General features: G+C 63.8%; 58 protein-coding genes and 3 pseudogenes (1 of these 61 cut by a window edge). 38 read left to right on the forward strand and 23 right to left on the reverse strand.

Annotated elements, in window-relative coordinates; genetic code table 11:
- The coding region (locus H977_RS32510) for a toprim domain-containing protein (RefSeq protein WP_036475133.1) at window positions 1–483 on the forward strand (483 nt) is incomplete at its 5' end.
- A gap of 26 nt (window positions 484–509) precedes the next feature.
- Here H977_RS32510 and H977_RS0104355 read toward each other — a convergent pair.
- Complete coding sequence (locus tag H977_RS0104355; protein ID WP_029106708.1) at window positions 510–857, reverse strand: DUF202 domain-containing protein; 348 nt, start codon at window positions 855–857, stop codon at window positions 510–512.
- Entirely contained in the window at window positions 854–1,198 is a 345-nt protein-coding gene (locus H977_RS0104360; protein ID WP_231395875.1) for a YidH family protein, read from the reverse strand. Before H977_RS0104360 ends, H977_RS0104355 begins: the two co-directional genes overlap by 4 nt.
- A 167-nt stretch (window positions 1,199–1,365) precedes the next feature.
- On the opposite strand from H977_RS0104360, the gene H977_RS0104365 reads away from it, so the two are divergent.
- The 4 genes from H977_RS0104365 to H977_RS0104380 are packed head-to-tail and all read left to right on the forward strand — an operon-like array spanning window position 1,366 to window position 6,006.
- Window positions 1,366–2,823 carry an ABC transporter substrate-binding protein gene (locus tag H977_RS0104365; RefSeq protein WP_029106710.1) on the forward strand — a complete coding sequence of 486 codons (1,458 nt, stop codon included), beginning with the start codon at window positions 1,366–1,368 and terminating at the stop codon, window positions 2,821–2,823.
- 24 nt (window positions 2,824–2,847) lie between these two features.
- Complete coding sequence (locus H977_RS0104370) at window positions 2,848–3,735, forward strand: ABC transporter permease (protein ID WP_029106711.1); 888 nt, start codon at window positions 2,848–2,850, stop codon at window positions 3,733–3,735.
- On the forward strand, window positions 3,732–4,481 hold the full coding sequence (locus tag H977_RS0104375; protein ID WP_029106712.1) for an ABC transporter ATP-binding protein: 750 nt from the start codon (window positions 3,732–3,734) through the stop codon (window positions 4,479–4,481). Before H977_RS0104370 ends, H977_RS0104375 begins: the two co-directional genes overlap by 4 nt.
- Before the next feature lie 28 nt (window positions 4,482–4,509).
- Window positions 4,510–6,006 carry a SulP family inorganic anion transporter gene (locus H977_RS0104380; protein ID WP_029106713.1) on the forward strand — a complete coding sequence of 499 codons (1,497 nt, stop codon included), beginning with the start codon at window positions 4,510–4,512 and terminating at the stop codon, window positions 6,004–6,006.
- A 24-nt stretch (window positions 6,007–6,030) separates the two neighbouring features.
- Here the strand turns inward: H977_RS0104380 and H977_RS0104385 are convergent, their stop codons facing one another.
- Window positions 6,031–6,867 carry an NYN domain-containing protein gene (locus tag H977_RS0104385; protein ID WP_029106714.1) on the reverse strand — a complete coding sequence of 279 codons (837 nt, stop codon included), beginning with the start codon at window positions 6,865–6,867 and terminating at the stop codon, window positions 6,031–6,033.
- A gap of 107 nt (window positions 6,868–6,974) precedes the next feature.
- On the opposite strand from H977_RS0104385, the gene H977_RS0104390 reads away from it, so the two are divergent.
- Entirely contained in the window at window positions 6,975–8,222 is a 1,248-nt protein-coding gene (locus tag H977_RS0104390) for a KasA/KasB family beta-ketoacyl-ACP synthase (protein ID WP_029106715.1), read from the forward strand.
- Here the strand turns inward: H977_RS0104390 and H977_RS0104395 are convergent.
- From H977_RS0104395 to H977_RS36025, 5 genes are all read right to left on the reverse strand, one after another.
- Window positions 8,219–9,106, reverse strand: a complete 888-nt coding sequence (locus H977_RS0104395) for a cyclopropane mycolic acid synthase family methyltransferase (protein ID WP_029106716.1) — start codon at window positions 9,104–9,106, stop codon at window positions 8,219–8,221. The genes H977_RS0104390 and H977_RS0104395 overlap by 4 nt on opposite strands.
- Before the next feature lie 21 nt (window positions 9,107–9,127).
- The gene (locus H977_RS0104400; protein ID WP_051288712.1) at window positions 9,128–10,006 is read right to left on the reverse strand and encodes a cyclopropane mycolic acid synthase family methyltransferase; all 879 of its coding nucleotides are present in this window, start codon (window positions 10,004–10,006) and stop codon (window positions 9,128–9,130) included.
- Window positions 10,007–10,214: 208 nt separating this feature from the next.
- Entirely contained in the window at window positions 10,215–11,204 is a 990-nt protein-coding gene (locus tag H977_RS0104405) for an ABC transporter ATP-binding protein (protein ID WP_029106718.1), read from the reverse strand.
- A gap of 1 nt (window position 11,205) precedes the next feature.
- A complete protein-coding gene (locus tag H977_RS0104410) occupies window positions 11,206–12,255 on the reverse strand; it encodes an ABC transporter permease (RefSeq protein WP_029106719.1) in 1,050 nt (349 codons plus the stop codon).
- Window positions 12,256–12,789: 534 nt separating this feature from the next.
- Window positions 12,790–12,924, reverse strand: a complete 135-nt coding sequence (locus H977_RS36025; protein WP_286162624.1) for a hypothetical protein — start codon at window positions 12,922–12,924, stop codon at window positions 12,790–12,792.
- A gap of 194 nt (window positions 12,925–13,118) precedes the next feature.
- On the opposite strand from H977_RS36025, the gene H977_RS0104415 reads away from it, so the two are divergent.
- Entirely contained in the window at window positions 13,119–13,910 is a 792-nt protein-coding gene (locus H977_RS0104415; protein ID WP_029106720.1) for a transglutaminase-like domain-containing protein, read from the forward strand.
- Window positions 13,911–13,956: 46 nt separating this feature from the next.
- Here the strand turns inward: H977_RS0104415 and H977_RS0104420 are convergent, their stop codons facing one another.
- On the reverse strand, window positions 13,957–15,525 hold the full coding sequence (locus tag H977_RS0104420; RefSeq protein ID WP_029106721.1) for a serine/threonine-protein kinase: 1,569 nt from the start codon (window positions 15,523–15,525) through the stop codon (window positions 13,957–13,959).
- A gap of 321 nt (window positions 15,526–15,846) precedes the next feature.
- Here H977_RS0104420 and H977_RS0104425 point away from each other — a divergent pair, with 321 nt between their 5' ends.
- Together H977_RS0104425 and H977_RS0104430 are read left to right on the forward strand one after the other, a co-directional pair.
- Window positions 15,847–16,470, forward strand: coding sequence for a hypothetical protein (locus tag H977_RS0104425; protein ID WP_196808168.1), 624 nt, complete (start codon window positions 15,847–15,849; stop codon window positions 16,468–16,470).
- A 134-nt stretch (window positions 16,471–16,604) separates the two neighbouring features.
- The gene (locus H977_RS0104430) at window positions 16,605–17,558 is read left to right on the forward strand and encodes a hypothetical protein (protein WP_155946514.1); all 954 of its coding nucleotides are present in this window, start codon (window positions 16,605–16,607) and stop codon (window positions 17,556–17,558) included.
- A 19-nt stretch (window positions 17,559–17,577) separates the two neighbouring features.
- On the opposite strand, the gene H977_RS0104435 is transcribed toward H977_RS0104430, so the two are convergent.
- Window positions 17,578–18,069, reverse strand: a complete 492-nt coding sequence (locus tag H977_RS0104435; protein ID WP_029106724.1) for a hypothetical protein — start codon at window positions 18,067–18,069, stop codon at window positions 17,578–17,580.
- Window positions 18,070–18,185: 116 nt separating this feature from the next.
- Here H977_RS0104435 and H977_RS0104440 point away from each other — a divergent pair, with 116 nt between their 5' ends.
- From H977_RS0104440 to H977_RS0104455, 4 genes are all read left to right on the forward strand, one after another.
- Window positions 18,186–19,835 carry an acyl-CoA synthetase gene (locus tag H977_RS0104440; protein WP_029106725.1) on the forward strand — a complete coding sequence of 550 codons (1,650 nt, stop codon included), beginning with the start codon at window positions 18,186–18,188 and terminating at the stop codon, window positions 19,833–19,835.
- Between the two features lie 39 nt (window positions 19,836–19,874).
- Complete coding sequence (locus H977_RS0104445; protein ID WP_029106726.1) at window positions 19,875–20,621, forward strand: Mut7-C RNAse domain-containing protein; 747 nt, start codon at window positions 19,875–19,877, stop codon at window positions 20,619–20,621.
- A gap of 108 nt (window positions 20,622–20,729) precedes the next feature.
- The gene (arr, locus tag H977_RS0104450) at window positions 20,730–21,158 is read left to right on the forward strand and encodes an NAD(+)--rifampin ADP-ribosyltransferase (protein WP_029106727.1); all 429 of its coding nucleotides are present in this window, start codon (window positions 20,730–20,732) and stop codon (window positions 21,156–21,158) included.
- Window positions 21,159–21,299: 141 nt separating this feature from the next.
- Complete coding sequence (locus tag H977_RS0104455; RefSeq protein ID WP_029106728.1) at window positions 21,300–22,718, forward strand: SDR family NAD(P)-dependent oxidoreductase; 1,419 nt, start codon at window positions 21,300–21,302, stop codon at window positions 22,716–22,718.
- Between the two features lie 25 nt (window positions 22,719–22,743).
- Here H977_RS0104455 and H977_RS34365 read toward each other — a convergent pair whose 3' ends face one another.
- Window positions 22,744–23,268 carry a protein-tyrosine phosphatase family protein gene (locus tag H977_RS34365; RefSeq protein WP_029106729.1) on the reverse strand — a complete coding sequence of 175 codons (525 nt, stop codon included), beginning with the start codon at window positions 23,266–23,268 and terminating at the stop codon, window positions 22,744–22,746.
- A gap of 19 nt (window positions 23,269–23,287) precedes the next feature.
- A complete protein-coding gene (locus tag H977_RS0104465) occupies window positions 23,288–23,866 on the reverse strand; it encodes a TetR/AcrR family transcriptional regulator (protein ID WP_029106730.1) in 579 nt (192 codons plus the stop codon).
- A 100-nt stretch (window positions 23,867–23,966) separates the two neighbouring features.
- Here H977_RS0104465 and H977_RS0104470 point away from each other — a divergent pair.
- The 13 genes and pseudogenes from H977_RS0104470 to H977_RS32530 all read left to right on the forward strand — a co-directional run.
- A pseudogene (locus H977_RS0104470) lies at window positions 23,967–24,269 on the forward strand (2,4-dienoyl-CoA reductase); the annotation flags it as partial.
- A gap of 122 nt (window positions 24,270–24,391) precedes the next feature.
- Window positions 24,392–25,002 (forward strand): annotated as a pseudogene (locus H977_RS35770) (phospholipase D-like domain-containing protein); the annotation flags it as partial.
- A gap of 4 nt (window positions 25,003–25,006) precedes the next feature.
- Window positions 25,007–25,282 (forward strand): DUF3427 domain-containing protein, encoded by a 276-nt coding sequence (locus H977_RS36120; protein WP_353587217.1) that lies wholly within the window; start codon window positions 25,007–25,009, stop codon window positions 25,280–25,282.
- A gap of 140 nt (window positions 25,283–25,422) precedes the next feature.
- Window positions 25,423–26,367 (forward strand): PGN_0703 family putative restriction endonuclease, encoded by a 945-nt coding sequence (locus H977_RS0104485; protein WP_353587404.1) that lies wholly within the window; start codon window positions 25,423–25,425, stop codon window positions 26,365–26,367.
- Between the two features lie 434 nt (window positions 26,368–26,801).
- Complete coding sequence (locus H977_RS34695) at window positions 26,802–27,803, forward strand: DNA-methyltransferase (protein ID WP_081681615.1); 1,002 nt, start codon at window positions 26,802–26,804, stop codon at window positions 27,801–27,803.
- Complete coding sequence (locus H977_RS0104495; RefSeq protein ID WP_155946516.1) at window positions 27,803–28,465, forward strand: hypothetical protein; 663 nt, start codon at window positions 27,803–27,805, stop codon at window positions 28,463–28,465. The genes H977_RS34695 and H977_RS0104495 overlap by 1 nt, the downstream gene beginning before the upstream one ends.
- On the forward strand, window positions 28,462–29,655 hold the full coding sequence (locus H977_RS32525; protein ID WP_051288670.1) for an McrB family protein: 1,194 nt from the start codon (window positions 28,462–28,464) through the stop codon (window positions 29,653–29,655). Before H977_RS0104495 ends, H977_RS32525 begins: the two co-directional genes overlap by 4 nt.
- 3 nt (window positions 29,656–29,658) lie before the next feature.
- Window positions 29,659–31,467 carry a DUF2357 domain-containing protein gene (locus H977_RS0104505; protein ID WP_081681616.1) on the forward strand — a complete coding sequence of 603 codons (1,809 nt, stop codon included), beginning with the start codon at window positions 29,659–29,661 and terminating at the stop codon, window positions 31,465–31,467.
- 264 nt (window positions 31,468–31,731) lie between these two features.
- Window positions 31,732–32,217, forward strand: coding sequence for a hypothetical protein (locus H977_RS0104510; protein WP_029106737.1), 486 nt, complete (start codon window positions 31,732–31,734; stop codon window positions 32,215–32,217).
- Entirely contained in the window at window positions 32,217–32,702 is a 486-nt protein-coding gene (locus tag H977_RS0104515; protein WP_155946517.1) for a hypothetical protein, read from the forward strand. The genes H977_RS0104510 and H977_RS0104515 overlap by 1 nt, the downstream gene beginning before the upstream one ends.
- 32 nt (window positions 32,703–32,734) lie before the next feature.
- Complete coding sequence (locus H977_RS0104520; protein ID WP_155946518.1) at window positions 32,735–33,070, forward strand: hypothetical protein; 336 nt, start codon at window positions 32,735–32,737, stop codon at window positions 33,068–33,070.
- Window positions 33,071–33,173: 103 nt separating this feature from the next.
- Window positions 33,174–33,257: a zinc-ribbon domain-containing protein gene (locus tag H977_RS36125; protein ID WP_353587406.1), complete on the forward strand. Its 84-nt coding sequence runs from the start codon at window positions 33,174–33,176 to the stop codon at window positions 33,255–33,257.
- 77 nt (window positions 33,258–33,334) lie between these two features.
- A pseudogene (locus H977_RS32530) lies at window positions 33,335–34,448 on the forward strand (IS3 family transposase).
- Between the two features lie 111 nt (window positions 34,449–34,559).
- Here H977_RS32530 and H977_RS0104535 read toward each other — a convergent pair.
- From H977_RS0104535 to H977_RS0104560, 6 genes are all read right to left on the reverse strand, one after another.
- On the reverse strand, window positions 34,560–35,417 hold the full coding sequence (locus H977_RS0104535) for a GIY-YIG nuclease family protein (protein ID WP_155946519.1): 858 nt from the start codon (window positions 35,415–35,417) through the stop codon (window positions 34,560–34,562).
- 342 nt (window positions 35,418–35,759) lie between these two features.
- Window positions 35,760–36,071, reverse strand: coding sequence for a hypothetical protein (locus tag H977_RS35775; RefSeq protein ID WP_231395876.1), 312 nt, complete (start codon window positions 36,069–36,071; stop codon window positions 35,760–35,762).
- An 83-nt stretch (window positions 36,072–36,154) separates the two neighbouring features.
- Entirely contained in the window at window positions 36,155–36,520 is a 366-nt protein-coding gene (locus H977_RS35780; RefSeq protein ID WP_029106743.1) for a hypothetical protein, read from the reverse strand.
- Between the two features lie 115 nt (window positions 36,521–36,635).
- Window positions 36,636–36,842, reverse strand: a complete 207-nt coding sequence (locus H977_RS35785) for a DUF8808 domain-containing protein (RefSeq protein WP_029106744.1) — start codon at window positions 36,840–36,842, stop codon at window positions 36,636–36,638.
- A gap of 57 nt (window positions 36,843–36,899) precedes the next feature.
- Window positions 36,900–37,148, reverse strand: coding sequence for a hypothetical protein (locus H977_RS0104555; RefSeq protein ID WP_155946520.1), 249 nt, complete (start codon window positions 37,146–37,148; stop codon window positions 36,900–36,902).
- Between the two features lie 104 nt (window positions 37,149–37,252).
- Entirely contained in the window at window positions 37,253–37,951 is a 699-nt protein-coding gene (locus H977_RS0104560; protein WP_029106746.1) for an endonuclease/exonuclease/phosphatase family protein, read from the reverse strand.
- Window positions 37,952–38,108: 157 nt separating this feature from the next.
- On the opposite strand from H977_RS0104560, the gene H977_RS32540 reads away from it, so the two are divergent.
- A complete protein-coding gene (locus H977_RS32540) occupies window positions 38,109–38,480 on the forward strand; it encodes a hypothetical protein (RefSeq protein WP_051288671.1) in 372 nt (123 codons plus the stop codon).
- A gap of 97 nt (window positions 38,481–38,577) precedes the next feature.
- Here H977_RS32540 and H977_RS32545 read toward each other — a convergent pair whose 3' ends face one another.
- Entirely contained in the window at window positions 38,578–39,264 is a 687-nt protein-coding gene (locus H977_RS32545; RefSeq protein ID WP_231395877.1) for a GntR family transcriptional regulator, read from the reverse strand.
- 174 nt (window positions 39,265–39,438) lie between these two features.
- On the opposite strand from H977_RS32545, the gene H977_RS34370 reads away from it, so the two are divergent.
- The 3 genes from H977_RS34370 to H977_RS0104585 are packed head-to-tail and all read left to right on the forward strand — an operon-like array spanning window position 39,439 to window position 42,587.
- Window positions 39,439–40,206 (forward strand): aspartate/glutamate racemase family protein, encoded by a 768-nt coding sequence (locus H977_RS34370; RefSeq protein WP_155946521.1) that lies wholly within the window; start codon window positions 39,439–39,441, stop codon window positions 40,204–40,206.
- The gene (locus H977_RS32555; RefSeq protein ID WP_051288674.1) at window positions 40,193–41,545 is read left to right on the forward strand and encodes an MFS transporter; all 1,353 of its coding nucleotides are present in this window, start codon (window positions 40,193–40,195) and stop codon (window positions 41,543–41,545) included. The genes H977_RS34370 and H977_RS32555 overlap by 14 nt, the downstream gene beginning before the upstream one ends.
- A gap of 19 nt (window positions 41,546–41,564) precedes the next feature.
- Window positions 41,565–42,587, forward strand: a complete 1,023-nt coding sequence (locus H977_RS0104585; RefSeq protein WP_155946522.1) for a DUF6282 family protein — start codon at window positions 41,565–41,567, stop codon at window positions 42,585–42,587.
- Between the two features lie 55 nt (window positions 42,588–42,642).
- Here H977_RS0104585 and H977_RS0104590 read toward each other — a convergent pair whose 3' ends face one another.
- Complete coding sequence (locus H977_RS0104590; RefSeq protein ID WP_029106748.1) at window positions 42,643–44,625, reverse strand: OPT family oligopeptide transporter; 1,983 nt, start codon at window positions 44,623–44,625, stop codon at window positions 42,643–42,645.
- A gap of 126 nt (window positions 44,626–44,751) precedes the next feature.
- Here H977_RS0104590 and H977_RS0104595 point away from each other — a divergent pair, with 126 nt between their 5' ends.
- Window positions 44,752–44,991: an AbrB/MazE/SpoVT family DNA-binding domain-containing protein gene (locus tag H977_RS0104595; RefSeq protein ID WP_029106749.1), complete on the forward strand. Its 240-nt coding sequence runs from the start codon at window positions 44,752–44,754 to the stop codon at window positions 44,989–44,991.
- On the forward strand, window positions 44,988–45,419 hold the full coding sequence (locus H977_RS0104600; protein ID WP_029106750.1) for a type II toxin-antitoxin system VapC family toxin: 432 nt from the start codon (window positions 44,988–44,990) through the stop codon (window positions 45,417–45,419). The genes H977_RS0104595 and H977_RS0104600 overlap by 4 nt, the downstream gene beginning before the upstream one ends.
- An 18-nt stretch (window positions 45,420–45,437) precedes the next feature.
- Here the strand turns inward: H977_RS0104600 and H977_RS0104605 are convergent, their stop codons facing one another.
- Window positions 45,438–46,862 (reverse strand): ADP-ribosylglycohydrolase family protein, encoded by a 1,425-nt coding sequence (locus H977_RS0104605; protein WP_029106751.1) that lies wholly within the window; start codon window positions 46,860–46,862, stop codon window positions 45,438–45,440.
- Between the two features lie 67 nt (window positions 46,863–46,929).
- Between H977_RS0104605 and H977_RS0104610 the strand changes: the two genes are divergently transcribed.
- Together H977_RS0104610 and H977_RS0104615 are read left to right on the forward strand one after the other, a co-directional pair.
- On the forward strand, window positions 46,930–47,580 hold the full coding sequence (locus H977_RS0104610; RefSeq protein WP_029106752.1) for an NUDIX hydrolase: 651 nt from the start codon (window positions 46,930–46,932) through the stop codon (window positions 47,578–47,580).
- 120 nt (window positions 47,581–47,700) lie between these two features.
- Window positions 47,701–48,666, forward strand: coding sequence for a mechanosensitive ion channel family protein (locus H977_RS0104615; protein WP_029106753.1), 966 nt, complete (start codon window positions 47,701–47,703; stop codon window positions 48,664–48,666).
- On the opposite strand, the gene H977_RS0104620 is transcribed toward H977_RS0104615, so the two are convergent.
- Entirely contained in the window at window positions 48,645–49,652 is a 1,008-nt protein-coding gene (locus tag H977_RS0104620; RefSeq protein ID WP_029106754.1) for a metallophosphoesterase, read from the reverse strand. The two genes, H977_RS0104615 and H977_RS0104620, sit on opposite strands and share 22 nt — an antisense overlap.
- A gap of 286 nt (window positions 49,653–49,938) precedes the next feature.
- Between H977_RS0104620 and H977_RS0104625 the strand changes: the two genes are divergently transcribed.
- From H977_RS0104625 to H977_RS0104640, 4 genes are all read left to right on the forward strand, one after another.
- Window positions 49,939–52,350 (forward strand): AAA family ATPase, encoded by a 2,412-nt coding sequence (locus H977_RS0104625; RefSeq protein WP_029106755.1) that lies wholly within the window; start codon window positions 49,939–49,941, stop codon window positions 52,348–52,350.
- Between the two features lie 5 nt (window positions 52,351–52,355).
- Complete coding sequence (locus H977_RS0104630; RefSeq protein WP_231395879.1) at window positions 52,356–52,694, forward strand: hypothetical protein; 339 nt, start codon at window positions 52,356–52,358, stop codon at window positions 52,692–52,694.
- 61 nt (window positions 52,695–52,755) lie between these two features.
- Entirely contained in the window at window positions 52,756–53,154 is a 399-nt protein-coding gene (locus tag H977_RS0104635) for a hypothetical protein (protein WP_029106757.1), read from the forward strand.
- Window positions 53,155–53,269: 115 nt separating this feature from the next.
- Window positions 53,270–55,582 (forward strand): esterase-like activity of phytase family protein, encoded by a 2,313-nt coding sequence (locus H977_RS0104640; RefSeq protein WP_029106758.1) that lies wholly within the window; start codon window positions 53,270–53,272, stop codon window positions 55,580–55,582.
- A 7-nt stretch (window positions 55,583–55,589) separates the two neighbouring features.
- Here the strand turns inward: H977_RS0104640 and H977_RS0104645 are convergent, their stop codons facing one another.
- On the reverse strand, window positions 55,590–56,266 hold the 3' portion of the coding sequence (locus H977_RS0104645) for an iron-containing alcohol dehydrogenase (protein WP_029106759.1). 481 nt of this gene lie beyond the right edge of the window; 677 of the gene's 1,158 nt are visible here — the last part of the coding sequence; its start codon lies beyond the right edge, outside the window; its stop codon occupies window positions 55,590–55,592.

A 56,266-nucleotide genomic window follows, 5' to 3' on the forward strand; every position in this document is an offset into this window, starting at 1 on the left:
GAGTTCGACCTCAGCAAGCTGCGGTATCACAAGATCGTGTTGATGGCCGACGCCGATGTCGACGGCCAGCACATCTCGACCCTGCTGCTGACCCTGCTGTTCCGCTTCATGAAACCGCTGGTCGAGCACGGCCACATCTTCCTGGCCCAACCGCCGCTGTACAAGCTCAAGTGGCAGCGTCAGGAACCGGAGTTCGCCTACTCCGACCGCGAGCGCGACGCGTTGCTGAACGAAGGCCTCAAGGCGGGCAAGAAGATCAACAAAGACGACGGTATCCAGCGTTACAAGGGCCTGGGCGAGATGGACGCCAAGGAGCTGTGGGAAACCACGATGGATCCCACGGTGCGGGTGCTGCGCCAGGTCACGCTGGACGACGCGGCCGCCGCGGACCTGCTGTTCTCGATCCTGATGGGGGACGACGTGGAGGCCCGCCGCAGCTTCATCACCCGCAACGCGAAAGACATCCGCTTTCTCGACGTGTAACCGCCCTGCGGAACTATCCGGCTGATTCAGACCGCAGCGGGCAGCGCGAGGTACGTCAGCACCAGCGCGCCCTCGACGATGACGGCCATGCCCACCACCGGCAGAACGCTCCGGCCGGCCGCCGCACAGTCCCGCGGGCAGGCCAGCAGTTGACGGCGTCGCCGCAGCCCGACGGCGTACACGCCCGCGGCGAGCACGGCCGCTGCGATGACCACCGCGATGCGTACCGGGTCATGGGCAAGATCGACCATGTGGCCGTCGCGCAGCAACACCAGCACCCCGGAAGCCGCGACAGCCAGTGCGGTGCGTGTCCACGACAACGATGTCCGCTCGGCCTGCAATCCGCGGTCCTGAGCCAGGGCCTGGCGCGTCATCGGACGGTCGCCGCAATCGCGAATCCCACTGTGACGAAGCCCAACATGGCCAGGCCGGTGGTCAGATACACGGGCAGCACCGCACGCGGCAGCGGCTTGTCCTGACGCATGGCACGGTCCACCTGGGACCACCGAAGCAGGCCCGCCACCGCAGTCAGAATTGCCATGGCACCGACTGCCACCCCCAGTATGTGCCGAAGGCCGGGAACTGTCATTTCGGGCATGAATTGGACCACTGCGACGGCGGCGGCGAGCAACCCGAGTGAGGTGCGCTGCCAGGCCAGGAATGTCCGCTCGTTGGCCAGCGTGAACCGGTAATCGGGTTCAATCGGAGCGTTCACGTTGGTTGAGTCCGGAATATCCACGCTTGCAAGACTTTCCGACAGGAAGGCGTGGTTCCAGCGCGGTGCTGGTGGCGTAACTCAGATGTCGTCTCTGTGCAGATGGCGTAACTGCTGCGCAACCTCGCATGACCGTGAGGTAACAGAAACCGTCGACCCTTGTCGGTATGAACGATGTGCAGCCTCTCCCTCGTGGCCGGTGGCGTGTCCGCTCGGCCGCCCTGCTGGCCACATTCACCGTCGCCGGAGCGCAGCTGCTCACCGGCTGCGGTCTGCTGACAGAGTCGACCGTCGTCGTCAACGTCGGTTACCAATCCAAGACCATCAACACCGTCAACGCCGGCACGCTGCTGCGTGACCGGGGTGACTTCGAGGCCGCACTCAAGGAAGCAGGTGCCGCCACCGGCACCAAATACCGGGTGGTGTGGCAGGACTTCGCCTCGGGCGCCCCGCTGACCGCTCAGATGATCGCCACCCATGTCGACATCGGCTCGATGGGTGACTATCCGTTGCTCACCAATGGATCCAAGACCCGCAAGTACGACGACGCGGTCACCGAACTGGTTGCCACCACCGGCTACAACCTGCGCGGGTCGTTGAATCAGGTGGTGGTGCCGTCGGATTCGACTGCCGACACCCTGGCCGACTTGACCGGCAAGAAGGTGTCGACGAGTCTCGGATCGGCTGGTGACGGCATGTTCTCCTCGGCGGTCAAGAACAGCGGGATCGACAAGGGCGCCGTGCACATCGTCAACCAGGATCCGTCGGTCGGCGCCTCGGCCATCGACGGGCGCCAGGTCGACGCCTTGGCGCAGTTCGTGCCCTGGCCGCAGCTGGTGATCTTCCGCAATCAGGGGCGGTTGCTCTATGACGGCGGAGACAACAACGTGCCGACCTTCCACGGTGTGGTGGCGCGCAAGCAGTTCGCCGAGCGCCGTCCCGAGGTGATGGCCGCTTTCCTGCGGGCGATGAGGGCCACCACCGATGACATCGTGGCGCACCCGCTCAAGGCCGCACTGCGGGTATCGGCGCTGACGGGCATCGAGCCCGAGGTCATCTACCTCTACAACGGGCCGAACGGGCTGGTCAGCTTCGACCTGACGCTCAAACAGCAGTTTCTCACCGCCTTCGCGAAGGTCAAGGAGTACCTGGTCGGACGGGGTTCGGTGACAGCGGATTTCGATGTCTCCGGCTTCATCGACGACAGCTATCTACGGCAGCTGTTCGGCGACGAGTACGCGCAGCGTCGTGACAGTGTGGCCAACCCGATGGTGCTCGCCGGTTTCGACGACGTGTGCGGACTGCCGGTCGACGATCCGGCCCAGGCCTCCGAGTTGTGGGCGTCCGGGGCCGAGAGTACCGACGTCGCAGCGACACCGAGTTGCCTGTTGCGCCGGGTGGCGGCCACCCCCGAGGTGCGGGCCGCCTATGTGCCCGACACCCTCACCGGGCTGAGGATCTTTGCCGATCACGCAGTGTGGCTGCAGGATCCGGCCGCTCCGCCCACTCGGCGCTACAAGCCGTTCGCCACCTCCGCCGGAGCGGACTCCTACCGAACCGATCACCCGCAAGCTCAGTCCGTCGGCTACGCCGCCGCGGTCGGGGAATCCCGCACCGCGGGCTGACCCACCACCGAGAAAGGAAATCGCATGACTGATCTCATGTTTCGGCCGACCATCGCACCACCAAGGCTGTGGTCGCCGGGCACCGGGGATGGAAAGACAGTGCGGCGCAAGCTGGCCGACCTGGTCCCCGCGTCCGTCTCCCGCCGGGTGCCGGCGCTGCTGCTACCGCTGATCCCGATCGCGATCTTCTTGGCGGCCTGGCATCTGCTGACCGCCAACAATGTCGTGGCGTGGCTGCGGTTCAACCGGATGCCGAGCCCCGAGAGCGTGCTGCACACGCTGATGGCGCGGATCGGCTCGGGCAGTTATTACGACGACCTGCTGGCCAGCTTGCAGCGAATTCTGCTGGGCTTCGGTCTGGCCGCGATGGTGGGCATCGGCTTGGGAGTGCTGGTCGGCCGCTCGGAGCTGGCTCGGATGACCTTGCGGCCCTTCATCGAACTGATCCGGCCCATCCCGGCGATCGCTCTGGTGCCGCTGACCATCCTGCTGTTCCCGTCCAGCGAGCAGGGCATCGTGTTCATCACGTTCTTCGCCGCGTTCTTCCCGGTGGTCGTCAGCACGATCCATGCCATGGACTCGATGCCGAAGGTGTGGGAGGAAGCCGCGCAGACCATGGGTGCGGGCCGAATGTCGCTGTTGTTCCACGTCATCATCCCGGGAGCGCTGCCCGGCATCTTCGCCGGACTGTCTGTGGCCATGGGTGTGGCATGGATCTGCGTGGTGAGTGCGGAGATGATCTCGGGCCAGTTCGGCATCGGCTACTACACCTGGCAGGCCTACGGTCTGCTCGACTACGCCGGTGTGGTGGTCGGCATGATCTCCATCGGCGCGCTGGGACTGGGCACGGCGTGGCTGGTCGAGCGGGTCGGGCGGCGGGTCAACCGCTGGCTGCCGAGGGCGTCCCGATGAGCACGGGCGCCGTCAACCTCCAGCAGCTGCAACTGGGCTTCAACGACGTTGTCGCAGCGGATATCACGTTGACCATCGAGCCCGGTGAGGTCGTCGTGTTCCTCGGTCCGTCGGGCTGTGGCAAGTCCACCATCCTGCGGGCCCTGGCTGGGCTGCTCAAACCCATGGGCGGCACCGCCACCGTGGACGGTGCACCCGTCACCGGCAACGCGGCGCAGTGCGCCATGGTGTTCCAGGAGGACGCATTGTTCCCCTGGCGCAGTGCCCTCAAGAACGTCCAGTTCCCGCTCAAACTCCGCGGGGTACGGGGCAAGGAGCTCAAGGAGAAGGCCACCACCCGGCTGGAACAGGTCGGCCTGGGCACCTACCTCGACCATCTGCCCAGCCAACTGTCCGGCGGTATGCGGCAGCGGGTTCAGCTGGCCCGCACACTGGCGTGTGAGCCGCGGGTGATGCTGATGGACGAGCCGTTCGGCGCGCTCGACGCCCAGACCCGCCTGGAGATGCAGCAGCTGCTGATGTCGGTGTGGGAGGCCCAGAAGATGACCCTGCTCTTCGTCACCCACGATGTCGACGAGGCGCTGCTGCTGGCAGATCGGGTCGTGCTGTTGAGCCACCGGCCGGCAACCGTCGCCGATGTCCTGACGATCGACAAACCGCGCACCCCTGAGGCGCAGTTCGAGGAGTCATATCAGCGGCGCCGTCGCGCGATCCTGGACTTCCTCGGTCACCGCCCGGCCGCATAGTCACCTCACTGTCCGCCTAGGAGTTTCGATGAGTATCACCATGCCCGGATTTCGTGCGCCGTCAGCCGGAGTCAACAGCCCGTCACTTCGGTCGCCCTCGGTGCTGCGTACCGAGGTGCTGGCCGGTCTGGTGGTGGCGCTGGCGCTGATCCCCGAGGCCATCGCGTTCTCGGCGATCGCGGGCGTCGACCCTCGGGTGGGCTTGTTCTCGACGGTGACCATGGCGATCACCATCGCGTTCGCCGGGGGCCGGCCGGCCATGATCACCGCGGCCACCGCGGCCGTCGCACTGGTCGTCGCGCCGGTGTCACGAGAATTCGGGGTGGGGTACCTGGTCGCGACGATTCTGTTGGCGGGCGTGATCCAGATGCTGCTGGCGTTGTTCGGGGTGGCCAAGTTGATGCGGTTCATCCCGCGCAGCGTGATGGTGGGCTTTGTCAACGCATTGGCCATCCTGGTGTTGATGTCGCAGTTGCGCCATCTGGTGGACGTGCCGTGGCTTGTGTACGCGTTGACCGTCGTCGGCGTGGTGCTGATGGTGGTGCTACCGAAGCTGACCACCGCGGTGCCCGCACCGCTGGTGGTGGTGCTGGTGTTGACGGCTGCGGTCGTGGCGTGCGGCTGGGATGTGCCCGATGTGGGAGATCAAGGGGCACTGCCTGATTCGCTTCCGGTGCCCGGTTTCCCTGATGTGCCACTGACACTGCACACGCTGCAGGTCATCGCGCCCTACGCGTTGGGCGCGGCGCTGGTCGGGTTGTTGGAATCGTTGATGACGGCCAAGCTGGTCGACGACATCACCGACACCCCGTCCAACAAGACCCGCGAAGCAGGCGGGCAGGGCCTGGCCAATGTGGTGACGGCGATATTCGGCGGCATGGGCGGCTGCGCGGTGATCGGGCAGACCATGATGAACGTCAAGGTGGCCGGGGCGCGAACCAGGTTGTCCACCTTGCTGACCGGAGTGTTCGTTCTGATCCTCGTGGTCTCGCTGGGCGATCTCGTCGGTCGCATCCCGATGGCCGCGCTGGTGGCGGTGATGATCGTCGTTTCGTTTGCGACCTTCGACTGGCACAGCGTGAGGCCACGGACGCTGAAGGTGTTGCCCCGCAGTGAAACCCTGATCATGGTCGTCACCGTCATTGCGACCGTGGCCACCGGCAACCTGGCGGTTGGCGTGTCACTCGGGGTGCTGACCGCCATGGTGGCGTTCGCCCGCCGCGTCGCCCAGTTCACGTCGGTGTCGGTGGATGACGGTCCAGATGGGACACGGACATACCGGGTCCGCGGGGACCTGTTCTTCGTGTCCAGCAATGAGCTGGCGCACCAATTCGACTACGCGGGAGATCCCGCCGAGGTGGAGATCGACATGTCCGGGACGTCGCTCTGGGATGCGTCGTCCGTCGCGACGCTGGACGCGATTCGCCAGAAGTACTCGTCGCGTGGGAAAAGTGTTTCGTTCACCGGGCTCGACGGGGCGAGCCTGATTCGGCTCAACCGCTTGTCGGGACGGTTGGGGGTCTGAGCGCTCCGTTCACGAGCGGGCCGGCTACCGCAGCTTGACCAGCCGCGTCGTCGAACTCTCATCCAACTCGACCACATCGGATCGGGACCGCAGGAAATCACTGAACGACTTGAATCCCAACGATTTCTCGCTGAACGACGGGTCCATCCGCTTCATCTGCGCCTTGACCGCGGAGTTGTGCAGCCATTCGACATCGTCCTTTTCCAGTCCGATCTGCAGGGCGCGGGTGAGTAACGCGGTGGCCTGCGTCTGCGGGTCGGGTTCCTCCTCCTTCTTGCGGGTGCGCTTCTGCGGCTGGCGTTCTGGCTCGGGCGTGAGGGTGGGGATGCCGGGCAATGAGTCGTAGACGACGAACTCGTCGCACGCGGCGGCCAGTGCCCGGCTCGACGAGCCGGCCACCCCGATGCCGACGACGTAACGGCCCAGGCGTTTACAGCGTTGGGCGAGCGGGATGTAGTCGGAGTCGCCGGCCACGATCACGACATGGGTGAGGTCGGGGAGCCGGAACATGTCCTCGACCGCGTCGACGGCCAGCCGGATATCGGCGCCGTTCTTGCCGTACGCGGCAGCGGGAAACAGCTGTACGAGGTCGACGGCGCGGCCGACGAGCTGCTGGCGGTATCCGGCGTTGACGTCGGCTGACCAGTCCGCGTAGGCGCGGGTGAGCACCAGGGTGCCGAACGACGAGGCGAAGTCGAGAATGGCGGCGACGTCGACGGTGGCCTTGGTGAGTTTGTCGGCCTCCAGGCCCTTGGCTTTGTCCTTCTGAAACGAGTTGCGGCCGTTGACCTGGTCATAGCGGGAGATGACGATGTTGTCGAAGTCGAGGTAGACCGCGACGCGGGTGTCGAGTTCGGTCATGGTTCCAGTCTGAGAAATCGGGTGAAAGTGGGTATATGCAGTTCTAAAGTGGGAACTACTTTGTAGCAAATATTCGGCTCGCAAAGGAGAATCGGGAAACCCAGCGCATGCTCGCGAAGGCCGCAGGTCGATTCGCCGATGTCGTCGTCACCGCGATCGCATCGACCACTTCTCTTGCGCCCGATGCCGAGGAGACCTGGGCGCTGTTGTTGGAGGGCCGAAGCGGAATCCGGCCTCTCGACAAACCGTTTGTCGAGGAGTTCGACTTTCCGGTCCGCATCGCCGGGCAGCTCACCGAGAGCTTCGATGAGATCCTGACTCGCGTTGAGCGGCGCAAACTTTCGTACATGGGCCAGATGTCCACGGTGCTGGGGCGGCGGCTCTGGGAGAGCGCCGGATCACCCGATATCGATACCCGGCGTCTGCTGGTCTCGATCGGGCTGGCGCTGGGCACCACCGAGGAAATGATCCTGCAGTACGACACCTGGAAAGTTAAAGGGCTGCGCGCGGTGGCGCCGACATCGATCCAGAAATACATGCCGAATGCGCCTGCGGTGGCGGTCGGGCTGCAGCGCCAGGCGAAGGCCGGGGTGATGTCTCCGGTGATGGCCGATGCCTCGGGCGCGGCGGCCATCGCGCAGGCGTGGCGGCAGATCATCCTCGGTGACGCCGATATCGCGATCTGTGGCGGTGTCGAGACCTGCATCGAGGCGGTGCCCATCGCCGCATTCGCCCAGGGCGGCATGATGTCGACGGACAACGACGATCCGGCGGCCGCGTGCCGCCCGTTCGACAAGCATCGCGAGGGCATGGTGTTCGGCGAGGGCGGTGCCCTGATGCTGATCGAGACCGAGGCGCACGCCAAGGCGCGCGGCGCCCCGATCCTGGCGCGGCTGATGGGCTGCGGCATCACCAGCGATTGCTACGACGCGGTCCGGCCCGATCCGACGGGGGAGCGTGCCGGTGACGCCATCACAAGGGCCGTTGAGCTGGCCGGACTCACCGCGTCCGACATCGACCACGTCAACGCGCATGCCACCGGAACGATCTGTGGGGATGCGGCCGAGGCCCGGGCCCTCCACCGGGCGCTGGGCCACGCGGTGCCCGCGGTGTACGCGCCGAAGGCGGCGCTGGGGCACTCCCTGGGCTCGGCGGGGGCGATCGATGCCGTTTTGACCGTGCAGGCCCTGCGCGACGGGATCATCCCGGCCACGCTCAACCTCAAGAACCCTGATCCCGAGATCGATCTGGACGTGGTGGTCGATCAGCCCCGGCTGGGCAATTACCGCTACGCGATCAGCGATTCGTTCGGCTTCGGCGGGCACAACGTCGCGTTGGCGTTCGGCGCGTACTAGGGCTGTTTGACGAAGGTGAACTGGGCGACCTCGGAGATACCGCGGCGGAAGAAGTCGGCGCAGCCGGTGATGTAGCGCATGTAGCGGTCGTAGACCTCCTCCGACGTGGTGGCGATCGCCTCGTCGCGGTGGGCGACCAGGTTGGCCGCCCAGGTGTCCAGCGTCCGCACGTAGTGCGTGTTCATCAGCTGCAGGTGGTCGGTGGAAAAACCGGCATCGGAGGAGAATTCGAACATGTCCTGATCCGACGGCAGCTGACCGCCAGGGAAGATCTCCTTGCCGATGAACCGGGTGAACTTCATGTCGGACAACGTGATCGGGATGTTGTGCTCGCGCCAGTAGTTGATCGGATGGGTGAAGATGGTCTCGATCACCATGCGCCCGTCGGGCGGCAGCACGCGGTGCACGGTGTCGAAAAAGGCGGCGTAGCGCGATTTTCCGAACGCCTCGAAGGCTTCGATGCTGACGACGCGGTCCACCGGCCGGTCGAACTGCTCCCAGCCCTGCAGGCACACCAGGTGTGAGCGACGGGTGTCGACCTGGTCCAAAAGGTGTTGGCAGTAGGCGTATTGGTTTCGGCTGAGGGTCAGGCCGACGACGTCGACGTCGTACTTCTCGAGCGCGCGTTTCATCAGCGCGCCCCAACCACACCCGATGTCGAGCAGCGTCATGCCCGGTTGCAGGTCGAGTTTGTCCAGGGCCAGGTCGATCTTGGCCATCTGGGCTTGTTCCAGCGTCATGTCGTCGCGTTCGTAGAACGCGCAACTGTAGGTGCGGGACGGGTCCTGGAAGAGCCCGAAGAAGTCGTCGGACAGGTCGTAGTGGGCTTGAACCTCTTCGAAGTGCGGCCGCATCTGGGCCGTCCCCGCCATCCCGTCGGCCATGCGCAGTAACCTCCCCGGTAGTTACATCTTTTCGCAGGTGAATTGGCACACGTCGGTGTACCCGTCGCGGAACAGATCCGCGCAGCCGGTCAGGTACTTCAGGTAGCGCTCGTAGACCTCTTCGGACGTGATGGCGATCGCCTCGTCCTTCTTGGCCTGCAGGTTTGCCGCCCAGGTGTCCAGCGTGCGGGCGTAGTGCGGCCGCAGTCGTTGCTTGCGGGTGACGTGGAAACCGGCCTCGGTCGCGCGGTCCTCGACCATCGCGATCAGCGGGATCCGGCCACCCGGGTAGATCTCGGTGACGATGAACCGGAAGAAGCGCATCAGCGACATCGTGGTGGGCAGACCCATCTCGGCCACTTCTTCTTTGCTGGTCGAGACGATCGTGTGCAGCAGCATCACGCCGTCGTCGGGCATCAGCTCATAGGTCTTCTTGAAGTAGTCGGCGTACTTCTCGAAGCCGAAATGTTCGAAGGCGCCGATCGACACGATCCGGTCCACCGGCTCGTCGAAATCCTCCCACGGCTGCAGCCGCACTTCTTTGCCGCGCGGACTGTCGGATTCGGCGAAGCGTTGTTCGATGTGGGCCAGTTGATTGTGCGACAGCGTCAGGCCGACGACGTTGACGTCGTACTTGTCCACCGCGCGCATGATGGTCGACCCCCAGCCGCAGCCGATGTCGAGCAGCGTCATGCCGGGCTGCAGGCCGAGTTTGCCCAGTGCGAGATCGACTTTCGCCATCTGGGCCTGTTCCAGCGTCATGTCGTCGCGCTCGAAGTAGGCGCAACTGTATGTCTGGGTGGGGTCCTGCCAGAGCCGGAAGAAGTCGTTGGACAGGTCGTAATGGGATCGGACTTCGTCTGCCGTCGATCCGTGGCGCTCGCCGGGAGGCGCGCCGATAAATGTCTTTGTGGCTTTTTCGTGCTGCCTGGTGTCTGTCACTATCCGCCCCGCACCGCTATCGGATTCGGCAAATGACCCGGCACACCGCTTTCTTCATGTGCCGTCTTCGGACGTTACTCCTCTGCGTTGCGCTCGGGTACCCCTTGGGACGGCAGATTTCGGCAGTGTCAAAACCCGGATGGTGCTTACGGTTTCAAATGGCTGATCAATCCTCGGGTTCGGATCGCCCGATCAGGTTGCGGGCGCCGGTGGGGCCGAGCAGTTCCCGGAACGCCTGGACGGTGTAGCCGACAACGGTCGCATCGGATTTCGCGCGCGCGGTCGCCGAGCGGGGCAGGCTGAACAGCGGGCCCATCTCGCCGAAGTAGTCGCCGGGGCCGACCGTCTTGATGACTTCCTCACCACCGCTGGCCAATTCGCGCGCAAGCTCGATCTCGCCCGCGGTGATGATGTAGATCAGATCGCCCATCTCACCCTGGGCGAACAGCACTTCGCCGGCCTCGATGCTCCGGGTTTCGGGGCCCTGATGTTCGACGGCGACGGGCGGGACGAGCTCCACCACCTGATCAGCGAGCGGCAGGATGCGGGTGTCGTGCGTGGCGACGACGACGACGCGCTCATCGCTGGCAAGCTCGCGGATGAGCCGGAGCACTTCCTCGACCTGGATGAAGTCCAGGTGCGCGGTGGGTTCGTCGGCCAGGATCAGCGGCGGGTCGAGCGCGATCGCGCGGGCCACCGCGACGCGTTGTTGTTGTCCGCCGCTGAGATTGCCGGGGCGGTGGTGCAATCGGTGCTCGAGCCCGACGCGTGTCAGCAGTTCCATGGCGCGTTCGCGGGCGCCGTAGCGGCTCATGCCGGCAGCGCGCAGCGGCACCATCACGTTTTCCATCGCGGTCAGGCTGGGCACCAGGTTGAACGCCTGGAACACGATCCCGACGGTGTCGCGCCGGTAGTCCGACAGTGCCTTCTTGTTCAGGGTGGTCACGTCGACGTCACCGAATTCGATGCGGCCCGCGGTCGGCTTGAGGATCCCGCCCAGGCATGAGAGAAGCGTCGTCTTCCCACAACCGCTGGGCCCCAGCAGGATTGCCAGCGATCCGGCGGTGACTTCGAGGTCGAGGCCGTCGATCGGGCGCACCGCATACCCGCCGCTGGAGTACTCCACGACGAGGTCCTTGACGAGAAGGTCAGCCATGTCACGGTCCCCGGAAGGCGAGGGCCGGGTCGATGGTGACGGCACGACGCAACCCGGCCACGCTGGCCAGCAGGCCGATCACCACCGCGACGATCGGTAGCGCGATGAATGCCAGGGTCGGGACGTCGCAGCGCATCGGAAACGGCGGGCCCAGCACGAGTGAGAGCCCCGCTCCCAACAGTGCGGCCAGCAGCGCGACCGTCACTGCCTGCATCGCCAACCCCGCCATGATGGACCGGGTAGCCACACCGACTGCTTTGAAAACCGCGAAGTCACGGGTGCGTTCCAGGGCCGACAGATAGATCACCGATCCGACGATCAGCGCGGCGACCGCCCACAGCAGGCCGGCCATCAAGCTCATCGCCTGATTGGCGCCGCGCAGCGGGCGCACCATGTCGTCGATGGCGCCGGTTCGGTCGACGATGCGAAATTCCATTGGCGCCGCCCCAGGCTTGCCGACGATGCCGACCGACGAGATCAGCTTCTGCCCGGAGAACAGCAGTTGTTGGGCGCCGGGGACCGTCAGGTAGACGTTGTCCTGGGCGGCCAGGGCGGTGAGGTCGTCGACCAGTCCGACGACGCGCAGTTTCGAGGCGCCGACGTCGATGTCGGCGCCGACCGGGCGGCCCATTGTGGTGGACACCGCGACCTCATCGGGGGTGTGGGGTGCGCGGCCCTCTTTCACCGCCGGCGTGCCCGGCCCTTGCTCGGGCACACCGAACACGTTGACGTTGCGGGGGGTGCCGCCTGCCGGGATGGTCGACGAGCCGTACACGAGCGGGACCGCCGTGGTCACGCCGGGAAGGCGGGCCGCTCGTTGAACGTCGGTGATCGGCAACGGCGCCGAGCCGAGGAACGGGCCGGCCGCGCCCTCCTTGATCATGAATGCGTCGAGGCCGAGGGCGTCGACACTGCGTTCGGCCTCGACGCGGAAACCGTTGGCCAGGCCCGTCAGCACCAGCGTCATGGCAAAAACCAACGCGGTGCCGACCGCGGCGATCATGAATCGCCGTCGGCGCCACTGCAGATCGCGTAACGCCGCGATCAACACGTCGGTGCCCCGCTCATCCCTTTCGACGTTACCGAGAGGGGTGTGGCAGGTGGTGCTTATTGGGGCATTTGGTGTCTGGGTTGTTCGCGAGCCTCGACATTTGTTCCCTGATCGATAGTGCCCGCCTGGGGCGCGGTGACCACGCCAGTCACATGCGTCACGAGCCTGGGCGGGGTGCACGATGTGCCCGCCTGCGAGCGACTTTTCAGCGACAATCGCCACACCGATAACGTCTCTCTCGCCAGCCCCAGGTTTTCTGGGAGATTGTGCCCGTCCAGCACCGCTGGCCTCATCAGTCTCACCAGTCCAGTGCCCGCCTATCAGCGACACTGTCGCTCTTAGGCGGGCATCCCGAAATCTGTTGCAGACGCGACTGAAGATGCCTACGTGACGTATGTATTGATTGGCTGCGCGGCCAAAGTTACTCGCGATGCTTCTGAGGCGATTGTCGCTGAAAAGTCGCTCGCAGGCGGGCACGTCGGCACATGCTGGCCGAGCGACATGCCGCCACTGCCGGGCCCCCGATTCGGAAGCTCAGCGCTTTACGGGGTGCAGAACGGACTCGGTGGTGTGTAAAGGGGTTTCCTTGGCGCGCTTGACCGCGCGTTTCTCCTTGAGCGACTTTCCCGATTTCTTGGCCATGTGCTGTCGCGGCGACTTGTCGGCCATGGACGGCCCCTTGGGTATCGGGGGCCTGATTGGTCCCGGTTTCTCGACCGTACGCGCCGATACTCTGACCTGCAATGATGTGTGTCCACAGCGTTGGCAGGCACTGATCTGCCGCGTTCACTAGAGTCGTCCATCTATGCCGAACAACAGCCTGATCTGACGGGCGGATAGGTGGGCAGCGAGTGAAGCGGGATATGGGCACGCAGCTCGATATCGAAATCGTCGCGCCGACAACGTTGGAGTTTCAGATCGCGGTGGCCCCACACCCCAAGGCCCAGGTGATCGAGTCGCTGTCGTTTGTTCTGGATGGAAAGCCATTGCAAGCCAAGGAGATCCGCGGTACACACGGCAATCGCATTCACCAGTTCGATGCGGCGGTCGGCAATCTCAAAGTCGATTACACCGCCTCGGTCATCGGCCGGAACGATCCAGCGCCGGTGACCGACTACGACCTCTCGGTGTACCTACGGCCGAGCCGATACGCCGAAGCGGACAAGTTTTTCGGTTTCGCCGCAACGGAATTCGGGCACTACGTGGATTCGGCGGTATTGCTGGAAAAGGTGTCATTGTGGGTGGCCAACCGGCTCAGCTACGTACCGGGCTCCAGCGACCCGATCGACGGAGCGGTCGATACCCTGCTGGCCGGCGCCGGCGTGTGCCGTGATTACGCGCACCTGGTGGTAGCGCTCCTGCGGGCGGTGAACGTTCCTGCGCGCGTGGTGTCCGTATATGCGCCAGGGTTGCAGCCCATGGATTTTCATGCGGTCGTCGAGGCGTTCGTCGAAGGGCATTGGCTGGTGGTCGACGGCACGTTGTTGGCGCCACGGCAGAGCCTGGTGCGGATCGCCACCGGCCGCGACGCCGCCGACATCGCGTTTCTCGACAACCACAAGGGATCGATCGTTCTGAACTCCATGATGGTGACCGCCGTGGTCGACGGTGAACTGCCCCGGGATTCGGTCGATCAGTTGGTGTCCATCGGCTGAGTCGTCGGCTTGGCCAAGGCCAAGGGCGCAGGAACCAGCGGCAGAGTCAGTTGAATGCGGTGCTGCCGGAGACTGCGTGCGTCTTGCTGATGAGTTTGGCGTAGCAGTGGTCGGCGTCGAAGCCGTTTGAACTGCACCAGTACAGGGCCCCCGCTGCATTGGGGAAGCTGATCGGCGCGATGGTGACCCAGAAGTCGGGGGCGTCGAAGGTCGACCAGTCGCCCGACCACAGCAGTTTGGCTCCGTAACGCTCGCGGAGCTGCAGATGCTCTTGCAAGGTCAGGATGTTGTCCCAGGTGACGCCCTCATCGACAACCCCCGGTCGCTTCGAACTGAGTTGCGGCACCCAGCGATCGGCACCGTCGGTGCTCACCACGGCGTGGTCCTCATTAGCGATCTGGCGGAGCTGCTGAAAGCTCGTGGACTCGGGATCACGCGCCGCGGTGGGGATATACGACGGTGTCGGCGGACGTGGAGGTGGCGGCGGCGGAACCGTCTTGTAGACGGTCTGGGCCGTGACCGTCGCACTCGGTAGGGACGGCGCGATTGTCGGAGTCGATGCGGAGTTGACGGGCGGCGCCGTGTTTTTCGGAATGAGTAAGCCGATGACGAGGCCGACCGCACCGAGTAGAAGCGCGCAGACCACTCCGATGACGGCAAGGGGTGCCCACGTTTGGCGAGACCCGGGCCCAGCAGCTTGAGGTGCCAGGGCTGCGATGGGCAACGGCGGTGAAAAGTGCGATGCCGACATGGTTTCGGCGCCAGCGGCCCTCGCTTGTTCCGGAGTGCACTGCAGCGCGCGCTGAGCGGCACGCGCCAATGCGCCGGCGCTGCCGTAACGGTCGTCGGGTTCCTTGGCCATGCCCCGTGCGATGACCGCATCCACAGACGTAGGGATGTCGGGGCAGACTGCACTCGGCCGTGGCGGCGGCGCAGAGAGATGTGCGGCGATCAGTTGCTCGTAGCTGTTGGTCGGAAATGGTGCATTGCCGGTCAGCGCCTCGTGCAGCACGCATGCGAGGGAGTAGACATCGGCGGCCGGCGAACACGGCGCGTCACCGAACCGTTCCGGGGCCATGTAACCGAACGAGCCGATGTGCATGCCCGTCTGCGTCAGCCCTGAATCGCCTCGCGCCTGCGCGATACCAAAGTCTAGGAGGTATGCGAAGTCGGAGGGTGTGATGATGATGTTCTGGGGCTTGACGTCGCGATGGACCACGCCTTGGGCATGCGCGGCATCGAGCGCGGCGGCGATCTGCTCGAGAATCGACACCACGCGTTGCGGAGCCAACGGTCCGGTAAGAATGCGGTCGTGCAGCGTCTGACCGCGGACCAGTCGCATGTCGATGTAGAGGTTCCCGTCGATCTCGCCCCAGTCGTGAATCGGCACCACGTGGGGGTCCTGCACGTTTGCCACCGCGTGGCACTCGCGCAGGAATCGGGCCCGGAAGTGTTGGTCCTGCGCGTACTGCTCGCGGAGGATCTTCAGAGCGACGGTCCGATCCTTGTCGAGATCGTGAGCCTCGTAGACCTCGCCCATGCCGCCGCTGCCGAGGAGAGCGGTCAGCTCATACTTACCGAACCTGCTGCCCACATGCGTGTTGTTCTTGATCATCCTGTGCCTCCTCGACTGGCGAACAGGCGAACGTAGCGCGGGGTGCCGACAAGCGAGGTCGGCGTATTCCGGCCCCACCCGTCCCGCGCATCCGTCGACAATTCTGGACATTAGCCCTCGTGCGCGGCTTCGGCACCGATTCCCGGCGAAAGCTCATGCGTGATGACATCGACGGATGCCCAGCCGAGACTTGAGGTCCTGCGCAGAACGAAGAAGGGCGGTGTGATGGCTGGTATTGATCAAGCAGCGCTGACGGCTGCAGTGGCGGAATGGGGGAATGCGACGGTCGAAATTCTCGCTCCCTCACCACAGACACGCACCGTGGTTCCCGAGACATGGTGGCCGGTCGTTGAATCACTTGATCCCGAGGAACGCAAAGACGTTGCGTTGGCACTGTGGAACAGCGAATTCCTCGACCTGGTACCACGATTCGACGAGGCGCTACGCTCCGCGCTTCTCGACGTTCGTGTCGCTCAGCATTCGTGGCAAGGCACGCCCACCTTGGACTACGTGGTTCGAGCCAGGGACGGCCGGCCCAAGGTATGGATGGGGGAGGACGCGCGGACATTCGGACATTCAGAGCCGCCGATGTTTGACTCGCTACCTGGTCCGGCCCGCACATTCCTACGGCAGGTTCATGCTGGATTTACCACTCTCAACGGCAAGTCGTGTGGGCTGATGCCCCCGGCCGACATGCAGACGCTTGCCGACAGCTGGGGTCACCCCGACGACAGTGATGTCGCCGAGTGCTGGGATGCGTCCACCTATCCCTTTCCCGGCACTCAGCGACTACTACTCATCACCGAGTATGGCGGTCATCCGTACTTGTTCACTTCACCGGATTTGCCGGCCGGGACAGCGGTTACATACTTCGAACCCGACTTCGAAGTCACATCGTTCGGCGAAGCGCTCGACGACTTTCTGAACAAGCCGCTGGGATACTGAGCGATCACAACGCGGTTCGGTGGTCGTCGTGACGGACCCCATGGGTTAGGGCCGTCCGGCGGGGGACACCGATGCTGCGGCTCGGTGAGAATTGGCGCGCAGCCCGTCCCAGCAACCGCCGTAGGCTCAGCAACATGCGACTCACCGCTGTTGCCGCCGCGCTATTCGTCGCGCTGTCGGTTGGCGTGAGTGGCTGCACCGGTGCGCCCGACCGTGAACAGCAAGCCCTCGACATTCGGGACCGCATCGCGGCGATGCCGGGTGTGGAAGATGTCGACCTGATCTATGACAACGGCATCCTCGAGGGCACACGGTTCGAACTCAAGGTCGACATGGCTCAGGCCAGTGATGAGCAGGTCGGCGAGGTCGCCGCGCAACTCGACGAGCTACGCGGCGGTGACTTCGCAAAATTCAGCCAGCGGATGGAAATCCGTGTGGCCGAAGGGACCTCGGTCTCGGGAGGTGACGGTCTGCCCGACGACACCGTCCAGGTGACCGGACTGCTGCGTCGCCTTCGCTCAGACGCTCCGGCCGGCGAAATCAGATGGTCCGGCGGCGCCGCGCCGGGCGCGTCGAAGATAGGGATCCTGGAGGCGGAGAAACCCGGTGCCGCAGTCGACGCCATCCTGCGCATCTTCGCCGACCGGCCGCCCAGTGACATCGAAGTCTCTGCAGCTGACCGGGTCGCTGATCCACACTGGATGATCTTCAACCGGTTCACTCTCGCCGATAAACAGCGCATCGACGGGCAACTGGCCGCGGCGGCGCCTGCTGAGCCAGGCTGGATTGGGATCCGGGACGGGATGATCGAGCGCCTGACCTTCAGCGTGCCGACGCCGGCGACCGCTTACGAGGAAGTGGTGCGGACCATTCACGCGATCGAGGCCGGCCCGGCACATCCCGTCAGCCTCCTCTGGCACTGGGCCGACGATCCGTCCCGCTTCAACGAGCCGCGTTGGGCAGGCAGCGCCATGATCGGCAAGTGCGACTACGTCAACGGGGACCGCACCAAGTCCGAGCCGCTCGTACCCGACGCATTGGCGTTGCAACAGCGGATCCGCGACGAGTTCGACACCTGCCTCAAATAGCAGTTCATCCCGCGTCCGGTCACGGTGCGTTGGCCGGCGTCAACCGGATGGCGGCCAAGTGCTCTCGGTCGGCCGCCTCGGTGAACTCCTCCAGCGTGGGGATGCGCCGATCGCGGAACGTCAACCCCATCATCCGCTGCGCGCGTTTGACGCCGTAGAACTCGGCGGAGCGCCGGCACAAGGCGGCGACGGCCGCGGGGTCCGTGATGAGTTCGCCCCGCATGGCCGTGGTCTGGCCGTCGTGGAGGACTTCAGCCGGGGCGCCGTCGCGGAAGTTGTGCTTCCACGGCGCGTCGGTGATGGCGTAGAGGTGGTTGTCGATTCGATGAGCGCTCAGTGGAATCGCATACTGGCGTCCGGTCTTTCGGCCCCGAACGGTCACGACCATGAACTGTTTGCGCGCGGGCCCTGCAATTGGCGTGCGCAGCAGGAACCGCAGGGCCGGGTTGACGACGCGCATCATCGCCGTTGGCGGATGCGCCACGGTGATCGCGGGTGACTGTTCTGCCATGGCCCTACGGTAGGCCGCACATTCGACATTGCCCAGGTTCAGATTGCCTGCGCGACCCGCCGCGTGAGGGGCTCCGGTCCTGCTACCGTCCAGCGCAATCGGCGAGGGGCGGGACCATGAACGCGATAACCGGAATTCGGCAGACGATGGGTCAGATCTTCGAGTCGGGGCATGCGGTCAAACGCCTCGTCGGCCGGGGCATCATCGAGCCCCTGGATATCGGCGCCACAGTGCGCAGCGCCAAACTTGCCCGCCAGTTCGGGCCGCAGGCCACCATGGCGATCCAGGGCGGGCGCCGGTATGCGGACCTGCCGGCGATCGTCGACGAACGCGGCGCGTTGACCTACAAGCAGGTCGATGACCAGTCGTGGGCGTTGGCGCACGGTCTGCAGCACCTGGGGCTCAAGGAGGGCTCCGTCGTCGGGTTGCTGTGCCGGGATCATCGCGGCCTGATCATCGCGATGGCGGGCTGCGGCAAACTCGGTGTGCGCCTGGTGCTGATGAACACCGGCTTCGCCAAACCGCAATTCGCGGAGGTCTGCGCCCGCGAGGGCGTCAGCGTGGTGATGCACGACAGCGAGTTCCTCGGCCTGCTCGACGCCCTGCCCGCCGAGCTTCCGCGGATATTGACCTGGGTCGACGACGCTGCCCAATTACCCGAGGGTGCGCAGACCATCGAGGACATCGCGGCGGCGAACCCCGCCGAACCGCTGCCGCCACCGAGCAAGCCAGGCGGCTCGGTCATCCTCACCAGCGGCACCACCGGTCTGCCCAAGGGTGCTCCGCGGGACACCGTGTCCCCGTTCGCGACCGCGCAGATCGTCGACCGAGTTCCGTTCCCCCGCAAGGGAACCATGGTGATCGTGTCGCCGATCTTCCACAGCACCGGTTGGGCCACCTACCTGGTCGGCGCCGCGCTGGGTAACAAGGTGGTGACCGCGCGGCGGTTCAACGCCGAGGGCACGCTGAAGCTGATGGCCGAGCACAAGGCCGACATGTTGGTGGCGGTGCCGACGATGCTGCACCGGATGGTCGAACTGGGCCCCGAGGTGATCGCCAAGTACGACACGTCGGCGCTGAAGGTGATCCTGATCGCCGGGTCCGCGCTGAGCCCGGACCTGTCCACCCGGGTGCAGGACGTTTTCGGCGATGTTCTGTACAACATGTACGGCTCCACCGAGTGCGCCATCGCCACCATCGCGACTCCGGCCGAGTTGCGGGCCGCGCCGGGAACCGCGGGGCGTGCCCCGGTGACCTGCGAGGTGGTGCTCTACGACGAGAACGATCAGCGCGTCGAGGGGGCCAACCGTCGCGGGCGGATCTTCATCCGCAATGGCGCGCCGTTCCAGGGCTATACCGATGGCCGTACCAAGCAGATCATCGACGGCTACATGTCCAGCGGCGACATGGGCCATTTCGACGCCGACGGACTGCTGTTCGTCGACGGTCGCGACGACGACATGATCGTCTCCGGCGGTGAGAACGTCTTCCCGCAGGAGGTGGAGAACCTGCTCGAGGAACGCGACGACATCGCCGAGGTGGCGGTCGTCGGTGTGGACGATGTCGAGTTCGGAAAACGGTTGCGGGCCTTCGTCGTTCCGGAACCTGGCGCCAGTCCCGACGGGTCCGAGATCAAGCAGTACGTGAAGGACAATCTGGCTCGGCACAAGGTGCCCCGCGATGTGGTGTTCATCGAGGAACTGCCGCGCAATGCCACCGGTAAGCTGCTGCGCCGGGTACTGGTCGAGATGGACGTCGATTCCTAGTCGATTGCGGCCGGCGACACTGCGCGCAACCATGGCGGTATGGCCGGCTTCGTGGAAATCCGGGCCTACGCCGAGCTGAACGACTTCTTGGACGCCGGCTCGCGCGGACTGACCGTGCGCCGGCCCTGCCAGAGCCATCAGACCGTCAAGGATGTTCTTGAGGCCATGGGTATTCCGCACACCGAGATCGATCTGATCCTGGTGAACGGGGACCCGGTGGGGTTCGAACACCGGCCGGCCATCGGAGACCGTATCGCCGTGTATCCGATGTTCGAGGCGCTCGACATCGAGTCGATGGCCCGGCTGCGGCCCGAGCCGCTGCGTGATCCGCGGTTCGTGGTCGACGTCAACCTCGGTCGGCTGGCACGGCTGCTGCGGGTGCTCGGATTCGATGTGTGGTGGTCGAACGACGCCGACGATCAAACGCTGGCCGACATCAGCCTGCAACAGCAACGGATCCTGCTGACTCGCGACCGGGGTCTGCTGAAGCGTCGCGCTATCACGCACGGTCTGTTCGTCCACTCCGAGCAACCGGAGGGGCAGACACGAGAAGTGTTGCGGCGGTTGGACTTGCGGCGGCGGGTCGCGCCGTTCACCCGCTGCGTGCGGTGCGGCGGCCGGTTGGCATCGGTGGCGAAGGAGGAGGTGGCCGACCGCCTCGAGCCGTTGACCCGCCGTTACTACGACGAGTTCGGCCGCTGCACCGAGTGCGGGCAGATCTATTGGCCAGGTACACACTTTGAGCGGCTTAGCAGTCTCGTCGACGGGCTTCTCGACCAACTCTGATCGGCGTCGCGGGCCTGCTCCCATTCTCAATATACGGCCGGGGGTGGGGCTTGCGGCAAGGCCCCTGACGTGCTGCACAATCTTCAATTCCTGACGAAGGGGGACATTGTGCCGAGTACGCCGAAACCGTTTGAAGTGCACGAGTCGGGTGCGCTCCTGCACGGCACCAAGGCCGATCTGGCAGTGGGAGATCGCCTGGTGCCCGGACGCGAGTCGAATTACGAAGCGGGCCGGATCATGAACCACGTGTACGTCACCCGGACTTTGGATGCGGCGGTGTGGGGAGCGGAGATGGCCGTCGGTGAGGGCCGGGGCCGGATCTACATCGTCGAACCCGAGGGTCCGCTGGAGGACGATCCGAACGTCACCGACAAGAAGCTCCCCGGCAATCCGACGCACTCCTATCGAACCCGCGAGCCGGTGAGAATCGTCGGTGAGATCACCGACTGGGTGGGGCATTCACCCGAGCAGCTGCAAGGCATGCGGGACGCCCTGGCTGACCTTCGACGGCGGGGGCTCGACGTCATCTACGACTGACCTACCGCGGTGGTGGTTCGGGGCCGGGTGGCCAAGGCTCTCGACTGAAAGCCCTGATCGACGTCGTCGTCGGCGGCCTTGTTCGCGTCGGTTCGTTCGCTCGATACGGGGATTTCACCTCAATCCCCGTACTCTTCCATGGTGACCGCGATCGATCCCGACCAGCTCAGCACGTGCCTGCGGGTGCTTTCTGAGGTGCATGAACTGCCGCCCGAGCACCCCGACGCCGTTGCTGTGCGCCGCGCCACCGCGAAGATGTTCAAGGCGGTCAAGAAGGCCCGCCGGGACGCCAGGCGTGAAGCGGTCGCAGCGGCGGACCGTGCCGTCATCGCCGCCACTGCCACCGGTGCGCCCGGACGCATCGACGACGAAACCCAGGGTCTGCCGTTGGTGTCCACCGCGGTCGGGGCCAGTGCGGGCACGCTGCTGCGTTCGCGGGCCTGCTACATCTGCAAGACCCACCACACCGTGGTCGATGCGTTCTACCACCAGCTTTGTCCGGAATGCGCCGCGGTGAACCGGGCCAAGCGCGATGCCCGCACCGACCTGACCGGGCGCCGGGCCCTGCTCACCGGAGGGCGCGCCAAGATCGGCATGTACATCGCGCTGCGGCTGCTGCGCGACGGCGCGCACACCATCATCACCACCCGGTTTCCCAACGATGCGGTGCGCCGCTTCGCGGCGATGGAGGACAGTGCCGACTGGTTGCACCGGCTGCGGGTGGTGGGCATCGACCTGCGTGACCCGGCCCAGGTGGTCGCCCTGGCCGACGAGGTAGCCGCGCAGGGACCGCTGGACATCCTGATCAACAATGCGGCGCAGACCGTGCGCCGCCCGCCGGGCTCCTATGCCGCACTGGTCGAGGCCGAGCGAACCCCACCGCCGGCGCTGGTGGACGTGGTCACCTTCGACCATGTCAGTGACGCACACCCGCATGCTTTGGCCGGAAGTCTCGGCGAGCACCCGTCGGCGCACGCTTTGACTTCGCTTGCACTGGAAGCGCGTAGTGCGTCACCGGAGCGGATCGCCGCCGGGACGGCGATCGACGCCGGTGGGCTGCTGCCCGATACCGCGTCGGTCAACAGCTGGACCCAGCGCGTGCACGAGGTCGACGCGATGGAGCTCCTCGAGGTGCAGCTGTGCAATCAGACCGCACCGTTCATTCTGGTGAGCCGGTTGCGTCCGGCGCTTGCTGCATCGTCGGCCCGGCGCAAGTACGTGGTGAACGTGTCGGCGATGGAAGGCCAGTTCGGCCGCGGCTACAAGGGCCCCGGGCATCCGCACACCAACATGGCCAAGGCCGCGCTGAACATGCTGACGCGCACGAGCGCGGGGGAGATGCTCGAGCAAGACGGCATCCTCATGACCGCCGTGGATACCGGCTGGATCACCGACGAGCGTCCTCACCCGACCAAATTGCGGCTGGCCGAGGAAGGCTTCCACGCACCGCTGGATCTGGTGGATGGTGCTGCGCGCGTGTATGACCCGATTGTGCGAGGAGAATTGGGCGAGGATCTCTACGGGTGTTTCTTGAAGGATTACTCGCCGGCGAGTTGGTAGGGACTTCCGCACCCGCGGCCGGCATCTACCGGGCGCAGCGCGCTCGCAGAAGGTCGTGCTGCGCAGCGGACTCTGGGCAGGCGTCTGCGGCTTTCCTTGTGCCTGCGCGTAATTCGGCGATGCGGACGATGACGTCGTCGTAGCTCAATCCGGATTCAGCGAGCAGGCACCCGATCACTGTGCCGGTCCTGCCCTTCCCACCCCAGCAGTGCACGTAGACGTTTCGGCCCGCGTCCAACTCGGAGTGGATGCGCGCAAGGATTGCGTCGTAGCCCGCATCATCGATGACGCCGAAGTCGGGAATCGGATGCGCGAAGTACTGCGCTGTGCGCCCGGAGTTCTCTGCGGCCGCGCGGAGAAGTTCTTTGTAGGGCGTCAGACGGTCACCTTCGGTGGTGAGGTCGATGACGGTGTCGATTCCGGCGTCGAGCAGGACGCGGATCTTGGCTTCTGCGTTCTCGGGTGTGGTGGCCCCCGGGTATTCACCGGCGAGGAGCCGGTTCGGCTGGACCCACCACGCGTGGAGGACATCGTCGTGTGGCCACTCCATGGTGCCGAGATTAGCGACCTCAGGCGAGCTGGCCGAGCGCAGCTGCGACCGCGGCGCGAATCGTGGTGGAAACGGCTTCCGGGGAGGACGCATCGAACTTCCCGTCCAGATGCAGGAACGCCAGGCCGTGCACGAGTGCCCACACGGCGTTCGCCATCGCGTCGGGATCTGACGTGGGAATCGCCTGCTGCACAATCGATCTGAGATATTCACTGATGGCCTCGACGGCGGCGACCCGTTCGGGGCTGGTCGGATCGCAGGGTTCGGCGAACATGGCCCGGAACAGGCCGGGGCGTTGCAGCGCGAAGTTCACGTAGGCGATGGCGATGTCGGCGAGGTCGTCCGGCGTTTTCGGTGAGGGGTTCGCCGCGGCCAGTTGTTCGGCCAGATCGCTGTAGCCCACCGCGGCGACCGCGGACAGCAGCGCGTCGCGGTCGGCGAAATGCCGGTACGGCGCGGCGGTGGATACCCCTGCGCGACGGGCCGCCGCGCGCAGCGACAGTTCGGTCGCGCCGCCCTCCTCGAGCAGCTCCAGCGCGGCCTGCACCAGAGCGCTGGGCAGGTCGCCGTGGTGATACGACCTCGTTGACGTGGGCATTCGGGACTTACCTCACAAGTGTTGACACCGCTTACATGCTCGCCGTATGTTAGCAGCAAGCAGGAGTAAGCACTGCTAACATTGTTTGGAGGGAATTCGCATGTCGAGCACGTCGGAGGAACTGTTCACGCCCCTGCGGCTGAGGTCCGGCCAGGTTCTGCGCAACCGGATCGCCAAGGCGGCCATGGAAGAGGGCATGGCGGGGCGGGCGCAGCTGCCGGATGAGCGCCTGATCGCGCTGTACCGGCAGTGGGGCGCCGGCGGAACCGGACTGCTCATCACCGGCAACGTCATGGTCCACGCCGAGGCCATGACCGGGCCGGGCGGCGTCGTGCTGGACGCGGATTCACCGTTGGAACCGTTCGCGGCGTGGGCGGAAGCGGGACGGCACCGCGGGTCTGCTACCAGATAGCCAAGGTTGTCGACTCGCAGGCTTAGGAGGTCGAGGTCTGTCGGGGCACCTGCCCTGGATGGCGAACCGCACCAGTTGCTCCCATCGGTCTGCCCAGCACGTTGACTCCCGGCGTGGACGTTGGACTGTACGAATCCCTGCTGACTGAGCGACTCAACGCCGCCCAGGCGGAGCGACCTGACCCGCAGCCAGACGTCAGCACGGTCGACGACGCTGAAGAAGCGCTGACCATCGCTCAGCACCTCACGCTGCTCATCGAAAGGCAGCTGGCGGCGGCCGGTAGTCCTGAGGCGCGAGCGGCACTGCTGCGCAACATTATTGGAGTGCTTGGCGATATCGATGCGCAGCAAGAACGCTGCATCAGAATGATTCCGCGAAGATCTTACGGCTGGATGCCGTGAGTCCGAGAACCCTTGGAACGGTCCAGTTGCCGCGCCCCGCCACACCGTTGTCAGACGCCGCACTCATGACGAACGCCCGCAATGAGCCGACGGTGGCGGCGGAGTTGCGGGCCGAGCTGGGCAGCGCAGACCACGTCGACCTGCTGTGTACATTTGTGAAGTGGCAGGGTCTGCGCTTGCTGGAACGTGAACTCATCGAACTGCGTGAACGCGGCGTGCCGCTGCGGGTCATCACGACCACATACTTGGGAACCACCGGCGCCCGCGCCCTCGACGCATTGGTCAACGACTTCGGCGCGGAGGTGCGGGTAAACTATGAGACCGGCCATGTACCGGGACTTCGCGCTGAGCCCGGAGCTGTGCCACTGGGAGTCGCAGTCAACGACCTCGGCGGCGTCACCGACCGGGCAGCGGTACATCCATCACAGTGAGCGCGGGTCGCACATTCTGCTGTTCGTGCGCGAGACGAAGACCAATGCGTTCGGTGCCGCGCCGTACATCTTCTTGGGGCCGGCGGACTATGTGGCGCATGAGGGCTCACTTCAGTGGACAGCTACCATCATTCTCCGGCGCTGCCGCGCGCGTGTTAGTGGACTCCGATAAGTCGCTGACTTCACGGCCGGATCACGTTTGGCTTGACCCAGTTGTTTTTCCGGCATGTACGAGCTGCCGATTAGACTGCGGTGGTGATCTCGGCAGCTAAGACGTCGGAGACGCCGTGTGACGTGGATTCCACATGCGGAGTGCTGAGCGGGATTGGTCCTCAACGGGCGGGCGATTCGCCGCTAGCTCGCCGTGTGCGTTTTCACCAGTCCTGGTATAGGGCAGTGGTTCTCAATCGAGGTACGTTCGGATTCACATCCGGCTCGCGACCCCAGGCACTTGGAAGCATCCTCACGGACGCAGACGCCCGCGCGGGAATGAACTTCACCTCCACGGCCGCGAGACGGCTATTCCATCAGCGCCACGCGGAGGGGTGGGGCCTTGATCCCACCCGGTGCACAAAGTATCTGACATCTAGCCAAGCGTTGATGCTCAATATGATCGGGCTGCTGGTCGAGTCTCCAACCTGGGCCGCTCGTCTGCTCCGAAAAGTCCTCAATCGTGACGATATCGAGGCCGTCAAATGGATAGAGGTTGAGTATGCCCCTCGCCGCCGCAGCGCGTACCTGCGAGATGGCACTCGGCTCGACGTCCTGGTAATGATTGCTACGCCCGCGGGTGAACAACTCGTTGTCATCGAAATTAAGTATTGCGACCGGTTCAACAGCCGTCGCGTTGATATCAATACGCCCGAGTATCGGCAGCTCGCGAGCGAATGTGAGCTGTGGGTTGATGCCGATCGCGTCCTAGAAACGAGCGAACTCAATCAGTTGGTCCGGTGTCATGCGCTTGCAGCGGCAGTTTCCAAAGACGTTTCATCGGTCCCAAAGATGTGCCCGAGCTTGGTGGTGCTGCACCACGACGGGGATGACCGAGCGTCGGACCTGGTTGCTCAGTACGCGACGGAACTGGCTGAACCGCTGCTAGCTCGTAACGTCAGTTTAAATCGCTTCGTTCAGGTGCTCTCGGAGCAAGCTCAATCAAAAATACAGAAGAGAGTCGCTCGGGATCTAGAGCTTCGATATGTGGACGAAGAGGAAAGTGAGTGCGCCTGGAATGCATGGCGGCAAAGCGTGCGTCGTTAACGCTCTTAGCATTGATAATAAGGCGCTACTATTAAGTCAATAGGTCGTGACTATGTGCGACCGCCCTTCCGTGCGTCCCGTGTTACCTTTTTGTTCCAAAAGGCCTCTCGCATAGACTGATATGCGGCCTCAGCTTTTTCTTCTTGTAGGCGCTTTTTCCGGGGCGCCTGGCGTTGATCCTTAATGTCGTGATATTCAGCCAGCGCAGCAGCCTCAACTCGGGTGGAAAGGACGATCTCTCCGTCCACCACGACGTGATACCTTCCGTCGTCGGGTACGTCGGGCGTGCCCCTCTGGACGCTGACGCCGTACCGCTGATCCGACTCCACCCACCCGCTCACAGGCCTAGCCTAAGACTCTCGGGGTGTCCGCGGCGCCTCGCCACGGATTGACGGTAGATTCTGCTCGAACATCTCTGCGATTAAGGAGGGTCGATGGCGTCTAGAGTACCGCGCGGACCCGCGGTTCCGTCCAGCGCGTCACGCCTACCGGACGGCCGCCTGAAAGACACTCCAGCAAACCGGGCGTTACATCCTGTCGAAACGCCGGCTGCAGTCTTCGAATCGCCCGCTTTACAGGCAAAGGCGCATTATGCGGACGATCGGTCACTGGTTTTTAAGGGTGATGTGACGAAGGTCCTACAACTCCTGGCAAACGAGAGTCTTCAAGTCGATTGCATCGTCACCTCGCCACCGTTCTATGGTCAGCGAGACTACGGTGTGGACGGCCAGATTGGGCTGGAAGCGCATCCGCGGGAGTTCGTCGATTCGCTAGTGGAAGTGTTCGAGATGTGCCGCCCGGTCCTCAAAGACACCGGTAGCCTGTGGGTCAACTTGGGGGATACGTATTGGAGCGGTAAGGGCGCCCACAAGAGCAGCGAGACGAAACAGAGCGCGCGACGGTTTGGAGTTCGGCCGCAGGACCTTCCCGGCGACGGGTTGTGGGCTCGCCCGAAACAGCTATTGCTCATACCTCATCGCTTCGCGATTGGGATGCAAGACCTGGGCTGGCTCATCCGGAATGACAATGTGTGGATTAAACCGTATCCAATTCCGGATCAGGTTCGCGACCGCTGCTCAATCAGCCACGAGTATGTTTTCCATATGACTAAAGAGCGCTGGTACTACTTCGACGGAAGTTCAGTAGGACGGCCGTCGCAGAGTGGGCGTTCACTGCCACCGCTCGATACTTGGGTGGTGCCGCCATCTAGAGGCTCCAAGGTGCATCGCGCTTCGTTCTCCGAAGAGTTAGTACGGATTCCTGTATTAGCTACAACTCCGCCGAATGGTGTCGTACTTGATCCATTCGGGGGAAGCGGCACGAGTCTACGGTTCGCTCGTAGGCATGGCTTCCGCAGTATCGGAATTGACCTTAATCCTGATTACTGTGATGAAATGGCGGACTCGCTACGCGAGATGGCGCAACTGGAGAATTGATGTCAAAGTATCTGTCGGAAACTGAGGTCCGACATGCAGTGAAGCAACTGGGCCGTTCCTCCGCGAAGGGCCGACTGTGTGAGTACCTCATTGGGCTTCGCGCGCTCGAGTTGAAGGGCGAGGACGAAGTTGGCCTGGCGGAATCAGTTCCTCAGTTCATTCGGGCATTGGAAGAGTTCACGCTCTGGGATACGACCCGGGAAGGGAACCCTTACTTCAATCCCTTTGGCCGACAAGCAGATTACAAAAGTCCGAAGTTTCGATCGAACGGGCCTTCCGTTACGATGCATGGCTGGTCCGCGCAGGATAACTCTCCCTATGAGGTCCTGACTACTCGACCGAAAGCGATTAAGCGTCGTTCCCTCTCGTCGAAAAAGCTGCAGACGTTTCTTATACAGAGCGGACGGGTGGATGAGAGGCCGCGGCTCATAGACGTGGCCATTTGGTTCTATCGGACCACAGACCTCGATGAAGCGGACGCCGGTGTATTGCCTGACCGGGCGGAGCTGGAAGCCAGGTTCAAGTCGGATATGGGATTGACCAGCCAAGAAATAGAGGCGCTTTTTCGTCTTGAGGACGAGGATACGGAGGCCGATCAGAAGCCCCCGTCTGAGCTGCCGATGAGCGCGGCTGAATCGCCATCAGCCACAGGGTCGGCATGACGCTGGAATTCGCCGATGAGGTGGCAGACCCGCGAAACTATCTGCCGCAGAGTGCATCTCGTCCAGCGCAGGCCACTTCGGCGGATGCTAATTTGAAAGACGTAATCGAATACATCTCAAGAACAGGTTTCACGTTCCAACCTTGGCAAGTGGCAACTTTCGTTACTGCTCTCCGCACCAAGCCTTTCCTGATCCTTGCGGGGATCTCGGGAACGGGGAAAACAAAGCTACCGCAACTCGTCGCCGAAGCGACGGGCGCAAAGGCGGTCGTTGTTCCGGTTCGGCCTGACTGGACGGACTCAAGCGACCTTCTTGGTTACGAACGTCTCAATCGCGACTTCGTGCCAGGAAGGCTGCTCGCGATGTGCGAAATGGCGATCAAAGACGCTGCGACGCAGTACATGTTCATTCTGGACGAGATGAATGTGGCTCGTGTTGAGTACTACTTCGCTGAAGTGCTCAGCGTAATGGAGAGCCGGCGCCGAGGTCCGGACAACGTGATTGTAAGCGACGTGCTCAACGCATCGGCGCCAGACAAATCAGGTTCTGATCCTCAAGGCCCTGATTGGAGTTCCGTCTATCTTCCGAGCAACGTAGCGATCATCGGCACTGTAAACATGGATGAGACTACGCACGGCTTCTCTCGGAAGGTGTTGGACCGTGCGTTTGTGTTGGAGCTCTCCGAGGTTGACTTGGCCGCTTACGGAACATCCTCTGGACCTTCTCCTGAACCCGCTCACTGGGACGCGTCGCTGTGGTCACCCAGCTATCTTCGGATGTCAGATGTTGCTGATCCGACTAGCAACCAGGTGATCGTGGATGCTGTCAACACGTTGGTACGTGCCAACGAGAGCCTTCAGCGCGCGCAACTTCAGGTCGGCTTTCGCGTTCGTGACGAAGTAGCGTTGTTCTGTCTCAACGCAGCTGCGTCGCAGGAACATTTTGTCGACGGTGATGAGTCTGTCATCGCACCGCTGGATCTCTGCTTAAGCATGAAAGTCCTTCCAAGGCTCCAAGGCGGCGGAGCCCTCCTACGGGATGTGCTAGAGGACTTGAAAGGATGGACGTCGGCCAAGAACGACGATGAGTCGGACTCAGAAGGTCCGTCCGGCTTCCGCAGGACTCGCGAGCGTGTCGAGCTAATGCAGGAGCGACTCGCTCAGACCGGCTTTACCTCCTACTGGGTCTGACCATTGAATCTCCATATCCAGACAGATCGCTGGGAGATCACTCTGGAGGGCGCGAACCGGTCGAGCGTCTGGGACGGACGCGGCACGGCTCAGTCACCCCGGCTTCGTGTCGCAACGGATGTCCGCGATAACATTCAATTTGTCTCAATAGATGGTGATTCGCAACAGATTTCGCAGTACCAATACTCTGGCCTGGGACCTCGAATCTTTGAAGAGACGAATTATCGACTAAGCATCGTTAGCCGCCGTGGTCTCAAGCCTGTTGTAAGCCACCTAGATCCAAGTTTGATCCGCGATGTCCGCGCGATTCCGGGCCGTGGCGAGGTTGCGAGCGGAAACATCAACTTCCGGTCGCAGGTCGGGGAGAGCCGTTTCAGAATCACTGACGGTGAATCTAGCGCTGATCTTGTCGTCGAGGTTCGACCTTCCAAATTGGACTACGAGACTGATTACGAAGACCTCCTTACGGCAGTCGGTGGTCTAGCACGGCAGTTGTTGTTGGAGTTCCTTCGCGCTACGACCAAAGGAGCTGAGGCAGAAACAACTGATGAGAACCGGCAAATCGAGTGGTTGTTACTACTGCGAGAGGAAATAGACTCGCTGCAAGCTGCGCTGAAGTACGTCGCCGAGAATCCGTACAGGCTCTTGATGCGCGAGACGGGTATGACGAGAACCGAGCGCATTCGGCGCCCGTCCGCCGCGACACGTAGGGCGGTCGCTCGTGGGTTGGGGGAAGGCACGTGGGAGCAGACTGAAGGGATCGGTCGGCACCGCGTGAGGCTCCCCGCATCGCAACCAAATGAGACACTCGATAATCCCGAAAACCGCTGGCTCCGTGCCCAGCTCGTGCGGGCCGCGCAGTCTCTGGCCCAGCTTCGTGCAAACTTCGTAGCGTCTCAGCGCACGCACGGTAGAAAGGTGAACCTCCGAAACCAGGCTATCGCTGAGGAGTTGTCGGCGATGGAAGAGACGCTGGCGCCATTCCTGGCGATATCGCCCCTTGCCGACGCTTCATCCTGGGTGTCATCTGGGTTCGCATCGCTGATTCTCCAGGGTAGACCCGGATATCGTGAGGCCTATCTGGCACTGCTGCGTCTCAACATGGCGCTCATGGTGGGCGGCGAAGCCCTCGACATTCCAATGAGAGATCTATCGGAGCTGTACGAGATTTGGTGCTTCTTGGCCGTGGTTCATCGTGTATCAGCGGTACTTGAGAAACCCGTTGAGGTATTCAGCTTAATTGAGCTGCGCGACAACGGACTTCGGCTCATGGTGGTACCTGGGCAACAAAGCACGGTCAAGGTGCTCGCTGAATCGTGCGAGGTGCACGTTACTTACAATCAGTCGTTCCGCATGCTGTCGGGGACGCAGCGTCCAGACATTGTGGTCGAGATCCGTCGTGGTGGTATGCCTCCGGTACTTCTGCTGCTCGATGCAAAGTACCGCCTCGACACGACCCCTGAGTATGTGGGTTCATTCGGCTCGCCAGGGCCTCCAGTGGATGCAATTGGCCAACTACATCGGTACCGGGACGCAATCGTGGTGAAGTATCCGAAATATCCCCTGGGGCGGCCGGTAGTGCGCGCGATCGCGCTGTTTCCTCTTGGGGGCGCCGACTCTGATGGTTGGCTCAAGCACTCGTTCTTCTCGTCAATTGACGACGTGGGTATCGGTGCGTTGCCGTTTCTTCCGACCAATATGGATTATGTGGAAGAATGGCTGAGACACGGAATGACCGTGCCGGCTACCCAATTGGCATGGCCAGGACCAGATTTCATCGCCTGGGCTCAACTCGCGCGGAAACAGGTTTAGATCGCATGAAGAGGGTTGTGGTTAGCGCTGGGGTGGTGCGGAGGGCTGTCGCGCGGTCAACGAAGGCGTCACACAAGCTCTCGGGCCGTGAAGTCCCGACGGTTAGAAGCGGCCTGAAGCCGTCATGCAATTTCTCCAATAGGTGGCATCGCGGTGCCACGAAGATAGTCCCGCCGCCACTGAACCTAACGGTGATCCCAAGACCTCGGACTAATAGAGCTGAGGCATCCGCACCCCGCGACATTCCAGGGAGATACCGATACCGTGAAAACCGAGCCCATCGACCTCTCCGGCTTCATCGAATGGGTGCCGTTTGCCGCGCTGCCCACTGCCGGTATCCCGACCGGGCCGGGTGTGTACGTCATTGTGCGGCCCACCGACGACCCGCCTGTGTTCCTCGACGTTTCACCAGCGGGGCGCTTCAAGGGTAAGGACCCGACCGTGCCCGTCGCCGAGCTGGAGCAGCTGTGGGTGCCCGGCACCCGCGTCGTTTACATCGGCAAGGCCAATCACGGCGGCAATCGCAGACGGGGGCTCTATAAGCGGCTTGACGAGTTTCGCCGATTCGGTGCCGGCGAACCCATCGGCCACTCCGGGGGGCGTCGGATCTGGCAGCTCTCCGACCACGCGGGTCTCCTCGTCGGGTGGCGTGAAACCGATGACACGGAGGCGGCCGCCGTCGAGTCCGCCATGATTGCCCGGTTCCACGCGCATCACGGCCGGCTCCCGTTCGCCAACATGCGCGCCTGATGCACCCCGACGAAATGGCACCTGCTCCGTGCGGGCATCGCGGCTGCCGGCTGAAACCGGTGGAGGTGCGCGCACGGCTGGCGGCCGCCTTCGTGCTCGACGACGCGGACTTGACTCGTGTCTGCGACCAGGACCCGGCGTTCGCTGGCGGATCTATCCCCGACTTCAGCTCGCATCGCCACATCGTCGAGGTGAAGGAACTGACCAGCAAAGTGCTGCGCAAGTTTATCGACCTCTATGAGTCCCTGCCGCAGCGCTACTTCCCGGTCGAGAGTAGCCACCTGTGGGCGGTGTCCGGGGATGTCTCGCGCGCAGCCGCCACGTTCGACGGCAACCGGCAGACCCCCGAGGTGAAGACGTTGATTGCGACGCTGACGCAGATGACCGGGGACCTCGAATCCCGCGGGCTTACAGACTCGTTCGCCGACCATGAGAACTTCCCGGGGGGGCGAAAGCACTTGGCTTCTACTGTGATTGCGCCGTAGTGCCGGACAGTGCATTGGAGCCAGGGATCTTGTTGTCCGGCACGATCGCTGCTCATCCGCGCACTCTGGATCTGGACTACGACGTCACCGCGTTCCTACAGGACTGGCTAGATTCCGAACAGTCCGCCAATGCCAGGAGGTCTCTGGCGGGGCGCGCAGGTTTGAACGTGCTGGTGCTCATGGCGAGCCTCGACGGCCCAGCGGCGAACCTCATTCATACGGTGCAGGAGGCGCCCGGCGAGGTCCCTGCGGCCGCCCTGCGGCTACCTGAAGAAGTTGACGTCCTGGTCGTCGCGACGAGCACTGACGTTCTGCGCTTCGCACGTAACGAGGGATGGACGCGCCACGACGCTCCGCCCCTAATGTAATCGTCGGGGCCTCAGTGGCGGCATCGGCATCGGCCGCGCGGGCGAAGGTAGAGACCGCTGCGAACTCAACGCTGTCAGTCGTGTCGGATACCCGGAGATTGCTTTGGAGTGGCACTCGTCCAAAAACGGAGGGTTGAGACCCTCGAACGTCGCCCCGCGAAGCGGGCACAAGCGCTGGTGGCAGTGAGGTGAGCCCTTCGTAGTGGTCCAGTTGTTGTGCGACTCTGTTGCCCAGGTGTTTGGGCAGGAAGAATCGACGACGACATGGCATCGAACAAGCGCCGGCGGCGTACGCCGGATCAGATCATCCGCAAAGTGGCCGAGGGCAACAAGCTTCTCGGGACCGGACAAGAACTGTCCGAGGTGGGCCGGGACCTGGAAGTCACCGAGTCGACCTGGCATCGCTGGGTCGCCCAGTACGGCCGCATGAAAGCCAACGACGCCAAACGCCTCAAAGAACTCGAGGCCCAGAACGCCCGGTTCAAGAAGCTGGTCGCCAACCAGGCCCTCGATATCGACATGCTCAAGGAATTTTCGGCGGAAAACTTCTAACCCCGAACCCCAGGCGCAGCGCGGTGACGATGCTGCGTGGACGTTTCGGGGGCCTCCGAACGGCGGGCGTGTGCGGTGGTGGGTATCCACCGCTCGACGATGCGCCTGGCGCCGGCGCCGATCAGTGATGAGGAAGCCGAGCTGCAGGCTTGGCTGCGGAAGTTCTCCGTCGACCGGCCCCGCTGGGGCTGGCGACGAGCAGCCAAGACGGCCCGGCGAGAAGGCTGGACCGTCAACGACAAACGCGTCCGCCGATTATGGCGCGAAGAGGGCCTGCGAATTCCACAGCGCCGCCGCAAGAAACGACTCACCGGCATCGGAACCGCGGTCGGGGCGATGTGCCCGGTCCGGCCGAACGTCATCTGGGCGATGGACTTTCAGTTCGACACCACTGCCGATGGGCGAACGTTGAAGATGCTCAACGTGATCGATCGATGAGTTCACCCGTGAGGCCCTTGCTATCGAAGTTGATCGGTCCATCGACGCCGATGGCGTCGTCGATGTCCTCGAGCGTCTGGCCCTGATGCATGGCCCACCACACTACGTGCGCTTTGACAACGGCCCGGAGTTCGTGGCGCACGCGGTCAACGATTGGTGCCGGTTCAACGGCACCGGCTCTTTGTTCATCGACCCCGGCTCGCCTTGGCAGAACGCATGGATCGAATCGTCTAACGGCCGCCTGCGCGATGAGCTGCTCAACTCCTGGCGGTTCGACTCCCTGCTGGAAGCCCGGGTCATCATCGAAGACTGGAGGATCGACTACAACGCCAACCGAACCCACTCCGCCCAGGGCGAACTCAGCCCAGCCGAGTTCGCCCTACAGTGAACCACGACCCACCAACCCCAAGCCGCATAGCGACTGGACCATCAAATGGGTCCCCCTCACCGTACCCAGCGACAACTACCCGCAAAAGTGGTGGAGGACAAGCGCCTAGAGTTAGTTTCGATTGTTGCCGAGCCGGCGTGACAGTAGGACTTGCTTCCAATACGTTTCGCGGTCAATCACCCGCTGATCCTCGGTGCGTTTGGACCAGAACTCCAACAGTGCGAAGCGCAAGTTTTGCAGTGCGTACTCCTCGCCCTTGGCGGCGAGCAAAGTCTTGAGCCCAACATTATTTCCATGCAAAGTCTCGGCATAACCGCATAGGCGATGCCAGATTCCCTCGTCGGCATACGCGGCGCCAACGTAAGGCTCGCCGGTGAGTTGATCGTGGATGACGTAGACGCCCTTCATGGATTCCAACGCGATGCGCCAGTCCGGACGACTCTGACGGACGATGGTCCGAAGGTCGCGGAAGGTGTGATTGATGAGGTCGTGGCCCGGAAAGGCATCACCTTCGTAGGGCTTGTCGTGGATTGCTGCTACGGTCATTTGGTCCAGGTCGGTCTCCAAGTTTCGCCGGATGATGCGGCCTGTCGGGCGGAAGTCGATCACGAGACGTTTGATGTACTCACCCATGATCTCGTCGCGCAGTTGGAGGTCGTACGACCGAGCGTTGGCTATCGATGCACGACCCGTGACCTCGAATACACCGCCAAACAGCCATTGGCTCGGGGTCTTCGGGACTCGCGCCATCGTGAAGATGAAGGTTCGATTGAAATGATCCCGCGCGCCGCGCCACTGACTCCATCCGACCCACTCGTCCCAGTCAGTAGCCAAGACGTCGATCGGCTCGACCTCGCCGTTATGCACCGCACAGTGCAGCTTGTATGCGGTCGGGTCCACGTCCCCCATGAGGTTTCGCAGGGGTATGGCACGCGATACAGGTCTTTGCTGGTGTGGCATCTTCTTCATACGTTTACTCCGACATCTGCTGAATATCGTGCCAGTCTGTCGTGGTGGGTCAGTAGATGTGTGATTTTCGCTGGCAAGGTTTCGTGGTCTTTAGCCGTTGAGTTCGACTCAGATTTTGTCGTGGCGTCTTAAGCCATGTCTGTCCTGGCCGGTTTTGCGCCGAAGTCGGCGCGGAATTTCCGTCAGGATCTCCTTCACCTGGCGTCATGCGGCGTCGGTCACGCGTGCAGGCGTATCGGAAATCGAGAACCAGTTTCAATCAGCCCGTGGCGACCGAGACCGGTGGTGCAGCGTTCCCGCAACTTCGGCCGGCGTTCGATGGCGTCGTCCAGCCCGCAACCGTCACGGGTTGATCGTCATCCCCCGGAACCACCCCGGCACGAATGCGATATCCAGCCGGGCACTCGACTTGTACCCCAACCACGTCGCAATCCCCGACGACTGGTTGGCATAGACCCCGCGGGCCGCAGCCACCACCCGGTTGTACTCGGTGAGCCAACGGATTTCGTCGGCGATCTGCTCCAGCACCGCCCGATCGCGCCCCAGCACCTCGGTGACGATCTCGACCGCCGGCAGCTCGTGGCGCTTGTCGGTGTTGCACCGCGAGCAGGCCATCACCAGTTGGCCAGGCCGTCGATACCGACCAACGACCACGGCAGCACATGGTCGATCGGGTTGTCCGCCGGCAGGTGCGCCTTGCAGTAGAAGCAGTGCGGCGTGAATGCCTGCTTGAACGGCTACCGCACGGCGGCCAGTGCGGTGCGGTCCCGGCCGAACAGATGGCCCGCGATATCGGGCACCTCGGCGGTGAGGAACTTGTTCATTCGTCGCACATCGTCGACCCACATGATCTCCAAGGCGGGTTTGAGCAGTCCGGCGAGCCGGGCCAGGCCGGCCGCCACCCAGGGCATCAACTCGATCGCGTCACCGTGGGCGCGCAGCGTCCGGCGGGAGACGTTGGGATGCAGAAAACTGTCGTCGTAGAGAAACGGCTCATTGGTGCGGGCTCCCGGTAGCCGTTGCAGCCGGAACAACGGCTGTTGCGCCAGGCACAAGCCGGTGTCATCGATGGATGCCTGATAGACCTCCGGCGCCGTCGTCATCGCGACACTCAGCGACGGGCCGGCCGCAGTCGAGCGGTAACACCCTGGCGGCACGTGGAATTCGTTCGTGTTCGCCGGTGGACTGCCGCAGGTCGTGACCCTCGAACGGGCGCACCTAGCGCCAGTACAGCCCCAGCACCCGGTGTGCCAAATCGGGGATGGGTACCGTCAACGGATCCGACGGATGCTCCGGCAGGTTCTCGATGCAATGGTCGATGAGCGCCATGAGGGTGGCCAGTTTGTACGTCGCCACCCGGGCGCCGGTCTCTAAGATCGCCACCACGCGCTGAACGAGCAGCAGGGGATCGATGGCGTTGGACACTTGACCTTGTTACCACGGCCCGTGGGCATTCGGGGTGTGGTCGGTTCGAGATTGACCCTAGCTCCACGTCTCCGGCCGCCGAGGCCGTCGATAGTCATTGCGTGATGCGAGGACATTGCCGTACTCGTCTTTGGCCCACCACCGCTCAAACGTTCCACCCCACTGCGTAATCACTCGATGCAGCCGCACAAGGACATACTCCTTGGTGCGGTCGACCGCTTCCTGCGCTGTCGCACCGAGCTCGCACCCGTGCACGGCGAGGTCAACCGTCCCCATATCGGAGCGCATGTAGGACGTCACCGTCACGCGAACTCGATACAGTTCAAGCATTTTCGATCTGCGGAGGATGCTCGTCGGCCACCGGGTACACCGTACAAACCTCTGGTTGTTCATGGTCTCCTTCCTGAGCTTCAGTCAAACGCCGCGACCAGCGCCGAGTGGTCGGTCTCTCCGGCGAGCTTCGGCGCGTGGTCGAACTCGCAGACGCGGACGCGTCGCGCGAACTCAGGTGCGGCGAAGATGTAGTCGAGTCGGAACCCGTTGTCGCCGGGACGGCTGAACCATGAATACTCGCGGACCGTCGGGTGCAGAGACCGCCACACGTCGACGTATCCGGATGCGATCAGGCGACCAGGCATCTCAGGTCCGATGAACTTGGTGCCCTTGGGATCTTTGTCGAGATTGTTGTTGCCCGTGTTGAAGTCGCCGATGAGCAGGTCGACTTCGCTGCGTCGGGCCCGGTCGATCAAGGCCTCCCAGTACGGAAGTTTTGCGTGGGCTTGTGGCAGGTACACGCCGCAGACGATGGTCCCGTCGAACTCGGCGCACCACAGGTGACGGGCGGGCAGGTCCCTGGTGAAGCGCGATGCGCGGTCGATCGGGGTGCGCGACGCGATGAGCACAGTGTTCTGCTTCGGATCGGCCCCAGGGTGAGTGGTCTCATACCCGGCGCGTTCGAGTTGGGCGATCAGGCGAGCGCCGGTGTCGTTGGCCCGGAACTCGGTCACCACCAGCAGATCGGCGTCGTAGCCCAACAGTCGTGCGGCGAGCGCATCAGCAGACATATTGCCGCCATGGCGGATGTTCAGCGTGGCGATTCGCAGCGTCATCGGAGTGTCCTCTCGCTCGGCGTGGAATCTCCAGCGAGCCGCACAGTATGAAGGCGAGCACCGACAAACGCCGTCAGACCTGGACGCGAAGGGGCTCAACCTTCGGGGATGCGATACGAAGCACGAGGGTGGTGCACACCGGCCACCCACTGACTGGGTGGCGGCCGGGCAGCTGTGCGACAGGTTCTTCGCCAGCGACTCAGCATCGCCCTTCGCTGGCCCCGGCCACCGGGATCTGCTGCTAGAGCTCATCGAGACTGGTTGTGGTGATCCGCTGCGGTGGAGCGATATCCGCGTTGAACGGGCGATCGGTAGCCCGTACTACGACGACTCCTACACACCGTTGGAGATCGTGTTGGATGCGCCTGACCTACTGCGTGCGTTCATCCCATTCGCTCACGCGCAGAGCGGGATTCGTGAGGAGCTGACGGCGCGCACGATCGCGGTGATCGATCAGCTGAGGTCCCGATACAAGAGAGACATCGTCAGACAAGCGGAGAACTACTGGAGCCTCGACGATGCAGGCTAAAAGGGATCCAGCCCACCGAGATTGAGTATCTCCGTAGGGTCTTTGCTGCCTACTCGAACTTGCAGACGGGGCCGCCATAGGGTCTGCGCTTGTGGTGTCAGGCCGGCGTTGATCGGGGGTCGGCGATACGCAATCGGTTGTCGCGCTCGTGCAATGCCCGCGTTACACGCGAATGTCCGAGTTCGACGTGGGTCAACGCGGACGCCTCGGCCAGCCGGACGTTGCCGTGCGCAATGGCGTCCACCAAGATGACGTGCTCTTGGTGCCGATCCTGGGCGTGGCCACCCGGATCAATGGCATTGAGTCGGGCCTTGCGTTCTCGCAGCAGCGCCATGACTTCATCCAGCAGAGGGTTGACCGCCAATCGTTCAATCTCCAGGTGCAGCAACGAATTACTGCTATGAAAGGCCTGGTCGTCGTGGCGGGTCATGGCATCGTGCGCGTCAGCGAGGGACGCCTGCAGAGCGGTGGGGTCGCCACCGTGGGACACGCGTTGCGCCGCGAGGCGGGCGGCAAGCGGTTCGAGCGCCGTGCGGACCTCGAAGTGGTCGGTGATATCTGACTCGGTGATCTCCGTGACGCGCGCCGTGCGCCGCGGCGAAAGTTGTGCAAGGCCGGCGCGCTCCAGCATTGGCAGCGCCTCACGCACGGGAACACGCGATACGCCGAGCTTTTCGGCGAGATCGCGCTCGCGGAGGTCGTCCCCGGGGCGCAACTCCCCGTTGATGATCATCTTCTTGATCTCGTCGTACACCCACGACGAACGTGCCTGACCCGTGCTCACCGGCCCCATTGTCCCATCTGAGCTCGTAGGCGTTCAACACTAGACACCGACCCATTGGTATACCGAAACGGCTCATGCGAGTTCCCGGGGTCCGACGCTGGGCCCGCTCTGGCTGGATATGTTTTAACTTTGGCGAAACCTAAGCCCTCATCCGGCCGCCTACTGTCGCAAATCGTGACACTTGGTATACCAGCGACCCTCAACGGCAAGTCTGACTCGCGGGTCCTGCGGTCCGTCATCGTGGCCAATCCGAACTCGAATGGATCGACCACTGACATGCTGGTCCGGCGTTTCCAGCGGGCGATGGACACGGCCCTTCCGGGCGCTGGTATCCCCGATGTGGTGGGCGTAACGGCAGCGACGGGCCCCTCGATGATCACGACACCACAGGCGCTATCGGCAGCTGCCGGCCACGTCCGCGATGCCGTGTGTACTGTCACACCCCGAATCCGACCTGACGCTGTGATCGTCTGCGGTTTCGGCGATCCTGGCGTGCAGCAGCTTCGAGACTGCCTGGCCGTACCCGTGATCGGGATCGGCGAGGCATCTCTGCGGTTTGCCAGTCGGGGCGGTATCCGATTTGGAATCGTCACCACGACAGGCGATCTCGTCGAAGCACTCGCGCAGATGGTGCGCAATATCGGTTTGACTCATCTCTTCACCGGCGTGCAGCTCACGCCGACCGAACCGCTACGACTGGCAGGCCTGCCCGACCTGTCCAATCGGGAACTGGCCACCGCGGTGCAACGCGCACTCGGTGATGGGGCGCAGAAAGTCATCGTCGGCGGCGGACCGCTCAGCAACGCCGCCGACTACCTCGAACAGTTGTATCCCGGTGTCATCGTCGACCCCGTCTATGCAGCCGCATGGTGGGCAGCGCAGCTCACCACACCGCATTCTCTTCACCAGTATGGAATGAGGGACACCGATGAGCGACACTAGTTCAGTTCTGACGCAGACACTTTCGACCGTCGAGGAACGCGACAAGACATTCCGGCGGGTGATGTTCCGCATCCTGCCGTTCGCGACGCTGATCTACATCGTTGCGTGGCTGGACCGGTCCAACGTCAGCTTCGCGAAGCTGACCATGATGGACGAACTCTCCTGGAGCGATGCTGTTTACGGCGCCGGGGCGGGAATATTCTTCATCGGCTACTTCTTCTTCGAGGTGCCCAGCAATCTGCTCCTCGCCAAGATCGGCGCCCCGAAGACCATCATGCGCATCGGCCTTGGCTGGGGTGCCGTCACACTGCTGATGGCGTTCGTCACCGAACCGTGGCACTTCTACGTTCTGCGGTTCCTACAGGGCGCTTTCGAGGCCGGGTTGCACCCCGGGCTGATCCTGTACGTGACCTTCTGGCTGCCGGCCCACCGCAGGGCGAAGGCGATCGCCGTACTGATGTCGGCCTCTCCTATCGCGCAGCTCATCGGTGGACCACTGGCCGGGTACATCATGACCTCGACGCACGGCGCATTGAACGCCTCCGGATGGCAATGGCTGTTCCTCATCGAAGGTGTGCCAGCGATCATGCTAGGTGCCCTGACGCTGCTGTTCATGACCGACCGACCAGGTAATGCCAAGTGGCTCAACGCGACCGAGAAGGAGCACATTCGTTACGAACTGGCCATCGAGGAGCAGGAGGGCGGCCAACGTCAACACAGCTTTTCGGCCGCGCTGCGCAATCCCACCTTCTGGCTGCTGACGTTGACGTTGTTCTGCATTCTGTGGGGGAACAACGCCATCTCGTTCTTCGGCCCCAGCCTGGTCAGGGCCACCACTGGCTTCGACGTCACGACCGTCGGCTGGATCATGTCCGGGGTATTCGCCTTCGGCTGGTTCGGCATGCTGTTCAACGGCTGGTTGGCCGATCGCTATGGTCACGTACATCGGTGCGTTGCCATCGCAGTCACTATCGGCGCCACCGGGTTGGTCCTGGCCGCTGTGGCAATGCAACTGGGCAGCGCCACGGGCGTCGTCATCGCCCTGATGATGTCAGCCGCGGGAACGATGGGCTCGATCCCGGTATTCTGGTCGCTGCCGCCACGCTTCATCTCAGGCATGGCCTTGGCCGGCGGTATCGCTCTGATCAACTCCATCGCGAACCTGGCGGGTTATTTTGCCCCGCAGTTGCTCGGATCGCTCAAGACGGCCACCGGAACCTACACCACCGGGTTGTACATCATCGCCGGGGTAGAACTCATTGCCGCCGTCACCGTGGTGTTTTTCGTCAAGCGACGGGCCGTGTCCGGCGCACTGCTCTCCAGCACCTCCGCTAGTTGAAGACAAGGAAAGGATCTCCGTGACAACGTTTTACAGCGAAAGCCGCCTCAACCGATCGATGGAGCTGCCGGACCTGCTGATTGAGGGCACCTCCGATGTCCATGTGCACAGTGGGCCCTGGCTCAAATCATGCCCTGGCCGACTGAATCCTTTTCAGATCGCCGAGCAGGCTCGCGACGCCGGTATGCGCGCCCTGATGTTCTACGACCACACGTTGGGACTCAGCAGCGGGACGTCGATGCTCGTCAAGAGCCAGGTACCGGGGATCGAGATCTTCGGTGGCCTCATCATGACGACCGCGCTCGGCGGCCTCAATCCGCGGGCGGTCAAGACGGCACTGCATTACGGCGACGGAGCCAAGTTCATACACTTCGGCGCCCATTGCACCCATTTCATGGCCACCCACGAAGGGAGCTTTGTCGACGGGGTGCCGGTTCCGTTCAAGGACCAGTATCCCAAGTTCGCCGCCGAGGAACTGCCCCGCGCGGTGCGAATCCCTACCGAAGGCCCCGCCCCCGCAGAGCTTCTCGAAATCCTCGACCTGATTGCCGAGCGCCCCGACGTCCATCTGAACACGGGACATGTTTCGGTCGATGAGGCATTCCGACTGGTCGATCTGGCGCAGGCAGCGGGTATCCAGAACATTGTGGTAGCGCATCCCTGCCGCGGCCGCATGACGCTGGATCAACAGAAACTGCTGGCGTCCAAAGGTGTGTGGTTGGAGGGCGCGGTGTCGGACTGGATGTTCCACCGCGGCCTGCCGCGCACCAACTACTACGCCGAACCCGAACTCGCCGATGAGATCGCCGGCATTGCCAATGCACCTGAGTTCAGCGGAATCGTGCCGTGGGCGAGGCAGATTCGCGATATCGGCATCGAACACTTCATCCTTGTCACCGACTACGGCATCCGGTCGGGGCCGACACCGCGCGAAGGGATGCGCATCCTGATCAGCTCACTGCTCGACCTGAATTTCACCGCCGAGGAGATCCACACGATGGTGAAGGCCAATCCGCACAGGCTGCTGGGCTTGACCGACTGATCCGAGTTAAGGGTGTCAAGTCGGATTGGGGAACGTCAGAGTCCGGGTTGCAACCTCAGCTCTTGATCGGTGCGACGCTCGAAATCTTCTGCGTCCGCTTGTACAGCCACATGAGCACCACCGCGAACCCGATGACCCCGAGAACTTCAGCCAACGTGCCGTCATTGCCGGTGAAGATGGCCAACGGATCGTCACTTCCCGTCCCGGCGACGAACCCAGCGAACACCACGCCGTAAAGGCTTTCACCGACGATCATGCCGGTGGCCAGCAGGACGCCGAGGCGCTTCTTACGTTCGACGTTCTCGCCGGTACGGTCAGCCCACTTGTTGTAGAACCAACCCAGCAGTGAGCCGAGCGGGATGATCAAGGTCAGGCTCATCGGCAGGTACATACCCATCCCGACGGCCAGCGGGGGCAAGCTGAACCGGGAAGTGCGACACAGGATCTCGTCGACAATGACGATCACCACGCCGATCGCCGCACCCAACCCGATCAGCGACCAGTCCAACGATCCGCCGAACACGCCCTTGGCCAGCGAGGAGATCAGCGCGGCCTGCGGGGCGGCCAGCGCATGGTCGGTGGCGCCTGGCGCACCCAGGAACCCGAACGCGCGTTGCATCAGGTCGAGCACCGGCGGAATGATCGCCGAGCCGAACAACACGCCAATCACCAACGCCACCTGCTGTTTCCACGGGGTGGCGCCGACCAGCTGGCCGGTCTTGAGATCTTGCAGGTTGTCGTTGGAGATGGTGGCCACGCCGAAAGTGATGCCGGCGACGAACAGGGTGAAGGCCACCAGCGCGAGCGACTGACTGTCGTCTGCCGGGCCGTACACCAGCTTGACCAGCAACGCGGCGATGATCACCGTCAGGATGCCCACTCCGGAGATGGGGCTGTTCGACGATCCGATGAGGCCGGCCATGTAGCCGCACACCGCGGCGATCACCAGGCCGATGACGAAGATGAACACCACGCTCGCCACGATGATCCCGGTCGAGCTGCCATGCAGCACCGTGCCGTGACTGAAGTCCCACAGCAGCACGGCAATTGGGATCAGCATCGCTACCACGATGCCAATGACGATGGGGAACGGGATGTCGCGTTGGGTGATGTCGACGAGCTGGCCCTGCCGACGGTCACGGGCGGAGGTCAGCGCCTCCCGGATGCCCTTGATGATCGGGCGCAGGATCTTGAGCAGCGTCCACACCGCAGCGACGGCGATCGCGCCGGCCCCGATGAACCGCACCTCGTGCACGAATACCCCGTCGATGACATCGGCCACCGACTCGTCGGTCCCGAACGTTCCGATGGTGCGGATCGGTAGCAGCACCCCGAACGAGATCACGAGGCCGACGAGCATCGCGATCCCGACGGTCATCCCGATCAGGTGCCCCACCCCGACCAACGCCAGGGACAGGCTGGCGCCGAACATCGAGCCGCCCGCACCAACGCGGAAGTATGCCGCCACGTAATTGGCCAGCACCTTGAGATTGGCCAGCAGCGCGAACCCGGCCGACACCAACGAGCCGAACGCGATGACCCGGATACCGACGCGGTTCTCTTCGACACCGCCGCTGCTGTCGCCGACCTTGAGCACCTCGGCGGCGGCCACACCTTCGGGATAGGGGAGATCGGAGCCGGTCACCAGGGCCCGGCGCAGCGGGATGGAGTACATCACGCCGAGGATGCCGCCGACGGCGCACACCGCCACCGTGATCCAGTACGGGAAGCCGGTCCACCAGCCGATCATGATCAGACCGGGCAGCACGAAGATGATCGCCGAGAGCGTGCCCGCCGCCGAGGCGATGGTCTGCACGATGTTGTTCTCCACGATGGAGTGGTTGGCGAAGTTGCGCAGCAGTGCCATGGAGATCACAGCGGCCGGGATCGCGGTGGCGAAGGTCAGGCCGACTTTGAGGCCGAGGTAGACGTTGGCGGCGGTGAACACCAGCGTGATCGCCCCGCCGAGCAGGATCCCGCGGACGGTGAGTTCGCGCAGCGTCGGTCGGGTGGGCGTTTCTGCGGTGTCGCTGGCCAACTTGGCATCCTCTCGGTTGCGGTTGCTGACTAACGGTAGGCGCTGGGCTGCGGAATCGCGGCATGATCGGGACCGGCACTGTCACAGAGCGCCGATGAAATGGGATTTGATTGGTACTCTGGTCCCATGGAGGCTGTCATCGATTCCGGCGGTCGAGTCGTCCTGCCCAAGCAACTGCGCGATGCTCTGGGTCTGGTTCCGGGAACGAAGGTCGATATTTCTGCGTATGGCGGCGGACTGCAGATCGTCCCGGGAGGGCGAACGGCACGCCTTGAGCGAGACGACGACGGGCGTTTGGTCGCCGCCTCTGAAACGATCGTCACGGACGAGATGATGTTCGCCCTCATCGATTCGGGACGGCGCTGACGTCGGTGCCCGGTACAGCTGTCGACACCAGCGTCGCCGTGCCACTCCTTGTGAGCTCCCACCAGCAACACGCAATGGCCGTGAGGTGGGCGAAGGGTCGGACACTCGGAATCAGCGGGCATGCGTTGCTCGAAACGTACTCAGTGCTGACCCGCCTACCTGGTGACGCTCGCGTCGACCCCACCGACGCCGTGGTGTTGATCGACGAGAACTTCGCCAAAGCCTTCCCGCTCGGCGCACGCGCCGCGCGCGCAGCCCACCGGGAGTTCGCTCGGCTGGGCATCGCTGGCGGCGCGACGTATGACGGGCTTGTGGCCTTGGCGGCTCGCGAGCATGGAGCTGTCCTCGTCACGCGGGACAGACGCGCACGGGCGACCTACGAAGCGCTCGGGGTCAACACGCAGGTGCTGGCAGACGTCAGCTTGTGACCGGACGAGCGGCGACCGTCAGTGGTGACATGGGCCCGCCGTCTTCCCCAACCGCCGCAACGCTTCCCGAAACACTGGACTGGGATTTGCCTCGGGCAGCGCGTTAAGCACCTCGTCCAACGCCTGCTCAGTGTCTATAACTGCTACGTGAGCACCATAGAGCGCAGCCACTGTCGGTGTGCGGCTGTAAGACTCGACGCAATGCAACAGCACCGTGCGCCCCCGCGCGCGCAGCTGTTCGATCGCACGCACCGCCTCTTGCAGCACAAAATCCAGATGCGGGTTCTCATCGGGGTCGACCTTGTCGATCAGACGCACCTCGACGTGGGGCATACCTTCGGGGACAAGGTGTTGTGGGATACGGCACAGCGAGACGACGGCGTCGACCTCGGCGGGTAATTGAACCAACGCGCTCACGCTGCCGAGCAGGACCTTCGGGTCGTGCGGGTGGTGGGCGAGGACATTGACGCGAGACCACGAGTAATCAGGGTCCGAGATCGGCTGCTTGCGCTCGATCGCCGCCGCCAGCCCCACGAGATCGCGGGCAGTGATGCCCGGCCAGCCGTGCAGCAGCTGCCGCCAGTCCAAGGGCACGGCAGATGCACCGTATGCCGCCCCGAGCAACCCGCCGGCGATCGCGGCCACGGTGTCGGTGTCATACCCGGCCCGCACCGCGGCATCGAGCCCGCGGCGAAGATGTTCGGGCCCAAAGCCATCCGCTGCGGTGGTGCTGATGGCGGACCACGCCGCCTGGAACGCCGCCACCACCCAGCCATTGTTCGGAATATCCGCAGGGCGGCTGCCCTCGGCATGCTCGATCCGCTCAGACCACAGCTCTCGGCGATTGGAGTTGATGTGGTGCAACCCGATTCGCACATCGAGCTCGGACGTCAACACCGCGTGCCGGATCGCGCAACACCACAGCACGGCCGCATCGGCGGCCTCGGGATCGAAATGAGTGAGTCCGCTGATCGCCCGTGCCGCCTCCACCATGGCGTCCTCGTCATCGAGGTAGGCCAGCGCGACCGGTGCGGTCCGCATCAGCGAACCATTCCCGCCGCTGCGCCCGGTCTGCCGATGCACGGCCTCCGCTGCCCCGCGAGCACCGGCCGCCGAAATGCCACCGCCCGCAGCCATACTCAGCACTTTCCGGGTCTGGATGCCGACATCCTTGGCGCCCAAGGACCATTCGTACCAGCGGGCGACGATCGCGTCCTGCGCGGCAACATCGCGCAGATCCGCACCTGTGGCGGCGACTTCGGCGATGGCGTTCGCCATGGCGGTGTCATCGGTCCATTCCCCGGGCTCCCACGGCCCGCCGCCGACCATCTCCACCGGCAACTGCGGGCCACGTGGCGGCTGAAACTCGTACGGCGCACCCAGCGCATCCCCGGCAGCGGTGCCCAGCAGTACGCCCTCAACCCGATCATTCAGTGATGTCATGACGCCCCTCCAGTCTTTTGCGCGAATCTGCGCTAATTAAAGGCTGACTGTACGCTCAAGCTCTGACATGGACAAGAACGCGTATCGAGACACCGGTCAGAAGAGGCTGGAGGACTACCCGCGACCCTCGGTCGCGGTCGATACGGCGGTGCTGACGGTCGATCCCGATGTCGGATTGGCGGTGTTGCAGGTCCGTCGTCCCCGTGGCCGCGATTGGGCGCTGCCTGGCACATTCCTGCACGAGGGCGAGGTCCTAGCAGACGCCGTCAGGCGGTCTCTGGCGGACAAGGCCAACGTCCACGGCCTGAACCCCCGGCAACTCCATGTATTCGACGCCGCCGATCGCGACGACCGAGGGTGGGTGTTGTCCGTCGCGCACATCGCCGTCGTCCCGCCCGACCGGGTGTCCACCCGGTCGGCCGAAACGACCCGACTGGTGCCGGTGGAGGAGCCTGGTGATCTGGTTTATGACCACGACAAGATCATCGAGCTGGCCGTCGCCGACGTGCGCGCTCACTACCGCGATAATCCCGACCCCGACCGTTTGCTGGGGGATGAATTCACGTTGCGGGACTTGCGGCTGGTCCATGAGGCGGTCGCCGGGCGCGAGCTGCAACGGGACAATTTCCGGCGCGCGATGGAGCGGCACCTCGAGCCGACGGGCGCCTTCGCCACGGGCGGCCGTGGGCGGCCCGCCGAGCTGTTTCGCCGAGCGTGACGTGAATCGAAACATGCCTGCGCGTGAATTTTCCTTGCGCCTAGGCGAATTGCTCGGTTGCCAATGTGAGCGGCTGCGCTCATTCGACGGGCCCGTCAGTTCTGCCGTACGGTCGAAAATATGGCTGCGTACAACCTGGCTTTCGAATGGACGGATACCAATCGGCACTGGTTGATCGAGGTTCCTGTTCGGATCGTCGCCTACATCGTTGTCGCGTTAATCATTCGGTATTTGCTGCATCGGATGATTGACCGCGCTACCACCGGCAGGCCCAAGAAGTCCAGTAGCGCAGAACTGGAAGGGCAAGCGAAAAAGCCACCGTTGCTGCGCTATTTGCGTGATCGGGCCTCGGCGACGACCAGCGGCATCCGGGTGGCCGAACGTCGCCAGCAGCGGGCCCAGACTATCGGGTCGGTGCTGAAGTCCACTACCTCGATCGTGCTGCTGGTGTGGGTCGTGCTGGCGATCCTCAGCGTGCTGGGAGTGAACATCGCGCCGTTCATCGCCTCGGCCGGTGTGGTCGGCCTGGCGATCGGCTTCGGCGCGCAGAACCTGGTACGCGATTTCGTCACAGGCGTGTTCATGTTGCTGGAGGACCAGTACGGCGTCGGCGACAACGTCGACCTGGGCGAAGTATCTGGGGAAGTGCAGAGCGTCGGGCTGCGGATCACCACCGTTCGCGACATCGACGGCACGCTCTGGTACGTCCGCAACGGCGAGATCGCGCGCGTCGGGAACATGAGCCAGGACTACGCCGTCGCGCGGATCGAGGTACCGGTCGCGCTGACCGCCGACGTGGACCGTGCCGAGCAGGTGGCTGTCGAAGCCGCCCACGACGTCATCGCCGATCCAAAGATGGCCGGCAAGATCATCGGCGAACCGGAGATGCTCGGCGTGCAATCGCTGGCGGCAGACCAGCTCACGCTGCGGATGACGCTGAAGACCCGGCCGAACGCGCAATGGTCCGTGCAGCGCAAGCTCCGTCGGGAAATATTGCGGGCCTACGACGAAAACGGAATCAACCTGCCCTATCCGCAGGGCCGCATTCACGCGGTCGTGGGCGGTCAGGAAACCACCGGCACGTAATTGGCCGGGTTGATGCGATGTTCACCCGCCGACCACCGGTAGGCCGTCAACGCCCCACCCTTGACCGCGCTGAAGTCCACGCAAGCGGTGTAGTCCGTCCAATCGTGCAGGTGTTTGGGTGAACCCTGTCGCCAGTAGTGCCCGTAGAACACCGGGATTCCCGGCGGGTAGACGTAGGTCTGGTCACCGCCAGAGAGCTCCAGTTCAGGGAGCAGTGGGTAGGGCTCACCTGTCGCTGTCGTGTAGTTGCCTCCCATTTCAGCGATATCACGCAGATTGCGGGCATCGCTGTTCCACCAACGCGCCCGCGCATTGGGCCTCGGGATGCCGTCCTTGTCGTGGTATTCCGGCAGGTTGTGCTCGACCAGGCTGATCTCCGGCCCCTTGAGAAGCGTCTCGATCGCCTGGTACAGCGGGTGGTTCTTGTCTGTGGCCGAAGCCAGGTGACGTACGTCGTCGAACGGCGTACTCGACCCGCAATGCTGCTCGACGACGTCGATCGAATCTTGGTGCCAACAGGCATGTATGACGCGAAGGTCGCCGAGGTCCAGCCACAACGGGATCGTTTTGAACCAGTCGAGGTATCGCCGTCGGTCAGCCCCGGTGACCTGTTCGAGGAATGTCGCGTGCTGCTTGGTGTTCTTCGCCGACCACGGGCTCTCCGGATCATCATGGGCGCGAAGGTATTTACCGCTTCCGGCCGGCCATTCGGTGTCATAGGCGAGTGCATTGAACTCGTGGTTGCCCATCACGATCTGCGCGCTTCCGGCATCGACCATGTCCTTGACGATCTGCAACACCCGTAATTGCTCGTCGCCACGGTCAATCAGGTCACCGACGAAAATGGCTCGGCGGTCAGGTTGGCGGTATTCGCTTGTGCCACTGAGCTTCCGGTAGCCGAGCTCGGTTAGCAGTAATTCCAGCGTGGTGGCGCACCCGTGCACGTCACCGATGATGTCGTAACCCTGGACGGTGGTGTCGGTCATCTGGTGGCTCCATTCTTCTGTCGGAGCGGGGAGGATCTCTCGATCTATCACGACCATAACCGGGCACTCCGACACGTCGGCGCGGATCGACAGACGGGCACCTGATGAGCAGAGTCGCGGTTGAGGGTGCAGCGGGTAGGCAGTGGCTGGTATCGCCGGTAGTACCACTTTTCCGGACCACACATTTGTCGCCTCCGCGGTGCTGGTGTGACGGGTGAGAGTCCCCGGACGCAAATGAACTGACGAACCCGATAAAATTGTCCGACGGAGGCTGTTAAATCGTTGCATGCCGCAAGAGGGTGACGCCGCCACAGGCGTCGAACAATCCGTTCACGACGTGATCTTGGAACTGCTCGGAAGCGACGACGCGTTGTCCGACGAAGCCAAGGATGTCGTGCTCAACGCGTTGGCCGAGGTGTCGGGCGGTTCCGGAGAGAAGACGGAAACCGACCCGGCGGCAACATTTCTCAGCTCGATCTCGGTCTCCGGATTCCGTGGCGTCGGCCCGTCTGCACGGCTCGATCTCTACCCGGCGCCGGGCCTGATGGTGGTCAGCGGCCGCAACGGCTCCGGGAAATCCAGCTTCGCCGAGGCCCTTGAACTCACGCTGACCGGCACGAGCTACCGCTGGTTCAACAAGAAGGAGAGCCTGTGGTCCGAGGCCTGGCAGAACCTCCACCAGCCCGATCCGTGCGAGATCGAGGTCGGATTTACCCGCGAGGCGGCAGGCCCCTTCACCGTGGGCGTGCGATGGGACCAGGGCGGAAAGCTGGAGAACTGCACGACGTGGACGCAGGCCGCCGGGGGCAAGCGGGTCGACGGCACCGACACCCTCGGGTGGTCGCGTGCCCTGGAACTCCACCGCCCGCTGCTGTCCTATGAGGAACTCGGTCGGCTGTTCGACGGCGGACCGTCCGCGTTGTACGACGCGCTGGCCAAACTGCTCGGTCTCGACGCACTCGCCGACACCGAGAAGGTCCTCACCACGCGCCACAAGGCGATCAAGGCTGCCAGCGACACCGCCGACGCTGAACGTAAACGCGTGCAGAACGCGTTGGCCGGACATAGCGATGAACGCGCCGAACGCGCCACGAAACTCCTACGTAAACGGCCTGTGCCCCTTGATGATGTCCGAGCCCTGGCGACCGGAGCGGGCGAAGCCCAATCCGATGTCGCACCTGCCCTCCGTGCCCTGGCTCAGCTGGACGCGCCGGCCATCGACACCGTCGAAGAGGCGACCCGAAAACTCCGTGCCGCGATCAACGCCGCCGCCGAGACCGCGACCGCCGCGATCGACCTCACCAGTCAACGCGTCGACATGCTGCGCACCGCGCTTCGATTCCACGATCAGGGCGGTGACACCGACTGCCCGGTGTGTGCGCAGGGCCGCCTCGATGCCAACTGGGCCACCGCCACCCAGGACACGATCAGCAGCAGCGAGGAGCTGCTGGACGAATACCGCGCCACCGCAAAGCAACTCAAAACCGCGCGGTCGACGCTGACGGCGATGATCCAAGAGCTCTCCACAGCGAACACTGCGCCCGGTGTCGAACTCGGCGCATTGTCGACCTACAACGACGCGGTCGCCGCAGCCCGGAAGATCCCCGTCGGTGATGACGCGCTAGCGGCGCACGCCGAGTCGACGCTGACCGAGGTGATCGCCGCCGCCGAATCCCTGAGCGCGGAGGCGGCCGACGAACTCGCGCGACGTGAAAGCGCATGGGCGCCACTCGCCGCTCAATTGGGCGGCTGGGTCGGTCTTGAAGAACAGGCTCGAGCGGTCGACGACGAACTCAACGCCGTTGCCGCGGCAAAGAAATGGGTCACCGAGCATGCTGTGGCATTCCGCAATCGGCGGCTCAAACCGATTGCCGAACAAGCCCGCGACATCTGGCATCAACTCCGTCAGGAAAGCAACGTCGACCTCGTCGACATCTCGCTGGAAGGCACCGCCACACGACGCAAGGTGGTTCTGGAAGGCGCGGTCGACGGCAAGCCCACCAAGGCATTGTCGGTGATGAGTCAAGGCGAGCTGCACGCCCTGGCGCTGGCGTTGTTCCTGCCGCGGGCGACCTCGACGAAGAGCCCCTTCCGGTTCGTCGTCCTCGACGACCCGATCCAGGCGATGGACCCCTCGAAAATCGACGGCTTCGTCCAAGTGCTCTGCGCGATCGCCAAGACTCATCAGGTGATCGTCTTCTCCCACGACGATCGGCTGGCTTCGGTCATCCGGGAAACCGGCGTCGACGCCAGGCTCATCGAAGTGGTCCGCGAAACCGGCTCGCGAGTCACCGTGCGCGACAACGTCAATCCGGCCCGACGGCAGGTCGATGACATCTTCGCGTTGATCAAAGACACCAAAATGCCCGACGACATCAAACGCCGCGCCGCACCAGCGCTCTTCCGGATGGCACTGGAATCAGCCGCCAAGCAGACCTTCTACGCCAAGCAAGCGCTGGCCGGCCGAGCACTGGCAGAGTCCGAAGACACATGGGCGTCGGCCAAGAAGACATCGAGCCGCCTGGCCCTGGCGATCCACGGGGATCCGACGACAGACCTGACTCAATGGCTGAAGCCCGAACGGAAACGAGTGCTTCGGATCTGCAACGCCGGCGCACACGGCGACGCGAACCCGGTCTCGATCCATGACGCCCGAGACTTGGAGAAGACTGTGCTCGAAGTGCTGGCCCTGCGGTGAGCCCGATGAACCTGCTGGGCCAGGCGCAACGTGTCTTGCAGACACCCGAATCGGCAGAGGGGCTGTCGTCGCGCGTCGCGGCATTCCTGGCCCGGCAGGCACTGGAGGAGATTATCGATCAGAGGTGTGCCTCCCTCAATGCGCACGCTCCATGGGCGAATTCGCGCAGCAAGCTCGTCGTACTCAAGTCACTGGACACCGCGGAGGCGGCCGACCGCGCTGCGCTTGCGTGGAACCGGCTCAGCGTCGCCTGCCATGTGCACGCGTTCGAGACGCAGCCGTCGACCGCGGAGGTCGAGTACTTGTGCGGCGTGGTGGCCTCGCTGATCCCGGTAGGGCAGTGAAGGTTTCCCTGACATGCGCATTTGACCCTCGACGACGACGCAACTGAACTACCATTCCCACATGGCTCGGGCCATTGTGGTGTTGTTGTCAGGGATCGTGATCGCGGGCGTCGTCGCGACACCCGCCCACGCCGAACCAGCCCCGCCCTGCACGTTCGCACTGTCACCGCCGGCGGTCGTTCACGTCGACGGCGCCGATATGGTCAGCGTGACCGTCAGCCCGGACGCGTGTGGAGCACCGGCAGACCCGCGCTTCAGCGTGGCGTGTGTGCAGCGTCAGGACAACGCCTCGCCCATCCAATGCAATCAGGGCAGGGGAGCCCAACCGGCGCAGGTGCTGACCCCCTCCCGACCCGGCGCGACCTATGTGTCCACCGGCCGGGGATGCGGCGGCTGGATGGGCATTGCGGAGATCGCTCCGCAGTGCCAGGCGCTCGGCCCGCTCTCAGCGCCGCTGTAACTATCGCGACGGGAGCGGCCAAGCCGTTGCCGTCCGTTCACCTGTGAAATCCCTGTCGGTCACCTGTGCACGCCAAGCTCGTTCGACGCACCGGCACAACTGAAGAGGGTGGCGAATGAGACGGGCGAGAGCGGCTGCGGCAGTGGCCACGGCGGCAGTGCTGATCGTGGCGGGCTGCTCCACCGAGGACAAGAAGCCAGGGGAGACCCCGAAGGCGACCTCGCCGATCGACTGGAACCTGCCCGACGCGAACCGGTACCACCGCACCGCGACGTACCCGGTGTACCTCAACAGACCTGCCGAAGATCCGGTCGACAGAGAGACCGTCGCCGAGATCTCCACCGTCACCCCCGACGGCAACACGCTCATCTACACCGACGCCGCCGCCAAGCGCATCGGATTTGTCGACATCAAAGACCCCGCCAAACCGGTTGGCGCAGGCTCGCTTTCCCTCGCCGAACTGGGCCACAAAGACGACCAGCCCACGTCGGTGGCCGCGGTGAAAGACCACGTCCTCGTCGTCGTCGACACCACCGGCGGTGACTTCGCCCATCCGTCCGGCCGAGTCGACATCGTCCGAACCGGCGATCGCACCCGCGTGCACAGCATCGATCTGGGCGGCCAGCCGGATTCGATCGCCATCAGCCCCGACGGCACCTTCGCGGCGATCGCCATGGAGAACCAGCGCAACGAGGAATTCACCCCGCCCGGCAAGGAGGAAGGTGACCTGCCCCAGCCGCCGACCGGATTCGTGCAACTGATCGATCTCAAGGGGGCACCCAACACCTGGACACCGCGCAAGGTCGGCTTCGACGTGGAAGCGGCGCGCAAAGCCGGCCTCGACACCCCCGAGGACCTCGAACCGGAGTACGTCAGCATCAACTCTCGCGGCCAGGTGGCGGTGACCCTGCAGGAGAACAACGGCATCGCCATCGTCGACGGCCGCACCGGCACGGTGCGGAAGATCTTCAGTGCTGGAAGCGAATCCGTCGAAGGCATCGACACCAACAAGGACGACGCGATCAACCAGACCGGCTCGATCCCGGACACCCCGCGCGAACCGGACGCCATCGGCTGGATCAGTGACGATCACGTCGCCACCGCCAACGAAGGCGACTGGAAGGGCGGCACCCGCGGCTGGACGATCTTCGACGCCGGCACGGGTGAGGTCACGTGGGACGCCGGCAACTCCCTCGAACAGCTCGCGGTGCGCACCGGCCTGCACATCGAGAGCCGCGCGGAATCCAAGGGGCCGGAGCCGGAAGGACTGGCCATCACCACGATTGGCGGCAAGCCCACCGCACTGATCGCCTCGGAACGCAGCAACTTGGTCGCGGTCTACGACGTCAGCGACCCCAAGGCGCCACAGTTCCGGCAGATCCTGCCGACCACCCCCGGACCAGAAGGCGTCCTGCCCATCCCGTCGCGCAATCTGCTGGCCATCTCCTCGGAGGCCGACGATGCCGAAGCCCGCGTGCGGGCCTCGGTCAACCTCTACGGCTACGGCGAATCCTTCGCAGCCGCAGCCACACCGACCTTTCCGTCCATCGTCTCGGCCGACATCGACGGTGCACCGATCGGATGGGGCGCGCTCGGCGCGCTGTCGGCGGACCCGCGCGACGACAACCGGCTCTACACCGCCACCGACATCGCCTACGGTCCGGCCCGCATCCTCGGCGTGGATGTGGCGCAGAAGCCGGCCCTGATCGACACCGAGCTGTCGATCACCGAAGACGGCAAGCCCGTCACCCTCGACACCGAGGGCATTTCCGCCCGCCCCGACGGCGGTTTCGTCCTGGCCGTGGAAGGCGAGGACGGTCCCGGCAACGAGCTGGTCTACGTCGACGGAACCGGCAAGATCGAAAAGCGCGTGCCGCTACCCAAAGACGTTGCGGCGCAGCTCGGCAGTCAGGGTTTCGAAGGCGTTGCCGTCGACGGCAATTCGGTGTGGGTGGCCCTGCAGCGCGAACTCAAGTCCGACCCGAAGGGCGTGGTCCGCATCGGACGCTACACCCCTGAGGGCGACACGTGGGAATGGTTCGGCTACCAGCTGGACCCCACCAGCGCCAAGGATGACTGGATCGGCATCTCCGAAATCGCGGTCCACAACGGTGAATTGCTGATCCTCGAGCGCGACAAGCTCAACGGGCCGGACGCGCGAGTGAAGGCGCTGTACCGGGTGGCGATTCCCGGGGGTGGAACCGCCGCGGCGGACAAGCCGCGCATCCTGCCGAAGACGTTGGCCCGCAACCTTGTGCCAGATCTGCAGGCCACCAACGGTTTCGTGCAGGAGAAGGTGGACGGCGTCGCGATCGCCGGCAACCAGAACCTGTATGTGGTCACCGACAACGACGGGCTCGACGACGCCAACGGCGAAACGGTGTTCCTCGACCTGGGACCCGCGACCGAGGCGCTGACGGGTCAGTGACTCGGACTCAGTAGATCTCGCGGTAGAGCTCCACGATCTCCTCGTGCGCCGGAATCCGTGGGTTGTTGTTCGGTGATCCGGATGCCAACGCTTGGGTCGCCATGGTCTCCAACCGCGCTTCCCATGCGGCCTGGTCGATGCCGTATGCCCGCGGCGTCGGCACCTCGACATCGGCGCAGAGTTGTTGGAGCTCGGCCACCAAGGCGTCTGCAGCCTGCCGGTCCTCGGTGGATGGGGCGACCACGCCCATCGCCCGGGCACAGTCGGCGTACCGTTCGACGGCCGAGTCGATCGAGAACTTGGTGACTGCGGGTAACAACATGGCGTTGGACAGACCGTGTGCGACGTGGAAATGGCCGCCGATCGGCCGGCTCATGCCGTGCACCAGCGCGACGCTGGAGTTCGAAAATGCCATGCCCGCCTGCGTCGAGGCCAGCATCATGGCCTCACGCGCTTCGCGGTCGGCACCGTCGGCGTAGGCCCGTCGCAGGTGCCGCGAAATCGACGTCATCGCCGCCAACGCGAGGGCATCGGTGAACTGGCTGGCGCGTCGGCTGACATACGCCTCGATGGCGTGGGTCAGCGCATCTACCCCGGTATCGGCGGTCAGGCGGGCCGGCATGGACACGGTCAGTTCGAAGTCCACCACGATGGCGATCGGGAGAAACGACAGGCCCGGGCAGA

It is taken from the genome of Mycobacterium sp. URHD0025 (assembly GCF_000426065.1).
In the GTDB taxonomy this organism is placed as follows: Bacteria; Actinomycetota; Actinomycetes; order Mycobacteriales; family Mycobacteriaceae; genus Mycobacterium.

Excerpts from the sequence above, each read along its gene's own strand:
- H977_RS0104375 (WP_029106712.1), top strand. The coding sequence starts at position 3,732 with ATGAGCACGGGCGCCGTCAACCTCCAGCAGCTGCAACTGGGCTTCAAC.
- H977_RS0104445 (WP_029106726.1), top strand. The coding sequence starts at position 19,875 with ATGGCCGGCTTCGTGGAAATCCGGGCCTACGCCGAGCTGAACGACTTC.
- H977_RS0104595 (WP_029106749.1), top strand. The coding sequence starts at position 44,752 with ATGGAGGCTGTCATCGATTCCGGCGGTCGAGTCGTCCTGCCCAAGCAA.
- H977_RS0104370 (WP_029106711.1), top strand. The coding sequence starts at position 2,848 with ATGACTGATCTCATGTTTCGGCCGACCATCGCACCACCAAGGCTGTGG.
- H977_RS0104420 (WP_029106721.1), bottom strand. The coding sequence starts at position 15,525 with ATGATCAAGAACAACACGCATGTGGGCAGCAGGTTCGGTAAGTATGAG.
- H977_RS0104635 (WP_029106757.1), top strand. The coding sequence starts at position 52,756 with ATGGCTCGGGCCATTGTGGTGTTGTTGTCAGGGATCGTGATCGCGGGC.
- H977_RS0104435 (WP_029106724.1), bottom strand. The coding sequence starts at position 18,069 with ATGGCAGAACAGTCACCCGCGATCACCGTGGCGCATCCGCCAACGGCG.
- H977_RS34695 (WP_081681615.1), top strand. The coding sequence starts at position 26,802 with ATGGCGTCTAGAGTACCGCGCGGACCCGCGGTTCCGTCCAGCGCGTCA.
- H977_RS0104385 (WP_029106714.1), bottom strand. The coding sequence starts at position 6,867 with ATGACCGAACTCGACACCCGCGTCGCGGTCTACCTCGACTTCGACAAC.
- H977_RS0104495 (WP_155946516.1), top strand. The coding sequence starts at position 27,803 with ATGTCAAAGTATCTGTCGGAAACTGAGGTCCGACATGCAGTGAAGCAA.
- H977_RS0104365 (WP_029106710.1), top strand. The coding sequence starts at position 1,366 with ATGAACGATGTGCAGCCTCTCCCTCGTGGCCGGTGGCGTGTCCGCTCG.
- H977_RS0104430 (WP_155946514.1), top strand. The coding sequence starts at position 16,605 with ATGCGACTCACCGCTGTTGCCGCCGCGCTATTCGTCGCGCTGTCGGTT.
- H977_RS0104405 (WP_029106718.1), bottom strand. The coding sequence starts at position 11,204 with ATGGCTGACCTTCTCGTCAAGGACCTCGTCGTGGAGTACTCCAGCGGC.
- H977_RS0104440 (WP_029106725.1), top strand. The coding sequence starts at position 18,186 with ATGAACGCGATAACCGGAATTCGGCAGACGATGGGTCAGATCTTCGAG.
- H977_RS0104630 (WP_231395879.1), top strand. The coding sequence starts at position 52,356 with ATGAACCTGCTGGGCCAGGCGCAACGTGTCTTGCAGACACCCGAATCG.
- H977_RS0104560 (WP_029106746.1), bottom strand. The coding sequence starts at position 37,951 with ATGACGCTGCGAATCGCCACGCTGAACATCCGCCATGGCGGCAATATG.
- H977_RS0104465 (WP_029106730.1), bottom strand. The coding sequence starts at position 23,866 with ATGCCCACGTCAACGAGGTCGTATCACCACGGCGACCTGCCCAGCGCT.
- H977_RS0104515 (WP_155946517.1), top strand. The coding sequence starts at position 32,217 with ATGCACCCCGACGAAATGGCACCTGCTCCGTGCGGGCATCGCGGCTGC.
- H977_RS0104395 (WP_029106716.1), bottom strand. The coding sequence starts at position 9,106 with ATGGCCGACGGGATGGCGGGGACGGCCCAGATGCGGCCGCACTTCGAA.
- H977_RS36120 (WP_353587217.1), top strand. The coding sequence starts at position 25,007 with ATGTACCGGGACTTCGCGCTGAGCCCGGAGCTGTGCCACTGGGAGTCG.
- H977_RS0104605 (WP_029106751.1), bottom strand. The coding sequence starts at position 46,862 with ATGACATCACTGAATGATCGGGTTGAGGGCGTACTGCTGGGCACCGCT.
- H977_RS0104355 (WP_029106708.1), bottom strand. The coding sequence starts at position 857 with ATGACGCGCCAGGCCCTGGCTCAGGACCGCGGATTGCAGGCCGAGCGG.
- H977_RS35780 (WP_029106743.1), bottom strand. The coding sequence starts at position 36,520 with ATGACGACGGCGCCGGAGGTCTATCAGGCATCCATCGATGACACCGGC.
- H977_RS0104615 (WP_029106753.1), top strand. The coding sequence starts at position 47,701 with ATGGCTGCGTACAACCTGGCTTTCGAATGGACGGATACCAATCGGCAC.
- H977_RS0104625 (WP_029106755.1), top strand. The coding sequence starts at position 49,939 with ATGCCGCAAGAGGGTGACGCCGCCACAGGCGTCGAACAATCCGTTCAC.
- H977_RS32525 (WP_051288670.1), top strand. The coding sequence starts at position 28,462 with ATGACGCTGGAATTCGCCGATGAGGTGGCAGACCCGCGAAACTATCTG.
- H977_RS0104535 (WP_155946519.1), bottom strand. The coding sequence starts at position 35,417 with ATGAAGAAGATGCCACACCAGCAAAGACCTGTATCGCGTGCCATACCC.
- H977_RS36025 (WP_286162624.1), bottom strand. The coding sequence starts at position 12,924 with ATGGCCGACAAGTCGCCGCGACAGCACATGGCCAAGAAATCGGGAAAG.
- H977_RS32555 (WP_051288674.1), top strand. The coding sequence starts at position 40,193 with ATGAGCGACACTAGTTCAGTTCTGACGCAGACACTTTCGACCGTCGAG.
- H977_RS0104380 (WP_029106713.1), top strand. The coding sequence starts at position 4,510 with ATGAGTATCACCATGCCCGGATTTCGTGCGCCGTCAGCCGGAGTCAAC.
- H977_RS0104390 (WP_029106715.1), top strand. The coding sequence starts at position 6,975 with ATGCTCGCGAAGGCCGCAGGTCGATTCGCCGATGTCGTCGTCACCGCG.
- H977_RS0104640 (WP_029106758.1), top strand. The coding sequence starts at position 53,270 with ATGAGACGGGCGAGAGCGGCTGCGGCAGTGGCCACGGCGGCAGTGCTG.
- H977_RS0104620 (WP_029106754.1), bottom strand. The coding sequence starts at position 49,652 with ATGACCGACACCACCGTCCAGGGTTACGACATCATCGGTGACGTGCAC.
- H977_RS0104610 (WP_029106752.1), top strand. The coding sequence starts at position 46,930 with ATGGACAAGAACGCGTATCGAGACACCGGTCAGAAGAGGCTGGAGGAC.
- H977_RS0104415 (WP_029106720.1), top strand. The coding sequence starts at position 13,119 with ATGGGCACGCAGCTCGATATCGAAATCGTCGCGCCGACAACGTTGGAG.
- H977_RS34365 (WP_029106729.1), bottom strand. The coding sequence starts at position 23,268 with ATGGAGTGGCCACACGACGATGTCCTCCACGCGTGGTGGGTCCAGCCG.